The 56977-nt window shown below is 70.0% G+C and carries 54 protein-coding genes (1 of these 54 cut by a window edge); 32 read left to right on the forward strand and 22 right to left on the reverse strand.

Features of this window, described 5'->3' with window-relative positions; all coding sequences use genetic code 11:
• A partial coding sequence (locus AB0D12_RS32420; protein ID WP_362690844.1) for a S8 family serine peptidase occupies positions 1-740 on the reverse strand: 740 nt, incomplete at its 3' end.
• A gap of 368 nt (positions 741-1108) precedes the next feature.
• On the opposite strand from AB0D12_RS32420, the gene AB0D12_RS32425 reads away from it, so the two are divergent.
• Positions 1109-3382 (forward strand): MMPL family transporter, encoded by a 2274-nt coding sequence (locus AB0D12_RS32425; RefSeq protein WP_362690847.1) that lies wholly within the window; start codon positions 1109-1111, stop codon positions 3380-3382.
• A gap of 891 nt (positions 3383-4273) precedes the next feature.
• On the opposite strand, the gene AB0D12_RS32430 is transcribed toward AB0D12_RS32425, so the two are convergent.
• Genes AB0D12_RS32430 through AB0D12_RS32440 form a run of 3 tightly spaced genes read right to left on the reverse strand, consistent with a single transcriptional unit; the run spans position 4274 to position 7334 of the window.
• Positions 4274-5560 (reverse strand): sugar ABC transporter substrate-binding protein, encoded by a 1287-nt coding sequence (locus AB0D12_RS32430; protein WP_362690850.1) that lies wholly within the window; start codon positions 5558-5560, stop codon positions 4274-4276.
• Positions 5560-6402: a carbohydrate ABC transporter permease gene (locus AB0D12_RS32435; protein ID WP_362690853.1), complete on the reverse strand. Its 843-nt coding sequence runs from the start codon at positions 6400-6402 to the stop codon at positions 5560-5562. Before AB0D12_RS32435 ends, AB0D12_RS32430 begins: the two co-directional genes overlap by 1 nt.
• Entirely contained in the window at positions 6399-7334 is a 936-nt protein-coding gene (locus AB0D12_RS32440; protein WP_362690856.1) for a sugar ABC transporter permease, read from the reverse strand. Before AB0D12_RS32440 ends, AB0D12_RS32435 begins: the two co-directional genes overlap by 4 nt.
• Before the next feature lie 151 nt (positions 7335-7485).
• Between AB0D12_RS32440 and AB0D12_RS32445 the strand changes: the two genes are divergently transcribed.
• The gene (locus tag AB0D12_RS32445; RefSeq protein ID WP_362690859.1) at positions 7486-8337 is read left to right on the forward strand and encodes an aminoglycoside phosphotransferase family protein; all 852 of its coding nucleotides are present in this window, start codon (positions 7486-7488) and stop codon (positions 8335-8337) included.
• Positions 8338-8502: 165 nt separating this feature from the next.
• Here the strand turns inward: AB0D12_RS32445 and AB0D12_RS32450 are convergent, their stop codons facing one another.
• Positions 8503-9225: a 3'-5' exonuclease gene (locus tag AB0D12_RS32450; protein ID WP_362690862.1), complete on the reverse strand. Its 723-nt coding sequence runs from the start codon at positions 9223-9225 to the stop codon at positions 8503-8505.
• 72 nt (positions 9226-9297) lie between these two features.
• Positions 9298-10530, reverse strand: coding sequence for an SAV2148 family HEPN domain-containing protein (locus AB0D12_RS32455; RefSeq protein WP_362690865.1), 1233 nt, complete (start codon positions 10528-10530; stop codon positions 9298-9300).
• Between the two features lie 300 nt (positions 10531-10830).
• Between AB0D12_RS32455 and glgX the strand changes: the two genes are divergently transcribed.
• Both glgX and treY read left to right on the forward strand, forming a co-directional pair.
• Positions 10831-12951 carry a glycogen debranching protein GlgX gene (glgX, locus tag AB0D12_RS32460; protein WP_362690868.1) on the forward strand — a complete coding sequence of 707 codons (2121 nt, stop codon included), beginning with the start codon at positions 10831-10833 and terminating at the stop codon, positions 12949-12951.
• A 269-nt stretch (positions 12952-13220) separates the two neighbouring features.
• On the forward strand, positions 13221-15581 hold the full coding sequence (gene treY, locus AB0D12_RS32465; RefSeq protein ID WP_362690871.1) for a malto-oligosyltrehalose synthase: 2361 nt from the start codon (positions 13221-13223) through the stop codon (positions 15579-15581).
• A gap of 166 nt (positions 15582-15747) precedes the next feature.
• On the opposite strand, the gene AB0D12_RS32470 is transcribed toward treY, so the two are convergent.
• Entirely contained in the window at positions 15748-15903 is a 156-nt protein-coding gene (locus AB0D12_RS32470) for a hypothetical protein (RefSeq protein ID WP_362690874.1), read from the reverse strand.
• Between the two features lie 34 nt (positions 15904-15937).
• The gene (locus tag AB0D12_RS32475; RefSeq protein ID WP_362690877.1) at positions 15938-16486 is read right to left on the reverse strand and encodes a DUF1707 and FHA domain-containing protein; all 549 of its coding nucleotides are present in this window, start codon (positions 16484-16486) and stop codon (positions 15938-15940) included.
• A 310-nt stretch (positions 16487-16796) separates the two neighbouring features.
• Here AB0D12_RS32475 and AB0D12_RS32480 point away from each other — a divergent pair, with 310 nt between their 5' ends.
• Together AB0D12_RS32480 and AB0D12_RS32485 are read left to right on the forward strand one after the other, a co-directional pair.
• On the forward strand, positions 16797-17693 hold the full coding sequence (locus tag AB0D12_RS32480; protein ID WP_362690880.1) for a GNAT family N-acetyltransferase: 897 nt from the start codon (positions 16797-16799) through the stop codon (positions 17691-17693).
• Between the two features lie 57 nt (positions 17694-17750).
• Positions 17751-18977 (forward strand): MFS transporter, encoded by a 1227-nt coding sequence (locus AB0D12_RS32485; protein ID WP_362690883.1) that lies wholly within the window; start codon positions 17751-17753, stop codon positions 18975-18977.
• Here AB0D12_RS32485 and AB0D12_RS32490 read toward each other — a convergent pair.
• Positions 18966-20348: a GH1 family beta-glucosidase gene (locus tag AB0D12_RS32490; protein WP_362690886.1), complete on the reverse strand. Its 1383-nt coding sequence runs from the start codon at positions 20346-20348 to the stop codon at positions 18966-18968. The two genes, AB0D12_RS32485 and AB0D12_RS32490, sit on opposite strands and share 12 nt — an antisense overlap.
• Before the next feature lie 89 nt (positions 20349-20437).
• Here AB0D12_RS32490 and treZ point away from each other — a divergent pair, with 89 nt between their 5' ends.
• On the forward strand, positions 20438-22183 hold the full coding sequence (gene treZ, locus AB0D12_RS32495) for a malto-oligosyltrehalose trehalohydrolase (RefSeq protein ID WP_362690889.1): 1746 nt from the start codon (positions 20438-20440) through the stop codon (positions 22181-22183).
• Between the two features lie 42 nt (positions 22184-22225).
• Positions 22226-23230 (forward strand): aldo/keto reductase, encoded by a 1005-nt coding sequence (locus tag AB0D12_RS32500; protein ID WP_362690892.1) that lies wholly within the window; start codon positions 22226-22228, stop codon positions 23228-23230.
• A gap of 57 nt (positions 23231-23287) precedes the next feature.
• Here the strand turns inward: AB0D12_RS32500 and AB0D12_RS32505 are convergent, their stop codons facing one another.
• From AB0D12_RS32505 to AB0D12_RS32515, 3 genes are read right to left on the reverse strand one after another with little or no spacing between them, the layout of a single operon-like run.
• Entirely contained in the window at positions 23288-24409 is a 1122-nt protein-coding gene (locus tag AB0D12_RS32505; protein ID WP_362690895.1) for a Xaa-Pro peptidase family protein, read from the reverse strand.
• A 37-nt stretch (positions 24410-24446) separates the two neighbouring features.
• Positions 24447-25400: a hypothetical protein gene (locus AB0D12_RS32510; RefSeq protein ID WP_362691063.1), complete on the reverse strand. Its 954-nt coding sequence runs from the start codon at positions 25398-25400 to the stop codon at positions 24447-24449.
• 58 nt (positions 25401-25458) lie between these two features.
• Complete coding sequence (locus AB0D12_RS32515) at positions 25459-26109, reverse strand: nucleoside/nucleotide kinase family protein (RefSeq protein ID WP_362691066.1); 651 nt, start codon at positions 26107-26109, stop codon at positions 25459-25461.
• 58 nt (positions 26110-26167) lie between these two features.
• On the opposite strand from AB0D12_RS32515, the gene AB0D12_RS32520 reads away from it, so the two are divergent.
• Positions 26168-26557 carry a VOC family protein gene (locus AB0D12_RS32520; protein WP_362690898.1) on the forward strand — a complete coding sequence of 130 codons (390 nt, stop codon included), beginning with the start codon at positions 26168-26170 and terminating at the stop codon, positions 26555-26557.
• Here the strand turns inward: AB0D12_RS32520 and AB0D12_RS32525 are convergent, their stop codons facing one another.
• The gene (locus AB0D12_RS32525) at positions 26558-27001 is read right to left on the reverse strand and encodes an ATP-binding protein (protein WP_362690901.1); all 444 of its coding nucleotides are present in this window, start codon (positions 26999-27001) and stop codon (positions 26558-26560) included. It lies immediately after the preceding gene.
• Positions 27002-27158: 157 nt separating this feature from the next.
• On the opposite strand from AB0D12_RS32525, the gene AB0D12_RS32530 reads away from it, so the two are divergent.
• The 12 genes from AB0D12_RS32530 (at position 27159) to AB0D12_RS32585 (ending at position 40177) form a co-directional block, all read left to right on the forward strand.
• On the forward strand, positions 27159-28004 hold the full coding sequence (locus tag AB0D12_RS32530) for a helix-turn-helix transcriptional regulator (protein ID WP_362690904.1): 846 nt from the start codon (positions 27159-27161) through the stop codon (positions 28002-28004).
• The gene (locus AB0D12_RS32535; protein WP_362690907.1) at positions 28001-28252 is read left to right on the forward strand and encodes a DUF397 domain-containing protein; all 252 of its coding nucleotides are present in this window, start codon (positions 28001-28003) and stop codon (positions 28250-28252) included. The genes AB0D12_RS32530 and AB0D12_RS32535 overlap by 4 nt, the downstream gene beginning before the upstream one ends.
• A gap of 184 nt (positions 28253-28436) precedes the next feature.
• Complete coding sequence (locus AB0D12_RS32540; RefSeq protein WP_362690910.1) at positions 28437-29639, forward strand: SUKH-4 family immunity protein; 1203 nt, start codon at positions 28437-28439, stop codon at positions 29637-29639.
• A 256-nt stretch (positions 29640-29895) separates the two neighbouring features.
• On the forward strand, positions 29896-30297 hold the full coding sequence (locus AB0D12_RS32545) for a hypothetical protein (RefSeq protein WP_362690913.1): 402 nt from the start codon (positions 29896-29898) through the stop codon (positions 30295-30297).
• A 77-nt stretch (positions 30298-30374) separates the two neighbouring features.
• On the forward strand, positions 30375-32738 hold the full coding sequence (locus AB0D12_RS32550; RefSeq protein ID WP_362690916.1) for a hypothetical protein: 2364 nt from the start codon (positions 30375-30377) through the stop codon (positions 32736-32738).
• Between the two features lie 109 nt (positions 32739-32847).
• Entirely contained in the window at positions 32848-34143 is a 1296-nt protein-coding gene (locus AB0D12_RS32555) for a hypothetical protein (RefSeq protein WP_362690919.1), read from the forward strand.
• Between the two features lie 296 nt (positions 34144-34439).
• The gene (locus AB0D12_RS32560; protein WP_362690922.1) at positions 34440-35447 is read left to right on the forward strand and encodes a serine/threonine protein phosphatase; all 1008 of its coding nucleotides are present in this window, start codon (positions 34440-34442) and stop codon (positions 35445-35447) included.
• Complete coding sequence (locus AB0D12_RS32565) at positions 35444-36640, forward strand: lipopolysaccharide kinase InaA family protein (RefSeq protein WP_362690925.1); 1197 nt, start codon at positions 35444-35446, stop codon at positions 36638-36640. Before AB0D12_RS32560 ends, AB0D12_RS32565 begins: the two co-directional genes overlap by 4 nt.
• Positions 36641-36698: 58 nt before the next feature.
• Positions 36699-37409 (forward strand): vWA domain-containing protein, encoded by a 711-nt coding sequence (locus AB0D12_RS32570; protein ID WP_362690928.1) that lies wholly within the window; start codon positions 36699-36701, stop codon positions 37407-37409.
• Positions 37406-37828: a hypothetical protein gene (locus tag AB0D12_RS32575; RefSeq protein WP_362690931.1), complete on the forward strand. Its 423-nt coding sequence runs from the start codon at positions 37406-37408 to the stop codon at positions 37826-37828. The genes AB0D12_RS32570 and AB0D12_RS32575 overlap by 4 nt, the downstream gene beginning before the upstream one ends.
• A gap of 22 nt (positions 37829-37850) precedes the next feature.
• The gene (locus tag AB0D12_RS32580; protein ID WP_362690934.1) at positions 37851-38969 is read left to right on the forward strand and encodes a hypothetical protein; all 1119 of its coding nucleotides are present in this window, start codon (positions 37851-37853) and stop codon (positions 38967-38969) included.
• 440 nt (positions 38970-39409) lie between these two features.
• Entirely contained in the window at positions 39410-40177 is a 768-nt protein-coding gene (locus tag AB0D12_RS32585) for an NPP1 family protein (RefSeq protein ID WP_362690937.1), read from the forward strand.
• A 118-nt stretch (positions 40178-40295) separates the two neighbouring features.
• On the opposite strand, the gene msrB is transcribed toward AB0D12_RS32585, so the two are convergent.
• The 4 genes from msrB to AB0D12_RS32605 form a co-directional block, all read right to left on the reverse strand.
• A complete protein-coding gene (gene msrB, locus AB0D12_RS32590) occupies positions 40296-40703 on the reverse strand; it encodes a peptide-methionine (R)-S-oxide reductase MsrB (protein ID WP_362690940.1) in 408 nt (135 codons plus the stop codon).
• Between the two features lie 21 nt (positions 40704-40724).
• The gene (gene murC, locus AB0D12_RS32595; RefSeq protein ID WP_362690943.1) at positions 40725-42122 is read right to left on the reverse strand and encodes a UDP-N-acetylmuramate--L-alanine ligase; all 1398 of its coding nucleotides are present in this window, start codon (positions 42120-42122) and stop codon (positions 40725-40727) included.
• Between the two features lie 82 nt (positions 42123-42204).
• Positions 42205-42675, reverse strand: coding sequence for an indole-3-glycerol phosphate synthase (locus AB0D12_RS32600; RefSeq protein WP_362690946.1), 471 nt, complete (start codon positions 42673-42675; stop codon positions 42205-42207).
• 106 nt (positions 42676-42781) lie between these two features.
• Positions 42782-43543 (reverse strand): pyrimidine reductase family protein, encoded by a 762-nt coding sequence (locus tag AB0D12_RS32605; RefSeq protein WP_362690949.1) that lies wholly within the window; start codon positions 43541-43543, stop codon positions 42782-42784.
• On the opposite strand from AB0D12_RS32605, the gene zapE reads away from it, so the two are divergent.
• The 5 genes from zapE (at position 43542) to AB0D12_RS32630 (ending at position 47930) form a co-directional block, all read left to right on the forward strand.
• A complete protein-coding gene (gene zapE, locus AB0D12_RS32610) occupies positions 43542-44651 on the forward strand; it encodes a cell division protein ZapE (protein ID WP_362690952.1) in 1110 nt (369 codons plus the stop codon). The genes AB0D12_RS32605 and zapE overlap by 2 nt on opposite strands.
• A 53-nt stretch (positions 44652-44704) precedes the next feature.
• Positions 44705-45130 carry an OsmC family peroxiredoxin gene (locus tag AB0D12_RS32615; protein ID WP_362690955.1) on the forward strand — a complete coding sequence of 142 codons (426 nt, stop codon included), beginning with the start codon at positions 44705-44707 and terminating at the stop codon, positions 45128-45130.
• A gap of 131 nt (positions 45131-45261) precedes the next feature.
• Positions 45262-46644: an alkaline phosphatase PhoX gene (locus AB0D12_RS32620; protein ID WP_362690958.1), complete on the forward strand. Its 1383-nt coding sequence runs from the start codon at positions 45262-45264 to the stop codon at positions 46642-46644.
• 41 nt (positions 46645-46685) lie between these two features.
• Positions 46686-46892, forward strand: coding sequence for a solute carrier family 23 protein (locus AB0D12_RS32625; RefSeq protein ID WP_362690961.1), 207 nt, complete (start codon positions 46686-46688; stop codon positions 46890-46892).
• An 87-nt stretch (positions 46893-46979) separates the two neighbouring features.
• The gene (locus AB0D12_RS32630; protein ID WP_362690964.1) at positions 46980-47930 is read left to right on the forward strand and encodes a PPK2 family polyphosphate kinase; all 951 of its coding nucleotides are present in this window, start codon (positions 46980-46982) and stop codon (positions 47928-47930) included.
• A 6-nt stretch (positions 47931-47936) separates the two neighbouring features.
• Here the strand turns inward: AB0D12_RS32630 and AB0D12_RS32635 are convergent, their stop codons facing one another.
• Positions 47937-48350 (reverse strand): organic hydroperoxide resistance protein, encoded by a 414-nt coding sequence (locus AB0D12_RS32635; RefSeq protein WP_362690967.1) that lies wholly within the window; start codon positions 48348-48350, stop codon positions 47937-47939.
• Between the two features lie 98 nt (positions 48351-48448).
• Here AB0D12_RS32635 and AB0D12_RS32640 point away from each other — a divergent pair, with 98 nt between their 5' ends.
• A complete protein-coding gene (locus AB0D12_RS32640; RefSeq protein ID WP_362690970.1) occupies positions 48449-48961 on the forward strand; it encodes a MarR family transcriptional regulator in 513 nt (170 codons plus the stop codon).
• A 60-nt stretch (positions 48962-49021) separates the two neighbouring features.
• Here the strand turns inward: AB0D12_RS32640 and AB0D12_RS32645 are convergent, their stop codons facing one another.
• Both AB0D12_RS32645 and AB0D12_RS32650 read right to left on the reverse strand, forming a co-directional pair.
• Complete coding sequence (locus AB0D12_RS32645) at positions 49022-50449, reverse strand: S1 family peptidase (protein WP_362690973.1); 1428 nt, start codon at positions 50447-50449, stop codon at positions 49022-49024.
• Between the two features lie 154 nt (positions 50450-50603).
• Positions 50604-51089 carry a cupin domain-containing protein gene (locus AB0D12_RS32650; protein WP_362690976.1) on the reverse strand — a complete coding sequence of 162 codons (486 nt, stop codon included), beginning with the start codon at positions 51087-51089 and terminating at the stop codon, positions 50604-50606.
• Positions 51090-51440: 351 nt separating this feature from the next.
• Here AB0D12_RS32650 and AB0D12_RS32655 point away from each other — a divergent pair, with 351 nt between their 5' ends.
• Positions 51441-51953 (forward strand): MarR family transcriptional regulator, encoded by a 513-nt coding sequence (locus AB0D12_RS32655; RefSeq protein WP_362690979.1) that lies wholly within the window; start codon positions 51441-51443, stop codon positions 51951-51953.
• Between the two features lie 102 nt (positions 51954-52055).
• A complete protein-coding gene (locus AB0D12_RS32660) occupies positions 52056-52928 on the forward strand; it encodes a polysaccharide deacetylase family protein (protein WP_362690982.1) in 873 nt (290 codons plus the stop codon).
• Between the two features lie 85 nt (positions 52929-53013).
• On the opposite strand, the gene AB0D12_RS32665 is transcribed toward AB0D12_RS32660, so the two are convergent.
• Positions 53014-53217, reverse strand: coding sequence for a hypothetical protein (locus AB0D12_RS32665; protein WP_362690985.1), 204 nt, complete (start codon positions 53215-53217; stop codon positions 53014-53016).
• 99 nt (positions 53218-53316) lie between these two features.
• Positions 53317-53994, reverse strand: coding sequence for an AIM24 family protein (locus AB0D12_RS32670; RefSeq protein ID WP_362690988.1), 678 nt, complete (start codon positions 53992-53994; stop codon positions 53317-53319).
• A 72-nt stretch (positions 53995-54066) separates the two neighbouring features.
• On the opposite strand from AB0D12_RS32670, the gene AB0D12_RS32675 reads away from it, so the two are divergent.
• The 3 genes from AB0D12_RS32675 to AB0D12_RS32685 all read left to right on the forward strand — a co-directional run.
• Positions 54067-54783 carry a peptidyl-tRNA hydrolase gene (locus AB0D12_RS32675; protein ID WP_362690991.1) on the forward strand — a complete coding sequence of 239 codons (717 nt, stop codon included), beginning with the start codon at positions 54067-54069 and terminating at the stop codon, positions 54781-54783.
• A gap of 108 nt (positions 54784-54891) precedes the next feature.
• On the forward strand, positions 54892-55653 hold the full coding sequence (locus tag AB0D12_RS32680) for a DUF4142 domain-containing protein (RefSeq protein WP_362690994.1): 762 nt from the start codon (positions 54892-54894) through the stop codon (positions 55651-55653).
• Between the two features lie 128 nt (positions 55654-55781).
• A protein-coding gene (locus AB0D12_RS32685) for a DUF692 domain-containing protein (protein WP_362690997.1) crosses the window boundary here: on the forward strand, positions 55782-56977 show its 5' portion. The gene runs 148 nt beyond the window's last position; 1196 of the gene's 1344 nt are visible here — the first part of the coding sequence; its start codon is at positions 55782-55784; its stop codon lies off the right edge, out of view.

Genomic DNA, 56977 nt, shown 5'->3' on the forward strand with positions numbered 1-56977 from the left:
ACGGACGGGCCCTTGTGGTTCTTGGTGACCCAGTCGATACCCGCGACGACCTGCTCCGTCGTACCGGAGCCGTTGTTGTCGAGGACACGGACGGCGACGACCTTCGCCTTCTTGGCGACACCGTAAGTGGCGCCGGCGATGGTGCCGGCGACATGGGTGCCGTGGCCGTTGCCGTCGTCGGCGGAGTCGTCGTTGTCCACGGCGTCGAAGCCGTGCGTGGCGCGACCCTCGAAGTCCTTGTGGGTGATACGGACTCCGGTGTCGACGACGTACGCCGTCACACCCTCGCCCGCGCTGTCCGGGTAGGTGTACTTCTTGTCGCCGGCCGTGTCGGCCTGGTCGATCCGGTCGATGCCCCAGGACGGCGGATTGTCCTGGGTCGCGTTGATCGAGAACTTCTTGTTCTGGACGACCTTGGCGACGGACGGGTCGGCGGCGAGGCGCTTGGCCTCGGTCTCCGTGAGGCCGCTGGCGGAGAAGCCGTTGATGGCGGAGCTGTAGTTGCGCTGCAGCGTGCCGCCGTACTCCTTGGCCAGGTCCTGCTTGTCGGCCTTCTTGTCCAGCATCACGATGTAGCTGCCGTCGATCGCGCCTGCGGCATTCGCACCGTAGATGGTGCCCTGTGGGGAGGGCGCCGCGCCGGCGAACGAGGTGTTGAGTACGGTCACTCCGGCTGCGGCAGCCACGGCGGTTATCGCCGCGGTGAGCTTGATCCTGCTCGCGCGCTTGTGAGTTGCCATGAAGAGGGGGCTCCTCGTCATCATTTGTGGGGGGAATGCCCTTCGGACGGAAAATCTCCGGGGGCTGATTCGAAACCCTGACCGATTGACGCGCCCAGATCAAGACCTTCATACAGCTGTGACTTACTCAACAAGGTTTCGTAATAATGAATCGGCCAGGGCCTCACAAGTCGGACTTCACCCCCAACCCCCTTTAGATGTAAGGGGCTTCGATCCTTCTTGTCGGGGATCCGACCGGTCCGAAAGGAGGAGAGAACCACCTCGCCGAGTCACCGGCGAGCAGGAGGAGACGGCCTGAATGTGCCCTTAACTTCGAAGCGGAGACAACGGCGAGGCGCCGACGTCATTTCGAGGGGGGCAGGACCGTCATGGGGAATGCAGGAAGAGGCCCGCGCGGAATCGCCGCGCGAGCCGGCGGCTGGAGCGCGCGACACCGCTGGGCGGCAGTGGGAATCTGGGTGTTGTTCGTCATTCTCGCCATGGCGGCCGGCTCGGCAGCGGGCACCGTCAAGCTCAAGGACAGCGAACAGCTGAAGGGTGAGACCACCCAGGCCGCGAAGATCACAGCGGAAGCGGGCGTCGAGGAGCCGGCCGGCGAGACGGTGCTCGTCCAGGCGCGCAACGGCTCGGCGAAGGCTACCGACGCGGGATTCCGCAAGGCCGTCGACGAGGTGATGAAGGCGGTCGGCGGCACGGGCGCGGTCACCGCGGTGACATCTCCGTACGACACCAAGAGCATCTCGAAGGACGGACGCAGCGCGCTCGTCCAGTTCGATGTGCGCGGGGACCCCGAGACGGCGGGTGACCGGATCGAGCCGGTACTCAAGGCCGTTGCCACGGTCCAGGACGGGCACAAGGAGCTGCGGATCGAGGAGATCGGCGGCGCCAGCATGCGAAAGACCTTCGACGACGCGTTCGGCGACGACTTCCAGCAGGCGGAGCTCTCGGCGGTGCCGGTCGCGCTCGGCATTCTGCTGATCGCCTTCGGCGCGCTGGTGGCCGCACTGCTGCCGGTAGCTCTGGCCATCACCGCGATCATGGCGACGATGGGGCTGATGGGCGTCGTCAGCCACTTCCAGCCGATGAGCGACAGCGCAAGCTCCGTGATGCTGCTGGTGGGTCTGGCGGTCGGCGTCGACTACTGCCTGTTCTATCTGCGGCGCGAGCGCGAGGAGCGGGCCGCAGGACACGACGCGCACACGGCGATGCAGATCGCCGCGGCGACCAGTGGCCGGGCCGTCATCGTCTCCGGTGTGACGGTGTGCGTGGCGATGGCCGGCATGCTCTTCACCGGCATCGGCACGTTCGAGTCGATGGGCCTGGCCTCGCTGATCGTGGTGGCCGTGGCGATGGTCGGCTCGGTGACGGTGCTGCCGGCGCTGCTCTCGCTGCTCGGCGAGCGGGTGGAAAAGGGGCGGATCCCCTTCCTCAGCCGCATGAAGCGCGGCGTGAACGGCACGAACAGCGGCAGCCGGGTGTGGAACCGGGTCCTCGGCGGCGTACTGAAGCGTCCCGCAGTGTCGCTCGTGGTGGCCGCGGGAGCGCTGGTCGCCATCGCACTGCCCGCGCTCGGCATGAAGACGCAGAACCTCACGCTGGACCAGGAGTTCGGCGACTCGGTACCGATCGTGGCGACATACGTGCGGATCAACGAGGCGTTCCCGGGCGGTGCGGACCCGGCGGAAGTCATCGTCAAGGCGGACGACATCAACGCGGCGCCGGTGAAGCAGGCGATCGACGACTTCCGTAAGCAGGCGGTGAGTTCGGGCGCTTCCCGGGGGCCCATCGAGGTGGTCCGGCACGACGCACAGAACCTGGCATTCGTATACGTACCGCTGGTGGGCGGCTCCGACCAGGACAAGGCGGAGAAGAGCCTGGACATCCTGCGCAAGGAGGTCCGGCCGGCGACACTCGGCAAGATCGACGGCCTCCAGGCGCCGATCAGCGGTCAGGTCGCGGGCTCGAAGGACTTCAACGACCAGCTCGCGGGGGCCGTGACACCCGTCTTCGCCTTTGTGGTGGTGTTCGCCTTCATCCTGATGCTGCTGTCGTTCCGGTCGCTGACGATCGCGATCACCTCGATCGTGCTCAACCTGCTGTCGGTCGGCGCGGCGTACGGCATCCTTACCGCGGTCTTCCAGCACGGCTGGGGCGCGTCGCTGGTCGGCGCGGAGGGCGTGGGCGCCATCATCACGTGGCTGCCGCTGTTCCTCTTCGTGATCCTTTTCGGACTCTCGATGGACTACCACGTGTTCGTGGTGTCCCGGATCCGCGAGGCGAAAATGCAGGGGCGTGGTACGCGGGAGGCGATCACCCATGGCGTGGTGACGACGGCAGGCGTGGTGACGAGCGCGGCGGTCATCATGGTCGCGGTGTTCGCGATCTTCGGCACGCTGTCGATGCAGTCGATGAAACAGATGGGCGTCGGCCTCGCGGCGGCGGTTCTGATCGACGCGACGGTCATACGCGGGGTGCTGCTCCCGGCGATCATGGCGCTGCTGGGTGACCGGAACTGGTACTTCCCGAAGTGGCTGCGGTGGCTGCCGGATCTGACGCATGACGAGTCGGCGGTGGCGGCGGCTGGGGCGCCGGTGGGGACGCCGCGCCACGACGACGGCCGACCGGAACCGGCCCGCGTCTGAGGGCGGGTTGATGCCCCCCGCGGCCCGGGAGCACGCGCTCCCGGGCCGCGGGTGTTTTGCGGGGTGCGGGGTCCCTGGCGGGGTGCGGGGTCCCTGGCGGGGTGCGGGCCCTTTGCGGGTGCGGGTCCCTTGCGGGATGCGGGCCCTTTGCGGGTGCGGGTCCCTTGCGGGATGCGAACCCCTTGCGGGATGCGGGTCCCTGGCGGAGTGCGAACCCCTTGCGGGTGCGGGTCCCTGGCGGAGTGCGAACCCCTTGCGGGATGCGGGTCCCTGGCGGAGTGCGAACCCCTGGCGGGTGCGGGTCCCTGGCGGGGTGCGAACCCCTTGCGGGATGCGGGTCCCTGGCGGGTGCGGGTTCCTTGTGGGGTGAGGGCCCTTTGCGGGTGCGGGTCCTGGGTGCTTGGGCGTGCCCGGTCTTGTGTCGGTGGCCGTTCGGGTCCGCTCCGGGGCTCATGTCCTGGACTGCTTTCCTCACCGCGCTTCGCGCGAGTTGCGACGCTTTACGTCCAGAACACGACCCCTGCGCGTCCCCTGCCAGGGACGCGCCGCCGGCCTCTCGGGCGCCCGCACTTGTCGGCGTTGGGGCTTAGCCCCCGCGTTCGCGGCACGAAGCCGCCGCACCGGGGGTGTCGGGGCGTCAGCCCCCGACGTCCTCCCACTCGGAGTGGAACCCTCTGCCTGCGGCCGCGGCACGAAGCTGCCGCAAGCGGGTGTGGGAGCGTCAGCCCCCAACGCCCCTTCCCCTGCAGGCAAGCCGCGCCTGCGCTCTGCGGCGCGAAGCTGCCGCTCCGGGCACGTGGGGCGTCAGCTCCCTCGACAGGGGGCCTGGGGGCACCCCCCAGTTTCGGGAAGGGGCGGGGTGGGGGACAAAGCAGATCCGCACCCCGGGCGTCAGCGTTGGTAGCGGGACAGCACCAGGTTGCCGTCGTGGACGAGGCGATTCTCCAGCTCGGCCGCATCGATCGCGCCGCTGTAGTACTCCTGCAGCGCCGGCGTCGCGACCTTGTCCTTCCACTCCGGGTAGCCCCGCACCGACTGGGCCGGCGCTGAGCGCAGATCCCGCGCGAGCGCTGCGCCCGTGGACCAGCCCTCCTTCTCGGTGTGCAGGGCCGGGTCCGCCAGTGCCTTCGTACCCGTCGGCAGCATCCAGTCGCCCTTCGCCAGCCGCACCATGTTCCGCGGCTGGAGCATGAAGTCGATGAACTCGGCCGCCTCCTTCTTGTGCGGGCTGTCCTCGGCGACAGAGAGGGTCTGTGGACTCACGCCCTGGGTGAGGCCACCGGCTCCCGCAGGGGCGGGCAGCACCTGCCACTCGAAGCCCTTCGGCGCCTGCTGGACGATCTGCTGGCGGTAGGAGAACCCGAGCGGGACCATCGCGTACTTGCCGCCGAAGAAGCCGGGCAGGGAGTCGGAGCCGCCCGAGCCGAGAGTGGTGCGCGATGCGCTCCCGTCGGTGTTGACCTGTGCGTTGATGGTACGGGGCACCACCTGGTCGGCCACGTCGAAGCGGACCTCGACCTTGCCGTCCGCGCCGCGGTGGAAGACCTGACCGCCGGTGGAGAGGGAGAGGTTGAGAGTCGCCGAGACCGGCTCCTTGAGCGGCCAGGCGACACCGTACTTTCCCTCCCCCATCTTCTCCGTGAGCGTCTTGGTGACCTGGCGGAACTCCTCCCAGCTCCACGGCTTCCCGGCCGTCGGAACGCGGACCCCTGAGGAGTCGAGGATCTTCTTGTTGGCGATGAGAACGCGCGGTTCCTGGAGAAAGGGCACGCCGTAGACCCCCTTGTCGAAGGTCGCCGTCTCCCAACTCTGCCGCGGGATGTCCGACGTGAGGCGCTCCGGCAGCAGCCCACTCAGATCGGCGAGGTAGCCGCCGTACGCGAAGTCGGCGAGGTCGTCGGAGGCGTCATGGATGATGTCCGGGGCCTCGCCGCCCTCGAAAGAGGTCAGCAGCTGGTCATGGACGCTGTCCCAGCTGCTCTGGACGTACTCCACCTGGACGTCGGGGTGGCTCGTGTTCCACTCCTTCACCAGGTCCTTGTTTGCGTCGACCGACTCGTCCTGCCAGGCCAGGGACTGGAAGCGGAGCCTGATCCTTCCGCTGTCGGCTCCGCCGTCGGCGGAGCAGCCGGTCAGCAGTAGCGCGCACACGGCGGCCGCGGCCGCGACTCTCCGCATCAGCTCTTCACCGCCCCTGTCAGCATCCCGCCCGTGATCCGCTTCTGGATGATCGCGAAGATGACAAGCGAGGGAATCGTCGCGAGGAACGCGGCAGCGGCAAGCGGTCCGAGATCTGCGACGCCCTCCGCGCCGAGGAAGTGCGTGAGGACGACCGGCAAGGTCTGCTTCTCCGGAGTCTTGAGCAGGACGAGCGCGAAGAAGAACTCGTTCCAGGCGGTGATGAAGGCGAACAGCGCGGTGGCGACGATGCCGGGCGCGAGCAGCGGGGCGGTGACCGAGACGAGCGTGCGGAGCTTGCCCGCGCCGTCGACGGACGCCGCCTCCTCCAGCTCGCGCGGCACGGCCCGTACGTAACCGACCAGCATCCAGAGCGCGAACGGCAGCGACCAGACGACGTACACCATGATCAGCCCGAACAGTGTGTTGATCAGATGCAGGTTCTTCAGGATCAGGAACAGCGGAATGATCACCAGGACGAAGGGGAACGCCTGACTGACCACGACCCAGCCGGTGGCTGCGGCGGAGAGCTTGTTGCGGTTGCGGGCCATGGCGTAAGCCATGGGCGTCGCGATCACGACGGCGATCAGCGCGGCGGACAGGGCCGCGATCAGGCTGTTGCCGGCGGCCTGGAGGAGCGGCTGCTCGTCGAAGGCCTGCCGGAAGTTGTCGAGGGTGGGGTCGTTCGGAATCCAGGTGGGGTGCAGCGAGCCCAGTTCGCGCGGCGGTTTGAAGGCGGTGGAGATCAGCCAGAGGAAAGGGAACCCGAGGAAGACGAGGTAGCAGAGGAGCGCCACGTACTGGCCAGCGCGACCGGACCTGCTGGTGCGCAGCGTTGTCACTGCTCCACCCCTTCCTTGAGCCGTCCTACGAGGTAGAGCGCGAGCATCACCGAGATCACCGCGACCATGACGCAGCCCATCGCGGCGGCGTAGCCGAACTGGCCGTAGCGGAAGGCCTCTTCGTAGGCGAAGAGCATGGGGAGTCGGGTGCGGCCGCCGGGTCCGCCGGTGGTGAGCACGTACACCAGGGCGAAGGAGTTGAAGTTCCAGATGAGGTTGAGCGCGGTGATGGCCAGCGCGACGGGCTTGAGAGCGGGCCAGGTGACGGTACGGAACCGGCGCCAGGCGCCGGCGCCGTCGAGCGCGGCGGCCTCGTGGAGCTCGTGCGGGGTGTTCTGAAGTCCGGCGAGCAGCGCGACGGTGGTCTGCGGCATGCCTGCCCAGATTCCGACGACGATCACGGCGGGCAGCGCGGTGGCGAGTCCGGTCAGCCAGTCCCGCCCGTCTCCGAGCCCGAGGTCACGGATGGTCTCGTTCAGGATGCCCGCATCGGAGTTGTATACGAGCCGCCACATGATGCCGACGACGACCTCGGGCATGGCCCAGGGGATGATCGCCAGGGCGCGCGCCAGCCATCGGAAGCGGAGGTTCTGGTTGAGCAGGAGAGCGAGACCGAGCGCGAGCAGGAACTGTGGGACCGTCACGCCGATCGCCCAGAGCAGACCGATCCTGAACGAGTCCCAGAAGAGCGTGTCGTGAAGCAGGTCCTGGAAGTTCAGCGTCCCGATCCACTGGGTGGGCTCGGTGCGGCCCGCCTGGGAATCGGTGAAGGCGAGCGATATGCCGTAGAGCAGCGGCCCGACGCTCAGCACCAGAATCGGGATCAGAGCAGGCAGCACGAGGAACCAGGCCCCGTGGTCCGGCTGCTTCCTGGTCCGCGCATTCTGGGACCGCGGCTTGCTGGACCGCGGCGTTGCCGTCGCCAATGTCACGGATTCGACTCCTTTGGGCGGCCCATCCTGGTCCGGCCGCCCAGGCGGCCTCCGTCATCGTGCTGACGGTCCGTCGGTTCGTCAACCCAACCTGCATGGATGCGAGACTTTGGCGGATTCGTGCGAGCGGCGGGAGCGGTGGGAGAGACCAATGGACGAGACACGAGCACGCGCGGTGCTGGCGGCTGCGGGACTTCCTGCCGATGCGGCGCTGCTCGCGCTCGGCGAGAACGCGGTGTTCGGGGCGGGCGAGGTGGTCGTCAAGGTCGGCCGGGACGCGGAGCTCATGGCGCGGGCGGAGCGTGAACTCTCCATCGCCGCCTGGCTGTCGGAGGCGGGTGTGCCGGCGGTGCGGGCGGCCGAGCCGAAGCCGCGGCTGGTGAAGGGCCATCCGGTGACGGTGTGGCACCGGCTGCCGGATGCGGTACGTCCGGCGGAGCCGGCGGATCTGGCGCGGCTGCTGCGCCGGATCCATGCGCTTGAATCCCCGTCCTTCTCCCTTCCGCGGCGGGAACTGCTCGGGGGCGTCGAGCGCTGGCTGCGTCTTGCGGGCGAGGCGATCGACCCGGCCGACGCGGACTATCTGCGCGAGCGCCGCGACGGTTTCGCCGAGGCGGCGTCCGCGCTCACCCCACATCTGCCGCCGGGCCCGATCCACGGCGACGCACTCCCCCGCAACGTCCATGTGGGGCCGGACGGCCCGGTCCTGGTGGACCTGGAGACATTCTCGTCGGACCTCCGCGAGCACGACCTGGTGGTCATGGCGTTGTCCCGCGACCGCTACGGACTGGCGCCCGAGGCGTATGAGTCGTTCACCGAGGCGTACGGCTGGGATGTCCGTGAGTGGCCCGGGTGCGCGGTCCTGCGCGGTGCCCGCGAAACGGCAAGCTGCGCATGGGTGGCGCAGCACGCCCCGACGAACCCGGCGGCGCGGGAGGAGTTCGCTCGGCGGGTCGCGTCACTGCGTGAGGGTGCGGAGAGGGTGCGCTGGCACGCGTTCTGACGGTACGAGGGCGGACGCCTGGGGCGGGGCATGTCCCCACTCCGCCCCTTCCTGTCATCAAGAGGCTTCGCCCCCCGGGCCCCGAACGCGCTTCGCATGTGCCCTCAATCGCCGGACGGGCTTGATTTCAGGCCTCGCCGGCGATTGAGGGAGAAGGCCCCGGGCTCAGCCCACCGACGGCACCAGCTCCCGCACCGGCCAGGATGCGTCCACGACCGCGTCCGCGCTGCCCTTCTTCCGCAGGAAGCGCTGGAAGTCCGTCGCCCACTCCGCGTACCACTCGACCTGGCGCTCATGCAGCTCCGCCGGAGTCAACGCCGCAACCGAGCCGTGCCGTTCGGCTATCGCCTGGGCCACCCGCACCGCCGCCAGTGCGTCCGCCGACGCATCGTGGGCCGCGTCCAGGACCACGCCGTACTCGACGCAGACCGCCTCGAGTGTGCGCTTGCCCTTGCGGTAGCGGTCGACCGCCCGGTCGATGGTGTACGGGTCGATCACCGGACCGATCGGGCGGCCCGAAAGGCGGTCCGTCAGGGAAGGCAGGTCATGGCGCTGCAACTCCGCCGTCAGCAGCGTCAGATCGAATGCCGCGTTGTACGCGACGACCGGCACCCCCTGCGCCCAGTACCCGCTCAGTGTCTCCGCGATCTCGTCCGCCACCTCGCGCGCCGGGCGGCCCTCCGCCCTAGCCCGCTCGCTGCTGATGCCGTGGATCGCCGACGCCTGCGCCGGGATGCGGATGCCCGGGTCCGCCAGCCAGCCGCGCCGCCGGACCGGCTCCCCCGACTGCACCCCGACGATCGCCGCCGTCACGATCCGCGCTTCCAGCGGCTCCGTACCCGTCGTCTCCAGATCGAAGCCGACCAGCGGTTCCCCGTGCCAAGCCATCGTGGCCCTCCTTCGTGGTGCGGTGGTGCGTTCCCCCCGTGGACTTTCACCCTCCCACGTGCCACTGACAACTCAGGAGACGGGACGCGAGTCCGCCCATACGGACTCGAACTCCTCGCGGTATGTCTGGAAAAGTCCGTTCTCGCCGTCATGGCCGGCGCGAACCACCGCACGCCCCCCGCCCCTCAGCACCAGCACCGGCGCCTCCATCCCCCGCGCCCGGCGCAGATAGGACTGGATGACGGCGAGGCCGTCCGGGCCGTCGCCGTCGACCATGTAGGCGGTGAAGCGCGGTGTCTCGTCGAAGACCTGGATCTCGAAGGCGCCCGGGTCGCGGAGGCGCGAGCGGACGCGGCGCATATGGAGAATGTTCATCTCCACCGTGCGGCTCAGCTCGCCCTTCTTCAGGCCCAGTTCGCGTTCGCGGCGCTTGACCGCACTGCTCGCCGGGTTCAGGAAGAGGAGCCGGACCCGGCAGCCGGATTCGGCCAGGTGGACCAGCCGTCGGCCGGAGAAGTTCTGGACCAGGAGATTCAGGCCTATGCCGATCGCGTCGAGGCGGCGCGCACCGCCGAAGAGGTCTTCGGCGGGGAGCTGGCGCTGCAGCCGGACCCGGTCGGGGTGGACGGAGACCACATCCGCATAACGGTCGCCGACGAGATCCTCGACCGCGTCGACCGGGAGGCGGTCGGCCGAGGGCACGCCCGCGCCGCTGCCGAGTATCCCCAGGAGCCGGGCGGAGGCGCGCTCGGCCTGGGCGAGCACCGCCTCGTTCAGCGCGCGGTTGCGGGAGACGACATTGCGCGCGACTTCCAGCTCGTCCAGCGCCAGCTCGACATCGCGCCGGTCGTCGAAGTACGGCTCGAAGCACGGCCAGTGCTGGACCATCAGCTCCCGCAGCTGCGGGAGGGTCAGGAAGGACAGGACATTGTCGTCCGCCGGGTCCAGCAGATAGCCCTTGCGGCGCGAGACCTCCCGTACGGCGACCGCGCGCTGTACCCACTCCTGCCCCGCGGGCCCCGCCGCGGCCACCACCCAGTCCTCGCCGTGCACCGGTTCATAGATGGGGCGCAGCACCGCTGCCACCACGGCCCGCAGCCGCTGCTCCACCAGGTTCAGCCAAATGTAGGCCCGCCCGGCACGTTGGGCGCGCGTACGCACCTCGCTCCAGGCGTCCGCGCCCCAGTCCAGTTCCGCCCCGATCTCCATCGGCTGTGCGAGGGAGACCGCTCCGGGCGGCGCGTCGGCGGAGTCCCCCTCGTGACCAGCGTCACCTGGGGGTAGCTCCAGCCCTCCCGAGCTCACCCGCGCACCCCTCTTCCCTTCCCCCTTCAACGATCAAGGAAGAGTACTCCGCCTGCGGGACACGGTGCAGCCGGAACGGCAGTGTCCTTTCCCAACTCCCTTTCCATGTCCGGCCCTTCTGCCTGGCGAGATCTGCCGGAGTGAGCGGATTCATAGCGGTTACGTCCCCGGGTCGTGCGAGGAACCCGATGTTGACCGCGGCGTCCTCCCCTGAGGAGGCGTCTCACCGGCGATACTTTCGGGGAGGATCTGGGCCAAGTGCCCCCCAGCACCCGGATCAGAAGTGGAAGAGTCATATCTATGCAGGTCTGGCCGGGACAGGCGTATCCACTCGGTGCCACGTACGACGGCGCCGGCACCAACTTCGCGGTGTATTCAGAAGCCGCCCGACGAATCGAACTGTGCCTACTGCACGACGACGGCTCGGAGACCGACGTCGAGCTGCGCGAGACTGATGCCTTCGTACGGCACGCCTATCTGCCGGGAGTGATGCCGGGTCAGCGGTACGGATTCCGGGTCCACGGTCCGTACGCCCCGGAGCACGGGCAGCGCTGCAACTCCGCGAAGCTGCTCCTCGATCCGTACGCCCGTGCGATCAGCGGCAGCATCGACTGGGGCGAGACGGTGTACGGCTACCACTTCGGCAAGCCGGACTCGCGCAACGATCTGGACTCGGCGCCGCACACGATGGCCTCCGTCGTGGTCAACCCGTACTTCGACTGGGGCGACGACCGGCCGCCGCGTACCGACTACCACCGCACGGTGATCTACGAGGCCCATGTGAAGGGCCTCACGATGCTGCATCCGGAGCTGCCGGAGGAGCTGCGCGGCACATACGCGGGGCTCGCGCACCCCGCCGTCATCTCACATCTGACCGAACTGGGCGTCACGACGCTCGAGTTGATGCCGGTGCATCAGTTCGTCAACGACCACCGGCTGGTGGACGCGGGGCTGAACAACTACTGGGGCTACAACACCATCGGGTTCTTCGCGCCGCACAATTCCTACGCGTCCTGGGGCGACCGGGGCGAGCAGGTGCTGGAGTTCAAGCAGGCCGTACGGGCGCTGCACAAGGCGGGCATCGAGGTCATCCTCGACGTTGTCTACAACCACACGGCGGAGGGCAACCATCTGGGGCCGACGCTCTCCTTCCGGGGCCTCGACAATGCCTCGTACTACCGGCTGTCCGACGATCCGCGGTACTACACGGACACGACCGGCACCGGGAACTCACTGCTGATGCGCAGCCCCCATGTACTGCAGCTGATCATGGACTCGCTGCGCTACTGGGTGACCGAGATGCATGTCGACGGCTTCCGCTTCGACCTGGCGGCCACGCTGGCCCGGCAGTTCCACGAGGTGGACCGGCTGTCCTCGTTCTTCGACCTGGTGCAGCAGGACCCGGTGGTCAGTCAGGTGAAGCTGATCGCCGAGCCGTGGGACGTGGGCGAGGGCGGCTATCAGGTGGGGAACTTCCCGCCGCTGTGGACCGAGTGGAACGGCAAGTACCGGGACACCGTGCGGGACCTGTGGCGGGGCGAGCCACGGACACTGGCGGAGTTCGCATCCCGGCTGACCGGCTCGTCCGATCTGTACCAGGACGACGGGCGGCGGCCGCTCGCCTCCATCAACTTCACCACCTGCCACGACGGTTTCACGCTGCACGATCTGGTCTCGTACAACGACAAGCACAACGAGGCGAACGGCGAGGGCAACCGCGACGGCGAGAACCACAACCGGTCCTGGAACTGCGGCGCGGAGGGTGGGACGACCGACCCCGAGGTGCTCGATCTGCGAGACCGGCAGATGCGCAACTTCATCGCCACGCTGATGCTCTCGCAGGGTGTGCCGATGCTCAGCCACGGCGACGAGTTCGCGCGTACGCAGGGCGGCAACAACAACGCGTACTGCCAGGACAACGAGGTCTCCTGGGTGCGCTGGCCGGAGCCGGGCGCGGACGAGGACGGCACACTGCTGGCGTTCACCCGGGCGATGGTGTGGCTACGGCGCGACCATCCGGTCTTCAGGCGGCGGCGTTTCTTCCACGGCCGGCCGGTGGAGGGGACGCACGACGAGCTCTCCGACATCGCCTGGTTCACTCCGGAGGGCGAGGAGATGGTCCAGCGGGACTGGCAGTCGGCGTCCGCCAAGGCGCTGTCGGTGTTCCTGAACGGCCATGCGATCTCGGAGCCGGGGCCGCGGGGCGAGCGGATCGCCGACGACTCGTTCCTGCTGATGTTCAACGCCAGCGCGGACGAGCTGGACTTCGCGGTGCCGGTGAACCACGGCCGACAGTGGCAGGTGGTCGTGGACACGGCACGCAAGGAAGGGGTCCCGCCGGGCGAGGGGCCGAAGGTGGCGGCGGGTGAGCGGGTGCCGCTGCTGGGGCGGAGTCTGACGGTGCTGCGGCGGCCCGCGTAGCCGTCACCGCGATCGGGTGGACAAGCTCGGCGGCGCGGACTGCGTGCGACCGCGGACTGCGTGCGCGGGGCCCGTCGCCCGTACGGTCCACGACGGCACCGCGCACTGCGAGCGCGGCCGGCAGGCCCCCCATCGGCCGTGCCGGTCCGCGGCGCGCCCGGGCAGGGGGTCCGCCCGAGCAGGGGTCCGCCCTGCGAGTAGTCCGAACGGCCGGTACCCGTGCACGGGCCGATGACACAGAAGCCCTCAAGCTGGGTACGTACGTTCGCATGACGCCCACCGCCACATACCGGCTGCAGCTCCAGCCGGACTTCCCGTTCTCGGCCGCCGCGGCAGCGGTCCCGTACATCGCCGGGCTCGGCGTCTCGCATCTGCATCTGTCGCCGGTACTGGAGGCCGTACCGGGGTCGACGCACGGCTATGACGTCGTCGACCCCGCCCGGGTACGGGACGAGCTGGGCGGCGAGGAGGGTCTGCGGCGGCTGGCCCGTACGGCGCGCGAACACGGTCTCGGGCTCGTCCTGGACATCGTCCCGAACCATATGGCGGCCGTGCCGCGGCACAACGCGGCGCTGTGGGAGGTGCTGCGCGAAGGGCCGCTGTCGCCGTACGCCCGCTGGTTCGACATCGACTGGGAGGCGGGCGGCGGGAAGGTGCTGCTGCCGGTGCTGGCGGGCCGGATCGGTGACGAGCTGGGCGGGATGCGAGTCGAAGGGGACGTACTGCACTACGGGGAGCAGCGCTTCCCGCTCCGTGAGTCCACGGCGAAGCTGCCGCTGCCCGAGCTGCTTGACGCACAGTGGTACCGGCTCGGCTGGTGGCGGCTGGCCCGTACCGAGCTCAACTACCGCCGCTTCTTCACCATTTCGGAGCTGATCGGCGTACGGGTGGAGGACCCGGAGGTCTTCGACGCGACCCACGGGAAGATCCTCGAGCTGGTACGGGACGGAGTGGTCGAGGGCCTGCGGGTGGACCATCCGGACGGTCTCGCCGAACCCGAGGGGTATCTGCGGCGGCTCGACGAGGCGACGGGCGCGGCCTGCTGGACGGTCGTCGAGAAGATCCTCACCGGGGCCGAACGGCTGCCGGCGGGCTGGGCGGTCGCCGGTACGACGGGCTACGACGCGCTGCGGCATATCGACGGCCTGTTCACCGATCCGGCGGGCGAGGCCGAACTGGTCGCGCAGTACCGGGAGTTCGCGAGTCCGGCGGGCGACCGCGGCGGCTACTGGGAGGCGACCGTGCGCCGCGCCGCGTACAAGGTGGTCACGCATGAACTGGCAGCCGAGACCGCGGCGCTCACCCGTCTGGCCGGGCGCGTCTGCGCCGCGGATCCGGCGCTGCGCGACCACGCGCCCTGGGCGCTGCGCGCGGCGGTCCGGGAACTGCTGGTGCGGGTCCCCGTCTACCGTCCGTACCGCATCGGCGGCGAGGAGGCGCTGCCCCCGGCGGCGGCGCTCGGCGCGAAGGCGGCGTTCGCGGTCGCCGAGGAGGCCGAGGCCGTCGAGGTGGTGCGGGACCTGGCGCTCGGGCGGCTCGGCGAAGGCCCGCACCATGACGCGTTCCGTGCCCGCTTCGCCCAGACCTCGTCCGCACTGCGCGCCAAGTCCGTTGAGGACACCGCCTTTTACCGGTATGTGCCGCTGATTTCGGCGAACGAGGTGGGCGGCGACCCGGGGAGTCCGGCGGTGGGCCCGGAACTGTTCCATGCGTACTGCGAACGCCTTGCCCGCGACTGGCCGGCCACCGGCACCGTACTGACCACGCACGACACCAAGCGCAGCGCGGATGTACGGGCCGGGATCGCCGTGCTGTCCGAATGCCCGGAGAAGTGGGCGGACTTCCTCGCACGCATCACGGAGGAAGCGGCGCGGCTGGAGGGCGGACGCGCGCCCGATCCGCATCTGGCGTGGGTGGTCTGGCAGACGGCTGTCGGGTTCGGCATCCCGTCCGAGGGCAGACTGTCGACGGCGCTGCTGAAGAGCGCGCGGGAAGCGGCGCTGCTGACCAGCTGGACGGAGCCGGATCCGGCATACGAGGAGGCGGTCACCGCGTTCGCCGGTGCGGGCCCGGCGGGCCCGCCGCTGTACTCGGTGGCGCTGTTCGCCCGTGAGCTGGCGCCGTATGTACGGGCCAATGTGCTGGGCGCGGCGCTGGTGCAGCTGACGATGCCGGGCGTGCCGGACCTCTACCAGGGCACGGAGCGGGAGTTCCTCGCCCTGGTGGACCCGGACAACCGGCGACCGTTCGATGAGGGGCCGCCGAACGAGAAGACGACGGTCACGACGGCGGCGCTGCGGCTGCGCCGGGAACGCCCCGAGGTCTTCGGCGAGTCGGGTACGTACGCACCGGTGCATGCGGATGGCCCCGCCGCCGAGCACTGCCTGGCCTTCTGCCGGGCGGGTGAGGTGGTCACGGCGGTCACTCGGCTCTCGCTGCGGCTGGACCGGGCGGGCGGCTGGGCGGGCACGGTGCTGACACTTCCTGCGGGGAGGTGGGCCGATCTGCTCGCTCCGGAACGGGAGTTCACTGGCGGCCGGCCGGTGCCACTGGCCGAGCTGTTCGCGGAACGTCCGGTGGCGCTGCTCAGCCGGAGGGCGGTAGAAGGAGGGTCCGCGGCGAGCGGGTGAGGGGCCCGGTGGCGACGGGCCGGAACCCGTCCGCCGCGGCGGATGCCGGGCATGGACCCGGTGGAGGCCCGGGCACGGCGCCGAACAGGCCCGCAGCCCGTACCCGGCCTCCGCCGCGGTCGGCATCACGGCGGGGCAGGCTTGCACCAGCCGTGAAAGCGGTGCTTCAGCCGGTACTGGTCAGCCGCTGGTCGCCCCCGACAGCCCGGTCACCGGGGACCCTCCGGCCCTCCGCGCCCGGCCTGACCGGCCACCAGGACCGCTCGCCGAGCAGCGCCGACGCCGACGCCGACGGCAGGATCAGCGCCTGCAGCGCCACCACGGACTTGGGACTACCCGGAGGCAGGGGGGCAGGGTCAGCGCGCGGCGAGGCGGAAACTCATCCGTCCGAAGCCCACCATGTCCCCGTCGTGCACGACGACGGAGCCGGTCACCCGCCGGCCGTTGACGGTCGTGCCGTTGGTCGAGCCGAGGTCGCGCAGGATCCACAGACTGCCCTGGCGGCTCAGTTCGGCGTGCAGTCGCGAGACCGTGTCATGGCTCAGCCGCAGCCCGTTCGCCGGATCGCGGCCGATCCGCAGGGGGTACGGGCCGGGTTCGGGCAGCAGCAGCGGCGGCAGCTTCTCGGCCTGCCAGGCCCTGCGCAGCCGTACCGAGAACGCCGATATCCGGCCCACCGCGCCGTAGAGCCGCCGTGACCATCGGCCCTCGGTGTCGAGATCGGCCGTGAGCGCCCGCAGTTCGTCGGGGCGGCGGGCGGCGAGGGCCAGCTCCATACGGTGAATGAAGGTGTCGTGCGACAGCTTGCCCTGCGCCGCGCCCTCTCTGAGCACACCGAGGACACGGTCGCGTTCGGCATCCGAGAGCCGAGCGGGATACGTGTGGAACTCGAAGGAGGACGTCACATACGAGATTGTCGGGCCGAATGGCCACAGGTGTCCAGAAGAACCGGAGTTCCGGTACGCCCTGAGTCGCTGCTGACCTGCGCGGACCTGCGCGGACCTGCCGAACTCGGGCTGTTCCCGGGCCCGTTTCCAGGGAAAGGGGTGGACGACTCCGCCGGAAGCCGCCTACCATGATCGCGAAGCCCGTGCCCGACGGAAGGAGGCGAGAGCAATGCACACCACACGACTCTCGCGCTCCCGCCCCGTCCGCCCGGCGTTCGCAGTCTGACCGGGAGCGCATACCGCACATCTCTTCCCGGAGGACTTCCTCATGACCGAACTGGTCATCCGCGCGCTCACCCCGAGCGACGCGCATCTCTTCGACTCTCTGCCCGACCCTCTCGGTGTGGGCCGCGCGCTGGCCCGTGCCACGCACCGCCCCGAATGGAAGCGGGTCGCGCTGCGCGACGGCGTGGTCGTCGCGCGGGCCGCCTGGTGGGGCGGCCCCGACGACGAAACTCCCATCTGCGTCAACTGGTTCGACGTCGCCGAGGGCGAGGAGGAGGCGGGCACCGAGCTGCTGCGCACCTCGCCGTTCCAGGTCGAGTACGAACTGATCCTGCCCGCCGGCTGGCGCGAGGATCCGGCGGACCTGGCGGCCGGTGAGGCCAGGATCCGCGCCGTGACGGCGGCCGGGATGAAGGTACTGGTGGAGCGGTACCAGTACCGCTGGACGCCGCAGTGCGGGCTGCCGGAGCGGCCCCGGCGGCTGGAGTTCAGGCCGGAGCCCGACGACGCAGTGATCTTCGATGTGCTGCGCCGGGTCCACTCCTCGACGCTCGACGCGCACGCGCTGCGCGCCATCGCAGAGGCGGACGTGGACAAGGCAGCGCAGGAGGAGCTGGACTTCTTCCACTGGTGCCCGTCGCCGCGCGAGTGGTGGCAGCTGGCCTACGCGCCTGATGGTGAACTGGTCGGTATCCACGTCCCGGCGCACAATCCGTCGGGGCCGTGCGTCGGCTTCATCGGAGTGGTACCGGAGCAGCGCGGCCACGGCTATGCGTACGACCTGCTCGTGGAGTGCACGCACTTCCTGGCTGAGCGGGACGCGGAGTTCATCGCGGGCGCGACCGATCAGGGCAATTTCCCGATGGCCAAGAACTTCACGAAGGCCGGGCATCCGGTCGTCCAGGAGCGGATCCACTTCCTTCCCGGTTCGCAGCATTGAGCAAGCTCGGGGGTGTCCGTAAGCTCCGGACACCCCCGAGCTGATGGCGAGCCGCCCATGACGACGGAAGAGCTGCACTCCGAGCCACAGGTCCGAGTCGGCGGCGGCTGGGTTTCCGCTCTCGTACTTGCCAACTTGGGCCTGTACATGGCGTTTTTCACGCCGATCCAGGTGCTGCTCGCCGAGCAGATCGCCGAGCTCGCTCCGTCCGGCAAGGAAGTCGCGCTGGGCTGGGCGACCGGGGTGGGGGCGCTGGTCGCGGTCGTCGCCAATCCGCTCGCGGGTGCGCTGTCGGACCGTACGAGCGGGCGATTCGGCCGCCGTCGCCCGTGGATCCTGGGCGGGGCCGTGCTGGGCGCGGTGGGTCTAGCGGTCACCTCGGCACAGACGACCGTGATCGGGGTGGCGCTCGGCTGGTGTCTGGCGCAGCTCGGGCTGAACGCCATGCTGTCCGGGACCAATGCTGTCGTGCCCGACCAGGTGCCGGTGCGTCAGCGGGCCGCCGTCTCCGGCTTCATCGGGATTCCGCAGACGCTGGGGCTGGTCGTCGGGGCGCTGCTGGTGACCACGGTGGTGACGGGGATCGCGACTGGCTATCTGCTGCTGGCGGCGCTCGTGGTGCTCTGCGCGCTGCCTTTCGTCATGCTGACGCGTGACCCTCAAGTCCCCGTTCATCCAAGGGAGTCGGTGCGACTGAAGGGCTTCTGGGTCAGTCCTCGGGCGTATCCGGACTTCGGCTGGGCCTGGCTCACCCGTTTCCTGGTGATGCTCGGGAACGCGATGGGCACGCTGTATCTGCTGTATTTCCTCAAAGACGCGGTGCATTACGCGGATCCGGAGGAGGGCGTACTGATTCTGACGCTGCTCTACACGGCGGGCGTGGTGGTGACGGCGGTGGCCGGCGGGGTCGTCTCGGACCGGCTGGGTCGGCGCAAGGCGCTGGTCGCGGTCAGTTCGGTGGTGATGGCGGTGGCCTCGCTGCTGCTGACGTTCTGGCACACCTGGCCGGTGGCGATGGGTGCGGCGGCGCTGCTCGGGCTCGGTTTCGGCGTGTACATCGCCGTCGACCAGGCACTGATCACGCAAGTGCTGCCGGAGGCCGGCGACCGGGCGAAGGATCTGGGCGTCATCAATATCGCCAATTCGGCACCGCAGGTCCTCGGTCCGGCTCTGGCCGCGCCGATCGTGGCGTACGCGGGCGGGTACGCCGGGCTGTATCTGACCGCGACGGTGGTCACGGCCCTCGGTGGTGTGCTGGTGTGGAAGATCCGTTCAGTGCCGTGAGTCCGACTTCCGGGCGGCGGTTCTCTGGGCGGCGATGGCGTCCCGGTACCAGGCGTACGAGGCCTTGGGTGTGCGCTCCAGCGTCTCGTAGTCGACATGGACGAGGCCGAAGTGCTGGGACGCGCCCTGGACCCATTCGATGTTGTCGGTGAGCGACCAGGTGAAGTAGCCGCGTACGTCGACTCCCGCGTCGATCGCCTCGTGCAGTGAGCGAAGATGGGCGTCGAGGAAGTCGATACGGCGCTGGTCGTCGAGACCGTCGTACGAGCAGCCGTTCTCGGTGATGAAGAGCGGCGGCAGCCGGTCGCCGAACCGGTCCTTGAGGAGCACGAGCAGCTCGCGCAGCCCGTCGGGGACGACCGGCCAGCCGAAGTCGGTGCGCTGGTCGCTTTCGATGTCCCGCAGCCCGAAGGGGAGTTCGGCGGGCATGCCGACGCCGGCGAAGTCGCCGAGGGCGTCCTTGGCGGGCGCGCCGACGAGCATCGGGTGGTAGTAGTTCACGCCGTACCAGTCGAGCGGCTCGGAGATGACGGCGAGGTCTTCGGCGACCGGGCCCGGCATCAGGGCGGCGAAGTTCTCGTCGGGATAGCTGCCGGTGAGGATCGGGTCGGCGAACATCCAGTTGGTGATCGTGTCGTACAGCTCCGCGCCGAACCGGTCCTCCTCGCTTGTCCCTGCGGTCCGTACGGGCGAGTGGGAGACGGCGAGTCCGATGTTCACGGCGCCCGCCGCGCGCAGCGCCCGGACGGCGAGGCCGTGGGCGAGCAGCTGGTGGTGGGCAGCGGGCAGCGCGTCGAAGAGGAGCTGCTTGCCGGGCGCGTGCTCGCCCAGTGCGTAGCCGAGCAGGGTGACCTCGGCCGGTTCGTTGATGGTGATCCACATCGGGACGCGGTCGGCCAGCCGCTCGGCGACGACGGAGGCGTACTCGGCGAAGCGGAACGCCGTGTCCCGGTTCAGCCAGCCGCCCGCCTCGTCCAGCGGGAGCGGGGTGTCCCAGTGATAGAGGGTGGGCGCGGGCGTGATGCCGTGGGCACACAGTTCGTCGACGAGACGGTCGTAGAAGTCGAGTCCTGCGGCGTTGACCGGTCCGCTGCCGCCCGGGACGACGCGCGGCCAGCTGACCGAGAAGCGGAAGGCGTCCGCGCCGAGGCCGGCGAGCAGGGCGACGTCCTCGCGATAGCGCGCGTGGAAGCCGGTGCCGCGCGAGGCGTCGGCGCCGTCCTTGATCCGGCCCTGGGCGGCGAAGGCGTCCCAACCCGAGGGCCCCTTGCCGTCGGCGTCGGCGGCCCCTTCGGTCTGGAAGGCGGAGGCGGACGCGCCCCAGAGGAAGCCGGGCGGGAACGCGGGCAGCGGCGGCATTGGCGTCGACATGGTTCGTGACCTTAATGGCCCCAAGGTCACCGCTTCCAGACCCCGTCCTTGCCAGGATGGAGGTCGCATCGACGACGAGGGGACCGCGAGTGCTGTTCGAGGTGTGGGCGCCGCAGGCCGAGGACCGGGTCACACTGTGGCTGGAAGGCGAGGAGCGCCCGATGGAGCGCGCCGAAGGGCGTGCGGGCTGGTGGAGCGCCGAGGCCGAGGCGGGCGAAGGCGCCCGCTACGGCTTCGCGCTGGACGGCGGGCCCGTGCTGCCCGATCCGCGCTCGCGCCGACAGCCGGACGGCCCGGACGGCATGAGTGCGGTGGTGGACCAGAGCGCCTACGCCTGGCGCAACGACTGGGCGGGGCGTGGGCTCGGCGGCGCGGTCCTGTACGAGCTGCACATCGGTACGTACACCCGCGAGGGCACGCTGGACGCCGCGGCCGAACGGCTCGGCGAACTGGCCGAGTTGGGGATCACCCATATCGAGCTGATGCCGCTGTGCCCCTTTCCCGGCGTGCACGGCTGGGGCTACGAGGGTGTGTCGCTGTGGGCGGTGCACGAGCCGTACGGCGGGCCCGAGGCGCTCAAGCGCTTTGTCGACACAGCACACGGCCGTGGTCTCGGAGTGGTGCTCGACGTGGTCCACAACCACCTCGGCCCGTCCGGAAACCACCTGCCCGCCTTCGGCCCGTACTTCACCGACACCCACCACACCCCCTGGGGCTCGGCGGTCAATCTCGACGCCCCGGGCTCCGACGAGGTCCGCGCGTATCTGCTGGGCAGCGCGCTGGCCTGGCTGCGCGACTTCCATTTCGACGGGCTGCGTCTCGACGCGGTGCACGCCCTCGCCGACACGCGTGCGCTGACCTTCCTCGAGGAGCTCTCCGCCGCCGTCGACGCCCTCTCGCATGAGCTCGGCCGTCCGCTCTTCCTGGTCGCCGAGTCGGATCTGTGCGACCCGCGGACGACGACGCCGCGCGAGGCGGGCGGTCTGGGTCTGCACGCCCAGTGGAACGACGACTTCCACCACGCCCTGCACACCGCGCTGACCGGTGAGTCCCAGGGCTACTACGCCGACTTCGCCGTCACTCCGCTGGCGGCGGTCGGCAGGACCCTCACCCACGGCTTCTTCCACGACGGTACGTACTCGAGCTTCCGCGGCCGTACGCACGGCCGCTCCGTCGATGTGACGACAACCGCCGCACACCGCTTCCTCGGCTACGCCCAGACGCACGACCAGATCGGCAACCGGGCACTGGGCGACCGGCTCTCGGCCACCCTCTCCCCCGGGCTGCTGGCGTGCGCGGCCGCACTGGTGCTGACCGGGCCGTTCACACCGATGCTGTTCATGGGTGAGGAGTGGGGCGCCCGCACACCCTGGCAGTTCTTCACCGACCACACCGACCCGGAGCTGGCCGAGGCCGTACGCAACGGCAGACGACGGGAGTTCGCGGCACACGGCTGGGCGGAGGAGGACATCCCCGACCCGCAGGCGCCGTCCACCAGGGAGCGCTCCTGCCTGGACCGGTCCGAGCGGGAGCGGGAGCCGCACGCACGGCTGCTGGCCTGGCACCGCGAGCTGATCGCGCTGCGCCGTACGCAGTCGGATCTGACGGATCCGGACCTGGCGGCGGTGAAGGTGGCGTACGACGAGGAGGCTCGGTGGCTGGCGTACCGGCGCGGCGATCTGCGAATCGCGGTCAACCTCGCCAAGGATCCTGCCGCGATTCCGCTGGGCGGCGGCGGCCGGGTGCTGGCGGCCTGGGATCCGGTCCAACCTCCCGGCGCAGACGGTCTGTTGCACCTTCCGCCCGAGTCCGGTGTCGTGCTGGCCGATGCGTGACGTCTTGCCATCGAGCCCGCTCCAGCTTCTAGTGTCGCCGCCATGAAGCAACTCAATCTCGGCAGGACGGGTCTGCGCGTCAGCGAGCTGTGCCTGGGCACGATGAGCTTCGCGGACGACGCGAGCGGCCATCGGATCCTCGACGCCTTCACCGAGGCGGGCGGCACCTTCATCGACACCGCCGATCTGTACGACCACGGAGGTTCGGAGGAGATCCTCGGCCGCTGGCTCAAGGGGCGCAGGCGCGACAACCTCGTCGTCGCGACCAAGGTGTGGGGGCGGATGGGCGAAGCGCCCAACGACGGCGGGCTGAGCCGCAAGCACATCGTCGCGGCCGTGGAGGCGAGCCTGCGCCGGCTGGGCACGGACTACATCGACCTCTACCAGACCCATATCTGGGACTCCACCACGCCGCTGGAGGAGACCCTCGCGACCCTCGACACGCTGGTGAAGGCAGGAAAGGTTCGCTATCTGGGCGCGAGCAATGTGACGCCGTCGCAGTTGCAGCGCTCACTCGACCTGGCGCACCACCGCGGCTGGGAGCCGTACGTCAGCCTCCAGCCGCTCTACAACCTGCTCAGCCGAGAGCTGGAGTGGGAGCTGGCGCCGCTGTGCCTCGAGCAAGGGGTGGCGGTCATTCCATGGAGCCCGCTGGCGGGCGGCTGGCTGACCGGCAAGTACCGGCGCGGCATGGACTCGGTGCCGGCCGCATCGCGCGAGGCCCGGTTCCAGGAGCGGTCGGGCAAGGAGGGCTGGCGGGAGCGGGACACCGAGGAGACCTGGCGGGTGGTCGACGCGGTGCGCGAAGTGGCGGAGGAGACGGGCCGTACTGCGTCGCAGGTGGCGCTGCGGTGGCTGCTGGAGCGTCCGGCGGTGACGGCGCCGATCATCGGCCCGCGTACGGCCGAGCAGCTGGCGGACAATCTGGGGGTGCTGGGCTGGGAGTTGACGGCGGAACAGTCGACGAAGCTGGACACGGCGAGCGCGCGGCCGTTGCCGTATCCGTACGAGATGCTGTCGCGACTGAGCCACCACGATCCGCGGTAGCGGAAATCAAGCCCCGCCGGCGATCGAGGCGCGGGGGCCGGGGCGGAGCAGCCCCGGCTACTCCACGATGGCCATCTCGCGCGGGGTGTTGTTGAAGCGTCGGCCGCCGTCCTCGGTGACCGTGACGATGTCCTCGATACGGACGCCGAAGCGGCCGGGGAGATAAATCCCGGGCTCGACGGAGAAGCACATGCCGGGGACCAGCGGCTGCTCCTCGCCCTCGATCATGTACGGCGGCTCGTGGGTGGTGACGCCGATCCCGTGGCCGGTGCGGTGGATGAACAGGTCGCCGTACCCGGCCTCCTCGATGATTTCGCGGGCGGCCCGGTCGATCTCCTGGCAGGCGACCCCCGGCCGTACCTCCTCGAAGCCGGCCTGCTGGGCCTCCCGTACGACGTCGTGAACGTGCTGCTCGGCGGGGGTCGGCTCGCCTACATGGACGGTACGGCTGGTGTCGGAGCCGTAGCCGTGCTTGAGGCCCCCGAAGTCGAGGACGACCATGTCGCCGTGGAGGATGGTGCGATCGCCCGCCTCGTGATGCGGATTGGCGCCGTTCGGTCCTGAGCCGACGACGGTGAAGTCGACCTGCGAGTGCCCGAACTGCTTGAGCAGCGCGGCGAGATCGGCCGCGACCTCGGTCTCCCCGCGCCCGGCGAAGCGCACCTTGAGGATTTCCTGGTACGTCTCGTCGGCGGCGGCTCCTGCCGCCTCGAGCCGGGCCAGTTCGTGCGCGTCCTTCACAGCACGCAGCATGGGCAGCGCCTCGGTCAGCGATACGTACGAGGCGCCGGGGAGCTGCTTCTGCAGTCCGAGGAGATGCATCGCCCAGGTGTTGTCGCTGACGCCGAAGCGGCCGCCGACGTCCAGCAACGGGGCGGTGGCGGCGTACGGGTCCTGGCCGTCGGTCCAGTCGCGCACGGTGAGCGCGGCCGCGCCCGGGGCCTGCTCGGCGTCCGGCGCCTCCAGGGTCGGAACGACGAGGACCGGTTCCTGGCCGGCGGCGAGGACGAGCACGGTGAGCCGCTCGGTGATTCCGGGCCGGTAGCCGGTCAGATGGACGAGGTCGGGGCCGGGCGCGACGAGCACCCCCGCGAGCCCCGCGTCGGCGGCGGCGTCCGCGGCGCGGGCCATCCGGGCCCGGTAGTCGTCTGCGGTGAAGGGTGCGGGCGTGGTGGGCATGGGGCCATACTGCCCGCGGGTCGTGAGGCGCGCGAGCTCATTCCTGGTCCATGGCCACCAGCCGCTCCAGCAGCTCCTGGAATTCGTCACCGACCACGATGCGCAGGCTCTCACCGTCCTCGGCACGGTCGCTGAGCTGGGTGAGGGTGCCGTCGCGCCACCAGTAGACGTACGGGCTGATGGCGCCGGGCGTGTCGGCGTAGCCGGCGGCCGCGAACGAGGCCATGGCGTTGAGGGCCGAAATCATGCCGGTGTCGCGGATGGCATGGAAGGCGAGCTGGTGCCGGAAGGGGATCGCCACCAGGGCCCCGTCGGCGGTGAGCTGCTCGCCGGTGACCTGTCGTACGACGCTGTCCAGCGCCAGGACGCGGCTCGCGGTGTAGAAGGAGTCGCCGAGAACCACCTCGAAGCGCATGCCCTCGGAGTCCTTGACCGTCTCGTGGCCCTCGACGGGCAGTCCCCTGAGGTTGTAGAGCGCCTGCTCGCGCAGGTACTGCAGGTCGCCGAGCGGCTCCAGGGCCTCGTCGGTGAGCATCATGACGCTCTCCGGGAGGTCGAGCGCGAGGATCTCGAACAGGCCGGGCGCGACGGTACGCGCGTAGCCGAAGTTCTGCGCATTGAGCCCGTCGGCGCCGACGACGCGCGGGTAGAGCTGGGCACGGATCTGCTCGGTCGGCAGGGTGTCCAGCGCGGAGGGCGCGTCCATGGTGCGCAGCACCATCCCGACGTGCTGCCGGACCAGTTCGGGCCAGGATCGCGGCCCGCGGTCGTCGTTGTGGCAGACGGCGGCGAGATTGCTCAGCCCGAACTGGCGGCCGCCGCTGTCGGACACCACGTCCGCGTACAGGGTCACTTCCAGGCCCTGCTCTGCGAAGGCTTCCCGGACCTGGGCGCGGAAGCGTGCGCCCTCGTTTTCCGAGAAGTAGGAGAACTCGGGGTCCCGGGGTGCATCGTGTCCGTCGCGCTTCGGCCCTCGCCGGAACAGCCCCACGTCGACCGCCTTCCGCATCGCGTACCAGGACCTCGAGCGTACCGAGCGTCCGAGCGGGCTACAGGGCCTGTGTGACCACGAAGTCGGCACGGTTGCGGCCGCGCGCGACCAGCCGGGCGTTGCGCTCGTCGGAGTCCTGGACCCAGCGCTCGGCGTACGCGCGCTGCTTGCCGAACCGCACATGCCGGTCGACGAGGCGGCGTACGCGTACGGCGTCGTCGATCTCCAGGTACCAGACCTCGTCGAGGAGGGGCCGGACCTGCGCCCAGGGGCCTTCGTCGTGCAGGAGGTAGTTGCCCTCGGTGACGACGAGGGGGATGCCGGGGTCGACCGGAATGCTGCCGGCGACGGATTCCTCCAGGGCGCGGTCGAAGGCGGGTGCGTAGACCGTGTCGCCGGGTGCGGGGACGCGCAGCCGGGCGAGCAGGGCCGCGTACCCGGCGGCGTCGAAGGTGTCGGGTGCGCCTTTGCGGCCTGCGCGGCCCAGGCGTACGAGCTCGGCCTGGGCGAGGTGGAAGCCGTCCATGGGGACGAGGACGGCGAGCCCGTCGAGGGCGTCGACGAGATGGGCGGCGAGGGTCGTTTTCCCGGCGCCGGGGGCTCCTGCGATGCCCAGGATGAGCCGGCGGCCGGGGACGGCGAGCTCGCGGGCGCGGTACAGGAGGTGCGGTGGGTACTGCGGTCGTGGCGGGGGCGGCGGCGCATGCATGGTGCGCATTGTTCCATCGCATTGATGCAGGGACAGTCATACGTATAACGTGGTTCGTATGTCATACATCGCCCTGGTCACCCTCGTCGTCCGTGACTACGACGAGGCCATCGCCTTCTACACCGACGCCCTCGGCTTCGAACTGGTCGAGGACACCGACCGCGGGGACGGCAGCCGCTGGGTGGTGGTCCGCCCGCGCGGTACGGGCCATGGCTCGGCGCTCCTGCTCGCCCGCGCCAAGGACGATGTCCAGCGCGCGAGTGTGGGCGCGCAGACGGGTGGGCGGGTCGGTTTCTTCCTGCACACCGAGGACTTCGCGGGCGACCACGCCCGGATGACGGCGGCGGGCGTCCGCTTCCTGGAGGAGCCGCGACACGAGACGTACGGCTCGGTCGCGGTCTTCGAGGACCTGTACGGCAACCGCTGGGACCTGCTGCAGCCCAAGTAGTCAGCCGGGGAGATCGAGCTCCGCGCGAACGGTCTTCCCGAGCCCTCCGCGCCCCAGGACCTCCCACCGGCAGGCGAGCGCCTCAACGAGGACGAGACCGCGGCCGGATTCGGCCAGGGGTGGCGGCGGCGGTACGTCTCCCGGGTGGGGCGGCCGCTGCTCGGTACGGGTGTCGGAGACCTCGATACGGAGTATGTCCGGGCCCAGGGTGAGCGTCAGCTCGAAGTCCCGGCCGGGCACGCGACCGTGGGTCACCGCGTTCGCGGCGAGTTCCGCGACGAGCACGGCAGCGGTGTCGGAGGGCTCGGAGTCGTACGGGATGCCCCAGGCGTGCAGCTGGTGGAGGGCGAGGTGGCGGGCGAGCCGGGCACCGCGCCGGGTGGCGCTGAAGCGCTGGGTGAACACACGTACGGAAAGGGGCTGTTGGGGGGTGGGTGCGTGCATGCGACCACGGTGGCGGCCGGGAGACGCGTTCCCCCAGATCAGGAACCCGTACGCCGAGTCAGCGTACGGGTACCCACAGTGGACAGTACGGGTAACTGACCGTGACCATGGGTGAGTTGCGGGGTTGCTCAGCGCAGGCACGTGGGAGGTGGCCGTAGTGACGGAGACGGCGGGCGCACCGGGCGGTTCGGGCGGGGAGCCGGAGGTCTCGGACAGCCTGAAGGCGTTCGGGGAGGTGGTCAAGGCCTTCCGGAGGCGGGCGAGGCTGACACAGGAGGAGTTCGCGCCGAGGGTGCGGTACTCGCTCCCGACCGTGGCGTCGATCGAGCAGGGCCGCCGCTTCCCGCCGGCGGATTTCGTCGACCGGGCGGAGGAGGTGCTGGACGCGTTCGGCACGCTCAAAGGCGCGGCACGGCATCTGTCGCGGCGGCCGGGGCTGGCGAGCTGGTTCCGGCAGTGGGCGAGTCTGGAGGCGGAGGCGGTCAGTCTCTACACATACGAATGCCGTTTGATTCCGGGCCTGTTGCAGACGGAGGCGTACGCGCGGACGCTGTTCACGAACCAGCTGCCGCCGCTGGGCGACGAGCAGATCGAGGCACAGTTGGCCGCACGACTGGAGCGGCAGCGGTTACTTCGGGAGCGGCCGAACACGGCATACAGCTTCATCCTCGAAGAGCACCTGTTCCTGCGGCGGACGGGCGGGCGGCAGGTCACGCTGGATCTGATCGAGCACGTCCTCGGTCTCGCCGAACTCCGCAACATCGAGATCCAGATCATGCCGCTGGTGCAGGAGAACCATGCGGGGCTCGGCGGGCCGATGCAGCTGGTGGAACCCCCGGACAATCGCTGGCTCGGTTACTCCGAGGGACAGAAGAGCGGCCAGTTCATCTCCGACCCGAAAGTGGTCAGTGAGCTCCAGATGCGGTATGCCAGGATGCGGTCACAGGCTCGTACTCTGAAAGACTCCGTGAGCCTGTTGCGGCAGATGCGAGGAGCGGCATGACCACCACCCAACTGGCCTGGTTCAAGAGCAGCTACAGCAGCGGCGATGGCGATTCCTGCGTCGAGGTCGCCCTGTCCTGGCACAAGTCCAGCTACAGCGGCGGCTCCGGCGACGACTGCGTCGAGATCGCCACCTGCCCCACCACCGTCCACGTCCGCGACTCCAAGGACACCGAGGGTCCCCAACTCGCCCTCGCCCCCGCCTCCTGGACAAGCTTCGTCACCTACGCCGCCGAAGCCCGGGGCTGACGCGGCTCAGACGTGCGCCGTGCCGTCGGCCGCCATGGCCTCGGCGATACGGCGGACACGTGCCGCGCAGCTGCATCACCCCCGCCGGCCTGGCGATCTCGCACACCGCCGAGCGGTGATTGTCAGAGGTCGCTCCTATCGTTGTTGTCGTCGGTAGATCACCGCAGAGAACCACGGGGGAATCATGACTGCGACCGTCACCGTGCCCACGCACGCGCTCCATCCGTCGATCACGCACGAGGCGACGCGGCACCGTCTGACCGGGGCCGGGCTGCCCGCCACGCACAGCCTGATGCGGTTCGCGCCGCTGGCCGAGTCACGGGTGGTGACTGTGCGGCAGTATCTCGTCGACAAGAAGGCAGACCCTGCGAACCTCGACGCGGACATCGCGGATCTACTCGTCCTCGGACACCTCATTGTCGAGAACGGCGACGCGGAGGAGGTCGTACTCGACGGGGGTACGGGGCGTTTGTTCAGCATGTGGCTGTACGAGAAGTCCCCGCACAACGCTGAGCTGTTCCCACTCGCCCCGTCGCTCGACGCCCTGGCGCGTTTCCTTGAGGCTGTCGACGAATTCGCCGCCCTGCGCGGCCGGTTCGCCGGACTGGCCGAGCGGACCGGCGCCGACGTAGTGGCGGAGGCGTCGGCCCTGCTGATGTCGGCCTTCACCGACGAGGACTGGGGCCACGACGGGTGGAGCAGCGCGGGCGCCCCGGCCGAGTGGGATCACGCGATCCCCGCGTTCTGGCGCATAGCCGCGCTGATACGGCCGATGGGCCTGGTCGCCGGACCGGGGCAGGGCCTGCGTCTGGACCTGCCCGACGGGCTGCTGGACGAGGAGTTCGGGGCCGGCGGGGTCGTCCGTATCGAACCGTGGGCCCTGCCTGCCGCCCTGGAGCACGAGCCGACGCGACGGTTCCTGACGGAGGTCGGGCTCCCGAAGGAGGAGCTCCTCTTCGGCCTGTGGCGCGACGAGTACCTGCTGCTTACTCTCGCGGAGGCCGATGCGCGTGCGGACGGCGACGCCTCCCGTGAGACACCGGCCGACGGGGACAGGCTGATCAGCCTCGGCAGCCTGGTCCACGACTTCGAGGTCGTGATCGACGGCCGTACGGGCCTCCTCTCGTACCACGAGTACGGCGCAGGCACGACGACACCCGTCAACGCGGACATCTCCACGCTGGCGTTCACGGTGTGGATGTACAACCGTCAGCAGAACACGGAGAAGAAGCAGGACTTCACGCAGGACTTCTACCACCAGCTCGCCGACACCATGGTCGCCGTGCTCGCCTCGGTCGACCCCGTCGCCTGCCTCCCCGCGAAGGACGCCGACGACTACCGCTACTGGCCGGAGGTGTTCCACGACGAGGCGGGCGGCGTGCTCTGACGTCCGGTGACGGCAGCCTGTACGCGATGGTGTTCCTTCGGCGAACTCGGCGCGTCATTGGCCGGAAGCAATGGGTCGCCGAAACCCCGGTCACGCAGCGGTACACGCAGTAGCTGCTGATGTAGGGACTCTGCAGCCCAGCGGCTTTCGGCCAACGTTTCCGCAGATGCCTCAGCGAGGGCGCAGGTCACCTACATTTGCTCATCTGCCTGCGCAGGAAGCCACGGAAGGCGCGGGAAGTTCGGGGGAGCACATCATGGATCCGGTGACAGCCATTGCGGCCGCAGGTGTCGCGCTGGTCGCCAAGGGGGCCTTGGAGTCGGTCGGTCAGGAGGCAGGGCGATCGGGCTGGGGCAGTGCCGGGCGCCTCGTCGATCGGATCCGCGCCCGGTTCCGCGGGGACGCGGAGGCGGAGGGTGTCATGGACCGGGTAGCGCAGTCCCCGGACGACGAGACCGCCCACCAGGACCTCGAGCGGCTGCTCGCCGCCCACATGCTGCGTGACCGTGATTTCGAAACAGAGATGCGGCGGCTGATCGACGAGGCAGTCACGGCCCAGAGCGGCCGCGGCGGAGCCCAGGTCAACGCCGCGTTGATCAAGAATGCTCAGGTCTTCAACGAGAAGGTCGAGGTGCAGGGGGACTGGAACGTGTCGTGAGGACACTCCGCCCCTCTGTCCTCGCGCCGTGAAGGTCGTAGTGCCGACGGCGCCTCCGCTCCGGAAACCCGAAAGTCATGAGCGAGGAAACCCCAGTAAGCAAGGCCCCCGCCGACAAGGCCGCGCCCGAGCGCGCCGGTGGCGTGCCCGTCGGGGACTCGGCTGCTCCGAAAGACCCCAAAGACCCCAAAGACTCGAAGGAGACCGGAGAAACACCGGTCGAGCAGCGCCCCGCGGGCGAGGAGCACGACGGCCCGGTCAGCGAGTCGGATGCACTGCGTTCGCTCGCCCAGGGCGCGGGCCGGGACGAGGACGAACGCTCCGAGTCACTGCGCGCGGGCGCCATTGCCGACCTCATCGCCGAGCGTCTGAACGCTGACGCATCGGGCACCCGGATCGGCACACTCGCTCTGTTCAACGACTCGGTCAGTTTCGGCGGCGGGTTCCACACGGACGGCAGGCGAACGACCGGCACGCGGGCGCGCGGCGGCACGTCCGTCCTGGCCGTGGACGCCAACGAACTCACCGAGCACACCGACCTGTTCGTCCAGCCCGAGGGATACGACGAAGCGCTGGACGCCCTCCGCGAGCACCGGATCCTGGTACTGACCGGGGCGCCGGGCAGCGGACGCGAGGCCACCGGAGTGAATCTGCTCGCCGAGGCCATGGCGCTCGGCGGGACCGGCGACGGCGGCTGTCATCGGCTGCTCGCCCCGGCAGTGATCCTGGAGTCCGGCTGGACGCCTCCCGTGAAAAACGGCGGCTATCTCGCCGTTCTGGAGGACGGGCCCGCGGGCGTACGGGAGTTCACCGCGACGTTCGGCGTCCGGTCGGCAGCGGGAACCCGGCTGCGCAGCACGGCGGCAGCCGACGGCGGGGTGGGTCAGCTCGCCGCCGTGGCCGCCGCCCTCCGGGCATCGGACAGCCATCTCGTGCTGATCGGGGGGCGCGACCTCGCGAGGGCCGCGGCCGGACCCGGCGGGGACACGGTCGGCCGGCACGAACTCGCACCGGTCGATCCGCAGACGATCGTCGAACGCCTGGTCCTCGGCCACGGCGGTGACCCCGGCGCCCGGGCAGAACTGTCGGCGCTGCTGGAATCCACCGGAGCCGTGGGTGCACTGCGCGAACAGCCCGCGGCCCGGCACGCCACCGACCTGGCCAAGGTGATCCGCGCGGGCGGCGATGTCGCCGCCGCCGTCGCCGCGTTGCGCGATCCGAGCGAGCAGGTGCGCGGCTGGTTCGACCGGTTCCGCGAACCGGAAGCACTCGCGTTCGCCCTGGCGTCGGCCGTGCTGGAGGAGTGCAGCTATCTGACCGTCGCCGACGCGGCGGTGGATCTGTGGCCGGCTCTCACCCCGCCCGACGAGCCCCTGTACGACCTGCGCTTCCGGGACCGGCTCGGTCATGAACAGCAGTGGATCCGGCTGGACTTCGGCGACGGACCGGCTGCCACGGGGCCCCCGCGCGTCCGCTTCCGCAGCCCGCTCCTCAGCCAGGTGATCCTGGCCTACGCCTGGGGCACGCTCGACAGCCACCGCCGTTCCGTCCTCGCCTGGCTGCGCCGCCTGCTCACCCACGCCGATGTCGAGGTGCGTGCCCGCGCCGCCGTATCCGCCGGAGTGATCGCCTGGGCCGACCACCACTACGCGGTGCACCGCTTTCTCACTTCGTGGGCGAGCAGCACGTCCTGGCCGCTCAGGCAAAGCGCGGCCACCGCACTCGGAGTGGCGGGCAGTCGCCCCGAATCGTCCGAGGCGGTCTGGCAGTTGCTACACGAATGGGCGCGCGGCGGCACCTCCGCCGGCCAGCGGCGACTCGCGGGCACGGCGGCGAACGCCGTCGGCGGGCTCCTCGGCCGGGACGCCCCCGAGCGGGCCGTTGCGGTGCTGCGCGACGCGCTGGACCGCGAGGACGACTGGGGCACACTGCCGTCCGTCGCCTGGGGTGGGGTGCACCTCGTCCACCAGGGTCAGGCGGGTGTGCTGCTGAACGCCTACCTGGACTGGTCCGAACCACAGGATCTGTCCCCCATGGTGGTCAAGTCGCTGTCCGCGTTCGTGTTCGCCGTGTCCCAGCCGTACGAGGAGCGGGCCGGCGGCCCGGACGGCGGTGGGCCCGCCGGCGTACCCGGAGCACCGGTGCTGCTGAGCGGGCTGCCGCGACATGCAGAGCCGCTCGCGGAACTGTGGGCGCGGGCCCTGGCCCGGCGGCCGGTCCAGGACACGGCGCTGGAAGCGCTGCGCGCATGGACCGACGACTACGCGGACAAGTGCCCCGGCGCTCTCGATTCCATCGGAGCGCTGCTCGTGGGCATCGCCCGCCGGCCCGGCCGGCACCGCGAACGACTGCTGTGGTGGCTGGCGAAGTGGGCCGGCGACCGTGAGAACCCGTCCGCCAGGGCACAGGAACTGCTCCGTCTCCTGGAGCGCAGGACCTGAGCCCGGGCATCACCCGACCCGGCCCTCAGCGGAGGGCGGGGAGTCCCCCTGCGGCCGTCCCCGGACAGCCGCAGGACATGTCCTCCAGCACAGAAAGGAGAGGGGAACCGTGGAGGAGCAGAGCTACGACCCCGTGCTCGGCAGCGAGGAACTCGCCCGGTGGCGGCTGATGAACCCGTTGCGCCCGCCGGCCCCCGGCCGCGCGCTGGTCCTGGTCCGTGACAGCGGGCCCTCGCTGACCATCCACAGCGGCGAGGAGATCCCCTCGTCCCGGTTCGGCGCATACCTCAAGGTGTTCACCGTCGACATGACCGAGCATCGGCTGATCCTCGACATCCCGCTGCTCAGCCGTGATCCCACGTTCTCCTTCCGCAGCCGTGTCGACCTGGTGTGCCGGGTGGCCGACCCGGCACGGGTGGTCTCGCGCGGCATCCGCGACATGAGCGGGGCGCTCTACGGATTTCTGCGCAAGACCCTGCGCGGTGTCGCGCGCGACTACGACATCGCGGAGTTCCACGAGGCCGAGCAGGCTCTGAACTCGGCGCTGGCCGGCTTCACCGGCGACGACGCCGTGCGGCTGCGCGGCATACAGATCGAACTACTCGTCGACGAGGACGAAATCACCGCCAGCGGGCGGGAGTTCCGCGATGTCGTGCGCGAGACCAGGCTCGCCGGGATGCGCCGGAAGCGGCACCTGGACATGATCCGCGAAGAGGGCGTCGACGGACTCATCGCCGAGATCATGGAGAAGGAGGGGGCGCGCGCGGCGCTCGCCTGGATCGAGAAGGGCGAGGCGGAGAAGCGCGAGGTCCGCCGCGAGGTCATGCGCATGATCCTGGAACGCGGCGACGCCGACCGCGAGCCCTTCGAACAGGCGGAGCTGGAACGCGCCGTCCTCGACGAAGTCCTCCGTGACGGGGACGGCCTGTTCGACACGGCGACGCGCCGCGGCCGGCTTCGCGGCACGATGCCCCGCGCGCTGGAGGCCGACCGAGGAGACGACGAACCCGTCGCGGGCTCGGACGCGTCCGAGCCGGTCCTGGGCGAGGTGGTCCGCGACCGGTACGACGACGGCGGAAGTCGTGCGGGCGGCGACCGCACATCCCGCATACGCAGAGACGGTGACAGGCGCCCGGACGGGCGGGCCGCGTCGCGCGAGCCCGCGAGTGGTGGTCGCGGCGGTTCGGACTCCGCGCGCGGGCGCGGCCCGGCAGGTACCAGCGGCCCGCCGGCGGACGAACCGCTGCCGCCGGAGCACGGCGAGTCCGGTCCGTCCCGTGCCACCGGCCCGTCCGGGCCGGGAGGCGCGGACGGGCCGGTGGCACGGGTCAGCCGGATCCGCGGAACCGCCAAGCGTCCGCGCGGAGGAACGTCCGGCACCAGTCGCGACGAGGAGGGGCGATGACCCAGGACGACATGCGACCCCACCGGACCCCGGGGGTTCCGCCGGGTGCGCCCCGCTCCCCCGCGTACCCGCCCGGTGCGCACACGGGCTCGCCCGCTCCCGGAGCACCGGTACCGGCTCCGGGTCCCCCTCCCCGGGCGCAGAGTCCGCGCGGGCGCGGCTCCGTGCCGTCGGCGCCGGCCCCCACGGCGGAGCCGCCAACAGATGGGCCACGGCCGCAGCACCCGCCGGTCGCAGAGCAGGCCGAAGGGCGGCACCGACGGGACCCCGGCACGGACCGAGCCGCGCCTCCCGGGATGATCTGGACCAAGGACAACCCGGGCTACCAGGGATTGTCGGTGTGGACCGAGCGGGTGCCCGGACGCGGTGAGGACGCGGAACCCGTCGTCGCCCACCATATGGATACCGCGCAGGGGCTGCTCGCCGTGTTCGACGGCTCCGGCGGATCCGGCGCCGCCCCCGTGTGGCAAGCTCCGAACGGAGAGTCGCGCACCGGAGCCTGGGTGGGCGCCCGCGTCGCGCGACTTGCCACCGACTGCTGGTTCCGCGAGGTCGCGACCGGCAGTGAACCCTCGGGACCGGAGTCCCTGCACACGTACTTGGACTACTTCCTCTCCAAGTCACCGCAGCGACGCAGCAAGATCAGCGGCACTATGCGCCGACTGCTGCCCACGACCCTCGCGGCCGTCCACTACCGGATCGTCCGTGACTCGGTCGACCTCCAGCCACTGTGGGCGGGCGACTCGCGGGCGTACGTTCTGAGCCCTGCGTCCGGGCTGCAGGTCCTCACGCGCGACCACACCCGGGAGAGCGACGCACTGGCATTGCTGCGCTCGGACCCGCCGATGACGAACCTGGTCTGCGCGGACCGTGACTTCATCATCGACAGCCAGCTGCTGGCGTCCTTCCCGCTACCGTGCGTCCTCGTGGTGGCGACCGACGGTTGGTTCGGCTATGTCCAGACCCCTTCGGACTTCGAGGGCATCCTGCTGCAGACGCTCGCCGAAGCACACGACGAGCGGGACTGGGCGGATCTGCTGCGCCGGAGAGTGCAGGGCTACACGGCGGACGACGCCTCCCTCGCCATCGTGGCCATCGGCCACTCGGGCTTCGGCGAACTGCGGGGCCGGTTCGCCGCCCGCCTGGCCGAGCTGCGGGACCGGTACGACCGCGGGCGGCGGTCGGGCGAGAGCGATTCCCCGGAGTCTGCGGCCCGCGCACGCGCCTGGCACGAGGACATCTGGCACGCCTACCGCGCCGGTTACGAAAGCTGCCTGCCGCCCGCACCCGAGGAGCGCGCATGAAGTACGGGGCCGTCATCGGTGGCTACCGCATCGTCAGTGAGCCCACGAACGCCAACGGCGGCAAATGCATATGGGCGTTCGCCGAGCGGGACGGGGCACAGTACTTCGTCAAGCAGTTCCTTGAGCCCAAGCGCCCGCGGGACGACGACACCAGGGACACCCCGAGCCTGCGCATCCGGCGTGAGCTGGCGCGGGAGTTCGAGGACCGCCATCGCACGATCATGGAGCGGCTGCGCCCGGACGCCCGCGGCGGCGGCAATCTCGTCCTCGCCACCGACTTCTTCCACGAGGGCAGCACCTACTACAAGGTCACGGAGCGGATCGACACCTCGAGCCTGGAGAAGCCGCAGGCCCTCGAACCACGCCCGAAGACGGTGCTGCTCAAGACGCTCGGTATGAGTCTGAAGCAACTGCACGACATCAACATCGTGCACGGCGACCTCAAGCCGCTCAACGTGCTCGTGCAGAAGCGCGACGGCGCCGCCTTCCACACGGCCAAGCTGATCGACTTCGACGACTCGTACGTCGCCGGAAGTCCGGCCGGTCGCACCGACGTTGTGGGCGACACGGCATACGGGGCACCCGAGTGGCGCCGCTACATGCAGGGGGACGAATCGGTCACGGCCGAGCATCTGACGTGTGCGGTGGACGTGTTCGCGCTCGGCCTGATGACTCATGTCTATCTGACGGGCGCGCTCCCCGGGTTCGACGCACGCTTCGGTTCACCGGCCGACGCAGTGAACGCGGGTGAGCACCTGCAGCTGAACACCCGCCTGTCGGACGCGATGCTTGGCCTGCTCCGCGCGATGACCGCACGGGCTCCGGGCAGTCGCCCCAGGATGGCGACCTTCCTGAAGGCGCTGGCCGACCCGGAGGTGTGCGCACTGCAGCATCGCCGTCCGGGCACATCGCTCCCGGAGGAGAAGGCGGGCACGGGAGAGCGCCCGGGCCCCGGTGGCAAGCCGCGTACCAGCCGCATCAAGACCAATCCGGCCTCCAAGGGGCGCCCGGGCGGCGAGAGCTCACCAGCCGCGAAGGCCGGCCCGCCCCCGCCGCGCACTCCCGAGCCCGCGCCGAGGCCCGACGAGCCCGCTTCCGGGCCTGCCCGTGAACCGGCGGCCGCCGCCGAAGCCGCGCCGCCGAAGCCGTCCCGCGTACGGATCAATCTCGGGGACCGCGGCCGCCGCCGCTGACTCCGCCGGACCGCGGCGGCCCCCTGCCACCGCCCCGCTACACCGCGAGGAGAACCACGTGAACGCCAACATCGAGCAGTACCAGGGCAATCTGCAGTACGCAGTCGACATCGTGCTGTGCATCGACGCGACGGCCAGCATGTACCCGGTCCTCGACAGCGTGAAGTCGAGCGCTCTGCAGTTCCACGACCGGCTCAACGACGTCATGGGCAAGAAGGGCAAGTCGATCAGCCAGCTTCGCGTCAAGGTCATCGCCTTCCGGGACTTCGGTGATGACCCGGGAAGCGCCATCGAGAAGACCGGATTTCTTCAACTTCCCAGTCAGTCAAGCGACTTCGAGCGGTTCCTGGAAGGCATCGACGCCGACGGCGGCGGTGACATCCCCGAGTCCGGCCTGGAGGCCCTCGCCCTGGCCATCAACGCGCCCTGGGAGACCGGGCTGGACCGCAGGCGCCATGTGATCGTGATGTTCACCGACGCCCCGGCCCACCCGCTCGGCACCGTCGGCGCATCGGCCCAGGGATACCCGGCGGGCATCCCGCGCACCATCGACGACCTGTTCGAGCAGTGGGGTTACGCGCGCAGCCAGACCGCGGTCATGGAGCAGTCCGCCAAGCGGCTGGTTCTGTTCGCCCCAGAGGAGGCGCCGTGGTCGGACCCCATCGCCGAGGAATGGGACCTCACGCTGCACTTCGCCTCCAAAGCCGGCGAAGGGCTGGAGGAGTTCGAGATGGACGAGATCATCGAGACGATCGCGAACAGCCTGTGAATCTCAGTTGGGACGACTTCCGCCTGACGTACCAGGATCACCGGCTGGAGCTCGTGTGGCCCGGGTTCTCGGTGCTCGAGGCCGAGTTGGACCGCTGTGTCTCCGCCACGTTGGCGCAGCGAGGGCCGGACGGCGGCGCCCAGCTGGTGTTCCAGTTCCGTGACTCGGACCGTCCGGTGCCGGGCCTTCTGGTGATCCGGGTGGACGTCCCGGCCCGGTATGCGGACGGGGCGCATATTTTCACGGAGTGGCTTCAGCATCGGCACGGTGTGCCCGAGCACGCGCAGGAAGCAGCCGAGGACACCGTGCTGGAGCAGGTACCGCTGAATTCTGCTGCTTGGATCGCCGCCCCGGCCGGTCCGGCGTCCGACGAGCTGTTCCACGATGTGCTGACACGCATCGCCATGGACACGGACTGAGACGAGTAGAGGGAGTAACGGGGTGGCCACGTCGCCAAACTGGCGCTGCGCGGACTGCGACACGTTCAACGATCCCGGGGACCGGGCGTGCACGATCTGCGGCAGCACCCGGCGCAGCACCGCGCACGCGCGAGACTCCGCAGCGCCGGGGGCCACCCCGAAGTCCCCCCGAAAGACCGCGCCGAGGACCGGGCCGAAGCCTCCCCCGAAGTCCGGACCGAAGCGGCCGGCCGCCAAGCCCTCGGCCGACTGGCGCTGTTCCAAATGCGACACCAACAATGCATGCACCGACCTCAGCTGCATCGTGTGCGGCACGGGCTGGAAAGCAGCGACAGCGAGGAAGCCGACGGCCAAGAAGCCCGCGGCGGGTACGGCAGCTCCCAAGAAGGCGGCGCCCAGGAAGCCGACGCCCAAGCGCACCGCCACCCCGCCGGGCACCGCCCGACCGCGGCCGTCCACCGCCGGGACAACTGCTCATACAGGCTCATCCGGCACGCGGCGGACCAGCGGCACAGGTTCCCGCGGCACGGCCCGGCCGTCGCCCGGCACTCCCGCCGAGGGCGTCTTCTTCCCGTCGACGCCCACTGCCGGCTACACACCGCCCACAGCCGCGCCAGCCCCCGCGCCCTCCCCGGCTCCCGTCTACACGCCTCCACCTTCCCCGTACACCCCCTACACTCGCGCTCCGGCGAAGGAGTCCAACGGCTGTGCCAAGGGATGCCTGGGGCTGGTCGTCCTGGCGGTCCTGCTCACCCTGTTCTCGGACGGATGCAGGAATGCACTCGACTCCGCCGACGGAGACGGTGACGGCTCCACCCCGGCGGCCACCTCCGATCCCTGCCCGGAGCGGATCGCTGCGAAAATCCCCCAGGGCGACGGCGCTGAGCTGGCCGAGGCGTTCCGTACCGGCAACAAGCAGATCACTCTGTGCCGGACCACCGCGGGAAAGCTGTACTACTTCGGCGAGTTCAGCGACCGGCGCGAGAAGGGCATCGCCATGGGCGCTGAGGAGACGGCCGACGGCTATGAGGCGCGCAACGGTCCGTACCGTTACGTGATCCACAGCGGGGTGGTCACGATCTACGAGTCGGGCAGGCAAATAGGCGAGGAGGACGTGACGCCGGAGCCTTCGCCGTCATGACCTCCGGCCCCGCCTCAGCCCGCGTCCGGCTCCAGCCGCAGCGAGATCGAATCCCCCCCACCAGCCTGCCGCCGACCGCCGCCCGGGAAACCGGGGCTACGACTGTCCGGCGCGACTGTCTGCTACCTCGACAGAGTCCTGCACGCCGTCGACGCCCGGACCGGCGCGGACCGCTGCGTGCCCAGGGCGTAGCGGCCGACGCCGCCCGACGGTGCGTCAACTCGCCGTACCCGCCCAGACCTTGACTGCTACGCCCACCCCGCCCCACCTGCTCCCCCCCGGGGCTTCGCCGAAAGCCGGCCCCAACTCCTCTGTATTGGCCTACCTTTCATCGCTCTGACACCTCTCGAAGCTCAACGCGTCAACGAGATTGGGCGAGGTTGAGCTGGGCATGCCAAACGGGCCGTGTGCCCCACACCCCGGCCCATCAGGAGGACGCAGTGAAGAAGAGCTCGCGCATCCGCAAGATCCCACTCGTCGTCGGCAGCGCCATCGCGCTGGTCGTCGCCTTTCCGGGCAGCGCCCTCGCCGATCCTCCCAGCGCCCTGCCCGCCAATGCGGACGGACTGGAGCAGACGTTCCAGCCGGCCTACGACTACGACGTGGACGGCTGCTACTCCACTCCCGCCATCGGCCCCGACGGCACCATCAACCCCGGCCTGAACACAACCGGGGCCGTCAACGGCAGTTGCCGCGACTCATGGGACCTCGACAACACCAACGGATACGCACGGTCCAAGTGCAACAACGGCTGGTGCGCGATCATGTACGGCCTCTATTTCGAGAAGGACCAGGCCGTGGCCGGCAGCGGACTCGGCGGACACCGCCACGACTGGGAGCACGTCGTGGTGTGGACGCAGAACAACCAGGCGCAGTACGTCTCCACCTCCGCCCACGGCAACTTCAACACCTACGGCCGTGACCAGATCCGGTGGGACGGGACGCACCCCAAGATCGTCTACCACAAGGACGGCATAAGCACGCACACCTTCCGCCCCGCGAACTCCAACGACGAGCCGCCGGAGAACCACTACCACGGGTGGCAGTTCCCCAGGCTGGTCGGCTGGAACGGCTACCCCGCGGGCCTCCGCGACAAGCTGAGCCAGGCCAATTTCGGCAGCGCCGTCTTCGGCCTCAAGGACGGCAACTTCAACTACCACCTCGAGAAGGCCAAGCCCGCCAACATCCCGTTCGACCCCAACGCCTGACGGGCAGGGCGGGGATGGCCGCAGCACTTCAGCTGCCACCCCGCCGTGTCCGTGCCGGGAGGACCTGCCGTGCCCGTGCCCGGGAGGACCTTGGTCGTACGGCAGCGGGACGCCCCGCTCAGGCCTCGTCCGGCGCCAGCGTCAGCGAGATCGAGTTGATGCAGTACCGCTGGTCCGTCGGCGTGGGATACCCCTCGCCCTCGAAGACGTGGCCGAGGTGCGACCCGCACCGCGCGCACCGCACCTCCGTGCGGGCCATGCCGTGCGAGCGGTCCTCGATCAGCTCGACCGCGTCCGTGTCCTTCGGGTCGTAGAAGGACGGCCAGCCGCAGTGCGACTCGAATTTCGTGTCGGAGCGGAACAGCTCGGCGCCGCACGCCCGACAGGAGTAGACACCCGCCGTCTTGGTGTCGGTGTACTCACCGACGAAGGCGGGCTCGGTGCCTGCCTTGCGCAGGACCTGGTACTCCGCGGGGGACAGCTCGGCACGCCACTGCTCGTCCGGCTTGTCGACGTCGTACGACATGAAAATCGGCTCCCTCAGGTTCTACCTACCGGCCAGACGGGCCAGGATGACCGGACCGAGGTCCGTCACGTCACCCGCGCCCATAGTGAGAACCAGATCGCCCGGCTTCGCCATTCCCGCGATGACGTCGGGGACAGTCGCCTTGTCGTGGACGGCCGTGACATCGGCGCCGGCCGTGCGGGCCGCGTCGATGATCAGGGCGCTGGTGATGCCCGGGATCGGGTCCTCGCGGGCCGGGTAGATGTCGAGGACCACCGAGGCGTCCGCCAGCGCGAGCGCCTGGCCCATCTCCGTGCCCAGTTCCTGCGTACGGGAGAAGAGGTGCGGCTGGAAGACGACCAGCAGCCGGGCGTCCGTCGCCGCACCGCGCATGGCCTCGAGGTCGGCGGTCATCTCGGTCGGGTGGTGCGCGTACGAGTCGATGACCTGGACGCCGGCGGCCTCGCCCTTGAGCTGGAGGCGGCGCTTGACGCCGGTGTACTTGCCGATGGCCGAGGCGAGATTGTGCGCCGGGATGCCGAGGGCGACGCCCGCGGCGAGGGCGGCCACGGCATTGTGCGCGTAGTGGCTGCCGGGGACCGAGACGGTGAAGGTGAGGAACCGGCCACCGAGCAGAACCGTGACCTCGCTGGTGAGGCCGCGCGGGGTGACCTTGTGGACGCGGACGTCGGCGGACTCGGACTCGCCGTAGGTGACGACCTTCAGCGTGGACAGGTCGCGGACGCGCGCGGTGAGCTCAACAGCGCCGGGCTGGTCCGCAGAGATCACCAGCGTGCCGCCGGGGATGACCTTGCCGACGAAGGTCTCGAAGGAATCGTAGATCTCGTCCATCGAGGCGTAGTTGGCGTGGTGGTCGAGCTCCACATTGAGGACGATCGCGACCTCGGGGGTGTACTTCTGGAAGCTGCGGTCGCTCTCGTCGGCCTCGGCGACGAAGATATCGCCCGCGCCGTGGCGGGCGTTCGTCCCCGGCCCTTCGAGGTCGCCGCCGATCGCGTACGAGGGGTCGAGTCCCAGCTCGGTGAGGGCCACGGCCAGCATGGACGTCGTGGTGGTCTTGCCGTGGGTGCCGGCGACGGCGATCGAGCGCAGCCCGGTCATCAGCGAGGCCAGCGCGTCGGAGCGGTGGACGACCGGCACGGAGAGCTCGGTCGCGCGCGCCAGCTCCGGGTTGTCGGCGCGGATCGCGCTGGAGACTACGACGCAGCTGGCGTCGGTCGCCAGGTACTCGGCCGCGTGCCCGATGTGGACGGTGGCGCCGAGCGCGCGCAGGGCCTCCGCCGTGGCCGACTCCTTCGCGTCGCTGCCCGCCACCTTCGCGCCGCGCTGGGCGAGGATCTTCGCGATGCCCGACATTCCGGCGCCGCCGATGCCGATGAAGTGCGGGCGTTCCATGGCGCTAGGGACGGCGGGTGCCATGCGTGTGTCTCCCCAAGATGTACGAGTAGAGATGTACACGTAACGCTGTGCGAGTGCGTGCGAGTACGTGCGGGGCTCCAGCCTATTCGCTGTGCGCGAAGAGCTTGAGCACGGGGACGCCGACCTTGTGGCGGGCCCGGGAGGCCCAGTCCCGGTGGAAGAACTCCTCCACATAGTGCGGCGCGGTCAGCACGATCACCTCGTCGGCGCCCGATTCGTCCACCACGGACTTCAGCTTGTCCAGCGGATGGTCCTCGACGACCTGGCCGACGGCCTCGCAGCCCGCCGCCCGGAGCGCCCCGAGCGAGTGCTCCAGGGCGAGCTCGGCGGGGCCCTTGGCATCCATTCCCTCGGGCTCGTCGCCTTCGCGGACCGCCTCCTTCAGTTCGCCGAGTGCCACGTCGTCGATGGCACGCAGCAGGAGATCGGCCTGATCGCCTCGGGGCTGCATCAGCACGATGAAGGAGATGTTCTCCTCCCCGTGCAGAGTGGTGACGAATTCAACGTCCTCGGAGGTCAGGGGCTTCTCGATCATCAATACGCTTGTGAACACGTCAGGAGCCCTTCTGCGGAAACCATCCTTCCCCGTGCCCGCACGGGGTCTGCGAGAGTAAGTGTGCCTCGCGGCAACTAACCGGAACGGTAAATTCCGCCGATTGTCAGATGCGACGGTAGCGGGTGAAAAGGAACCCTGCCTCCTCCAGTACCGATGCCAGGGCGAACCTCTCCGGAACAGCCAGCGCCGGTCCGCCCGCGATCCGTTGCGCGTCCCCCGCCGTCAGTGTCGGCGACAGGCTCAGACACAGCTCGTCCAGCGCCCCGGCCGCCACGAACTGGCCCAGCATCCGTGGCCCGCCCTCGGTGAGCAGCCGGACCAGTCCCCGCTCGGCGAGCGCCCGTACCGCCCTGGGCGGCTCCACCCCGGGGCCGTCCCCGGCGATCACCACCTCCGCGCCCGCCTTCTCCGCCTCCCGGATACGGTCCGGGGGCGCCGCGGCCCCCGTCAGCAGCAGCGTCGGAACGAGCGGCTCGGCGAACAGCGGAAGCGAGAAGTCCAGGTCGAGCGAGGCGCTGACCACGGCGATGGCGGGGGCGGGACCCTGGCCGGCCGCGGCCCGGCGCTCGGCGAAGGCCTCGCGGGCACGGGCGGGGCGGTAGCCCTCAAGGCGTACCGTTTCCGCGCCGACCACGACCGCGTCGGCGAGACCCCGCAGGGTGCCGAAGATCCGCATGTCCGTGTCGGAGGAGATCGGCTGGGAGCGGCCCTCGTGCTGGGCCGCCCCGTCCAGCGTGGAGACCATGTTCGCCCGCAGCCAGGGCCCGCCCCCGTCCGGATACCCATAGGCGTCGGCCAGCTCGTCCAGGGACCACTCGCGGTCCACGGCGGCTGTCTGATCGGTCACAGGGAACAGGCGTCGCATGCTGAGCAGTCTGGCACGGCCCTTACAGTTGGGAACTGTGTCGACAAGCCCCATAACCGAAGCGGCCCCACTGTCCCTGTGCGCCCGCGAGCCGCGCGTACCCGCCGACCGCCTGGTCGCCGAGATGGTGCCGCCGCCGCGCTTCGACTCGGTGCGCTTCGACACCTACGTCCCCGACCCGAACCAGCCCAGCCAGACCGAGGCGGTCACGGTCCTGAGCTCCTTCGCGGCGGGCCTCGGCGGGGCACACGCGAGCGGCGCCGCCAAGCGCAAGTGGTTCAGCAAGAAGCCCGCGACCCCCACCGGGCCGCGCGGCGTCTATCTCGACGGCGGCTACGGCGTGGGCAAGACCCATCTGCTGGCCTCCCTCTGGCACGCCACCCCGGCGGACACGTCACTCAAGGCGTTCGGCACCTTTGTGGAGCTGACGAACCTGGTGGGCGCGCTCGGCTTCCAGCAGACCGTGCAGACACTGAGCGGGCACCGGCTGCTCTGCATCGACGAATTCGAACTCGACGACCCGGGCGACACCGTCCTCGTATCGACGCTGCTCGGAAAGCTCGTCGACGCGGGCGTCGCGCTGGCGGCCACCTCCAACACGCTGCCCGGCAAGCTCGGCGAGGGCCGGTTCGCCGCCGCCGACTTCCTCCGCGAGATCCAGGGGCTCTCCGCGCACTTCCGGCCGCTGCGGATCGACGGCGAGGACTACCGTCACCGCGGGCTGCCCGAGGCTCCTCCCCCGTACTCCGACGAGCAGGTCGCCAAGACCGCGTACGCCACCGAAGGCGCGTCCCTGGACGACTTCCCGCATCTCCTCGAGCACCTCGCGAAGGTCCACCCGAGCCGGTACGGGGCACTCACCGACGGTCTGCGCGCGGTCTGCCTCACCGATGTCCGGCCCATCCCCGACCAGTCGACGGCGCTGCGACTGGTCGTACTCGCCGACCGGCTGTACGACCGGGAGGTGCCGGTGCTCGCCTCGGGAATGCCCTTCGACCGGCTCTTCAGCGAAGAGATGCTGAACGGCGGCTATCGGAAGAAGTACTTCCGGGCAATCTCGCGGCTCACCGCGCTGGCCCGGGACGCGAAGGGACTTGTGGGGCAGTAGGTTTGGGGCTTTGGGGGCCGAAAGCCCTCGTAGCCAGCAGAAGGGGAACCATCATGGCCACCACGCGTACGGCGCACACGGTCTGGGAAGGCGAGCTGCTCAAGGGCTCGGGCACCGTCACCCTCGACTCGTCGGGCATAGGCAGCTACCCGGTCAACTGGCCGTCCCGCGCCGAGCAGGCCAACGGCAGGACCAGCCCCGAGGAGCTCATCGCGGCCGCCCACTCCAGCTGCTTCTCCATGGCCCTCTCGCACGGTCTGACCGGCGCCGGCACCCCGCCGACCCGGCTGGAGACCAAGGCCGATGTGACCTTCCAACCCGGTGAGGGCATCACCGGCATCCACCTCACGGTGCAGGGCGAGGTCCCCGGTCTCGACGCGGACGCCTTCGCCGCGGCCGCCGAGGACGCCAAGAAGAACTGCCCGGTGAGCCAGGTCCTGACGGGTACGACGATCACGCTCAGCGCTTCCCTCGCCTGACCCGGCCGGGGCGCGGCGGACAAGCACAGCCACGCACAAAGGCATAGTGGCCCGCACGGTTCTCGTGTCACCGAACTGCGTGATACACACGTGCGGGTCACATCTCCTGTCCGCCAGCAGGGAGTTGCCCCATGTCCGCAACACGACGTCAAGTCCTGGCCCGTACCGGTGCGTTGAGCGCCGGGATCGCCTTCACCGGTGCTTTCTCCGAACTCTTCGCGGGCACCGCGGCCGCCCGCGGGCACAGCGGGTACGGCCCGCTCGTCCCCGACCCGGCCGGGCTGCTCGATCTGCCAAAGGGTTTCCGCTACCAGGTTCTCTCCCGCGAGGGAGATCCACTGCGCTCGGGCGAGGGAAAGGTTCCCAGCAACCACGACGGCATGTCGGCCTTCGCCGGCCGGCGCGGCCGCGTCCACCTGGTGCGCAACCACGAGAACCGCGTCACCGCCAAGATCGCTGTCCCGGCCGTCGAGGGCCTCACCTACGACCCGATGGGCAAGGGCGGCTGTACGGCCCTTGAGCTGGACAGCCGCAACAATGTGCTGTCCGAGCGCGTCGCCATCGCCGGCACGGCCGTCAACTGCGCGGGCGGGCCCACCCCGTGGGGCACCTGGCTCACCTGCGAGGAGACCGAGGACAGAGCCGGCACCAATGGCTACACCAAGGACCACGGCTTCATTTTCGAGGTCGACGGCGCCGATCCGCGCCGTACCGGAGCCGTACCGCTCACCGCGATGGGCCGGTTCCAGCACGAGGCGATCGCCGTCGATCCGAAGAGCGGGATCGTGTACGAGACGGAGGACGCTTTCGACCGGCCGTTCGGGCTCTTCTACCGCTTCCTGCCGAACAAGCCGCTCGGCGGGACGGGCTCGCTGCGCGCGGGCGGGACGCTGGAGGCGATGCGGGTGCCCGGGGTGCCCGACCTGTCCGCGATCCAGGAGACCGGCGCGAGCTTCGACCGGATCGAGTGGGTGCCCGTACCGGACAGCCAGGCGAAGGAGACCCCGGTCCGCCTGCAGGACTTCGGCCCGAAGGGCATCACACACGCCCAGAAGCTGGAGGGCTGCTACTGGGGCGGTAGCTCGGTCTACTTCGTCTCCAGCTTCGCCGTCAGCAAGGCGGGCTCGGCCGCAGACCATTTCGGGCAGGTGTGGAGGTACGAGCCGCACCGGCGCAGGCTCACGCTGGTGATCGTCTTCGGTCCGAGCACGGACATCCAGCTGCCCGGCGAATCTCCCGACAACATCTGTCTCGCGCCCAGCGGCGGGCTGATGGTGTGCGAGGACGGCGGGGGCAAGCAGCATGTGTACGGGCTGACGAAGCGCGGCGAGGTCTACCCGATGGCGCGCAACGCTCAGGCACTTACCTCAGCCGCTGCCGCGGCGGGTGGCACGTCCGAGGAGCCGGAATGGGGCGAGTTCGCGGGCGTCACTTTCTCACCGGACGGGGAGACCATGTACGTCAACTGCTATACGCCCGGCACGACGTTCGCGGTCACCGGGCCGTGGTGCTGATCCTCTGAGCCACCCGGACGGGGGCGGGTGCGGCGCAACACATGCGTAACGCATCCGCCCCACGGTCTCAAACGGGCGCGGCGGTGGCGGCACTGCCGGGAACGGTCGTCGGCGCGGCGGGCCTCATGCTCTTCGCCACGGTCACGATGGTCGGCATCAATACGCTGCGCCGGGTCGACCTGGGGCAGCGCCACAACCTGACCATCGCTTCGGTATCACGAGCGCGGCTGTCACGGCATTCGCGCTGAACCTGCTCTTCCACCACACCACGCTCGCGGGAGCCGGGATTCCGTCGCACGATCGAGGGAACGGACCGGAGCCGGAAGGGGCACGCGGTGGCCAAGAAGGACGGCAAGAAGGACGAGAAGAAGACCGCGAAGAAGCAGGCAGGGAAGGACGCGAAGGAGCGCACGGCGAAGGACAGGGGGAAGAGGCAGAAGCGGCCGACTCAACTCCGTGAGCTGCTGCGGATCCCTGGGGGCGAACCCGTCGACCTCTCCTCGTACGACCCCGGAGCCACCCCGGCCGGCCCTGCGGACAAGGCCGCCGGACTGGCGGCGACCGCCCGGATGGGTGAACGGCTCGCCGCCCTCCAGGAGCGTCTCTACGCGGCGAGCACCGCGGGCGACCGCCGCCGGCTCCTCCTCGTGCTCCAGGGCATGGACACCAGCGGCAAGGGCGGCACGCTCAAGCATGTCGTCGGCCTCTTCAACCCGGCAGGCTGCCGGATCAAGGCGTTCAAGACCCCGACGCCCGAGGAGCGGAACCACCCATTTCTCTGGCGCATCGTCAGGGCCCTGCCGGTGCCCGGCGAGATCGGGATCTTCGACCGCTCGCACTACGAGGACGTACTGATCGCCCGCGTCCACGAACTGGTCCCGCGCCGCCATCTCGGCAGCCGCTACCGCCAGATCAACGACTTCGAGGAGGAACTCGTCGAGAAGGGGACCACGGTCGTGAAGGTGTTCCTGCACATCAGCTACGAGGAGCAGCGCCGCCGCCTTCTGGCGCGCCTCGACAATCCGGAGAAGCACTGGAAGTTCAGCCCCAGCGACATCGAGGACCGCGCGCTGTGGCCGGAATACCAGAAGGCGTACGGGATCGCCCTGAAGCGCTGCTCGACGGAGGCGGCGCCTTGGTACCTCGTACCGTCCGACCGCAAGTGGTACCGCAACTGGGCGATCAGCAAGCTGCTGCTCGAGCACCTCGAGGCACTGGATCCGCAGTACCCCAAAGCCGGCTTCGATGTGAAGGAGTGCCGCAAGCGGCTGCTCGAGGCGGCCTGACCGGCGTTACTCGATGACGAGCTCGACCGGCAGGTTGCCGCGGGTGGCCTTGGAGTACGGGCAGTAGGCGTGGGTCTTCTCGAGCAGATCGCGGCCCGCCTCGCCCTGCAGGTGGTCGGGCAGCTCGACCCGCATGATCACGGAGAGGGCGAAGCCGCCGTCGGTGTCCTTGCCGATGCTGACCTCGGCGGTCACCGAGGCGTCCTTGACGTCGATCTTCTCCTGACGGCCGATGGCGCCCATGGCGCTGGCGAAGCAGGCGGCGTACCCGGCGGCGAAGAGCTGCTCGGGGTTGGTGCCCTGGCCGTTGCCACCCAGCGCCTGGGGGAAGGCGAGCGGCAGGTCGATGTGTCCGTCGGAGCTGACAGCGCGGCCTTCGCGGCCGTTGGCGGTGGCGACAGCGGTGTAGAGCGCGTCCATGAGTTGCATCCCTCTTCGTCCGTGGAGAACCGTTGACACGATAGTGACACACAATTCAGTTGTGCACAACTGAATGATGTGAGGTATACCCTGGCTCCATGGAGAAGACGACGCTGACAACCGTGCCGGACGAGGACTTCCTCCGCCTCGACCAGCAGATCTGCTTCTCGCTGCACGCCGCGTCCCGGGCCTTCAACGGCGTCTACCGGATCGCGCTCAAGGACCTCGGCCTCACCTACCCGCAGTATCTGGTGATGCTGGTGCTCTGGGAGCACGGCGAGCTGCCGGTGAAGCGGATCGGCGAGCATCTGCGCCTGGACTCGGGCACCCTGTCACCGCTGCTCAAGCGACTGGAGTCGGCGGGTTACGTGGAGCGCAGGCGCAGCATCGAGGACGAGCGCTCCGTCACCGCCCGCCCCACCGCCGCGGGCGCCGCGCTGCGCGAGAAGGCACTGGACGTACCGCGCAGGATCGCGGCGGCGACGGGTATGTCCCTGGACCAGATCCGCGAACTGCGCGCGGGCCTCGACGCGCTGACCGCCACGCTGGACACGGCCGAACTCGACGGCACGGCCGCCGACTGCGCGGCTGCCGACGAAGAGGCCGAATGACGCCCGGCCCCGGGCATCGGTCGATGCCCGGGGCCGCGTGCTGTCCTGCGGGTGTTGGTGTCAGCCGGCGTTGTGCGCCCCGCCGTTGACCGCGGCGCCGCCGTTGACCGCGGCGCCGCCGTTGACCGCGGCGCCGCCGTTGCCTGCCGCGCCGCCGTTGCCTGCCGCGCCGCCGTTGCCTGCGGCACCGGCGTCGGCGCCACCCGCGTTGCCCGCGTCACCGTTACCGGCGCCCGCGTCACCGTTGCCCGCGCCCGCGTCAGCATTACCGGCGCCCGCGTCAGCATTACCGGCGCCCGCGTCACCGTTACCGGCGCCCGCGTCAGCATTACCGGCGCCCGCGTCACCGTTACCGGCGCCCGCGTCACCGCCCGCGCCGATCTCGGCGCCCACCGCGGCCAGCGCCGTGGTCACAGGCTGGAAGAACGTCTCGCCGCCCGAGGTGCAGTCTCCGCTGCCGCCCGAGGTGAGGCCGATCGCGTTTCCGTCCTGGGTGAAGAGCGATCCTCCGCTGTCGCCCGGTTCCGCACAGACATTGGTCTGGATGAGACCCGTGACGGTGCCCTCCGGGTAGTTCACCGTGGCGTTCAGACCGGTGACCTGACCGTCCTTCAGCCCGGTGGTGCTGCCCATACGGAGCACCTGCTGGCCGACAGCCGCGTCGGCGGCCTGCTTGATCTGCACGGTCTGCCCGCCACCGACGTTGACCTCGCTCGGGGCCTGGGTCGCCGGGTCGTCGTACGTGACGAGGGAGAAGTCGCCGTCGCCCGGGAACGTGGCCGCCTGGACAGTGCCGATGGGCGCGCCGTTCTGTTCCGCGGACCACTGCTTGGCGGCGACACCGCAGTGCCCCGCGGTGAGGAAGCCGGGCTGACCGTCCTGGGTGGTCACATTGAAGCCGAGCGAGCAGCGCGCGCCGCCGCCGAAGATGGCGTCGCCGCCCGAGACGAAGGGCTTGAACTCTCCTGCCGACTTCTGGATCCGGGCCATGCCGCCGCCCAGAGACTTCACAGTCGACTCGAGTCTGTTCCACTTCTCACCTGCGACCGTGCGGTCCGCCGTGACAAGGATCTGGTTGGTCTTCGGGTCTACGGACCAAGCCGTTCCCGGGATGGTGGCCTTCTCGGCCAGTGTGCTCGCGGCGGACTTCAGTTCGCCCGCGCTGTTCTCGACGCTCCTCGCCACCGCGCCGGCCTTGTTGATCTGGTTGACGACCTTGCTGTCGTCGCCGACAACGTTGACGATGATCTGCTGCTTGGCGGCGTCGTAGTAAGCCCCGCCGAAGGCTTCGCCGAGCTTCGGGGCCAGCCTTGAGACGAGATCTGCCGCCGATGCGGCGCTCATCGTCTTCGGGTTCGACGGTGCCGCAGAACCGGAACCGGACTGCGAGGCGTTGGCGTGGGGCAGCAGGATGGCCGCTGCGGCGATGCCCGCCGCTCCGGCTCCCGCAAGAACGGCTTTGCGCTTGGGTATTCGCCTGTGACTCAACTCGTCGCCTCCTGTAGGGGGGTGCGGAGTCCGGTTGCCGACGGAAACCGGGGGGACGCGTCCGACCCTTGATACGGATGGGGCGGGAGTTGTACTCATCGCCGTTGCAAAAGAAGTTTCCTGACGAACCGTCAATCAGGCTTCCTCGGGGCCTTCATGACGGCAGTCGGCTGCCGCACCGGCTGCAGTAACGTGCGCCGATCTCCTCGGCCGGAAGATCGCAGCCGGGACAGATCCGGTTGAGCAGACATGCTGCTTCGCCGCCTTGCGCCACGGCGGCGCTGCGGATGGCGAGACCCGGACGGCGGCAGTGCACCGTCACATAGACCAGTCCGTCATCGTCGGCGAAGAGCGCACGACGGACGCCACGCGGCAGCCAGGCGACGCACCCGGCCGCCAGCTCCTGCCGCGCACCGGTGTCCGTCTCCAGTCGGCCGCTGCCGCTCAGCACACACAGCAACACGTCGAGATCCGGTTCGACATGGCCGGCGACCCGGGCGGCGGGCAGCATGCGGATGATGTTGGCGTCCAGCTGCCGCCCTTCCTCGGAGAGGCGCCACAGAGCACCGCCCCGGTCGGCGGGCAGGTCATGAAGCAGGTCGGCGATGTCGGCGAGCACGCCGGCGGGGGGCACAGCCATGTCGTTCCTCCTGAGCACAAGGTCCTCGGAGAGCGGCACCCACGCCTTCGCCACGGAGGACCCGGCCGACAGGCAGGCGTACGGTGTTGAGCTGCGTCACGGTGCCAGTGCCGCCCCCGAGCAGAGGCCCGGCATCCAACGGGCCCTCCGTTCGGGCATCATTGCACAGTGCAAGAGAAACAGCGCACCTTGTGACTCTCCTGCCGTGGCTACCGGCTCGACGCCGAGGATCCTGGCGTTCGGGAGCCGGTTGTGGCGGTCGGCACGGCACGCAGGGGGAAGTACGCAGGGCGCGACCGCGATGTTCAACAGCGCTCCCACCAGCGGGGCGGAGCAGGATAGAAAGAGGCCATGACCGAACAGACAGCTGCCGCCGGCGGGATGGACGACGTGGAGGCGGTGACCCGAGCCGTGCTGACCGCGTCCCGGCTGCTGGTCGCCGTGTCCGCGCGATCCCTGGCCTCGGTCGAGGACCGGGTGACGCTCCCGCAGTTCCGGCTGCTGGTCGTGCTGTCCACCCATGGCGCCGCGAAGCTCGTGCTGCTCGCGGAGCGGCTCACGGTCAGCCCGTCGACCGCGATGCGCATGGTGGACCGGCTGATCGCCATCGGCCTGGTGGACCGGCAGACCAATCAGGACAACCGGCGTGAGACGGTGCTTCAGCTGACGCCGGAGGGCGTGCGCATCGTCGAGGTCGTGATGGCCAGGCGCCGCCGGGAGATCGCGTCGATCGTCGAGCGCCTGGCCCCCGAGCAGCGCGCGGCGCTGATCGCGGCACTCACCGCGTTCAGCGAGGCGGGCGGGGAACCTGATGCCCCTTCGCGGCCGGTCGAACTCCACCCGCTGGGCTGGACGGGAGGCTGAGCCCGCCTTCTGACGGGATGTAACCCTGACGCGCGTGCGCCGTGCGCTCCTACAGTCCGACTGATCAGATAGTTTCCGTCGGTGATCACTTTTGTACGAAGAATGATGACCGCTGCCGTGATGGGCGCCGTGCTCGTCGGCTGCTCCAGCGGCAACGGTGGCGGTTCCGCCCAGCCCCCACCCCGCAGAACGGACGCGGCCGCTTCCGCAAAGGCCGCAAAGCCCGGGGAGCCCGGGGAGCCGCTCACGGACAAGGTGCGGAAGGCTCCGACCCTTGCGCCCGGGCCCGGCGGCCTGACGCCCGTTTTCGAGCGCGCACCCAAGTCGGCCGCGAAGGCCGAGAAAACCGTCGCACTCACCTTCGACGCCGACATGACCGCCGACCAGGGGCCCCGGGCCGCGCGTGGCGAGCGTTTCGACAACCCCGCCCTGATCGCCTCGCTCCGGAGGCTCAACGTCCCTTCGACGGTCTTCATGACCGGCCGCTGGGCCGAGGAGTACCCGTATCAGGCGAAGGAGATCGGCAACGACCCGCTGTTCGAAATCGCCAACCACTCCTACAGCCACTACGCCTTCAAGTCGCCCTGCTACGGCCTGCCGCTGGTCGCGAAGAACGCCATGCCGGCCGAGGTGGACAGGGCCTTCGCCGCGTTCAAGAAGGCCGGGGCCCGGAATGTGGTGCCGTACTTCCGCTTCCCCGGCGGCTGCTACAACGACGCGGCCCTGCGAGCCCTGGCTCCGGCGAAGGTGACCGCAGTCCAGTGGGACGTCGTGAGCGGCGACGCCTTCGCGACGGACGGGGACGCCGTCGCCGAGCAGGTACTCAAGGGCGTGCAGCCGGGGTCGCTGGTGGTGATGCACTGCACGCGCAGCGCCGCGCCGGTCACGGAGCAGGCGGTCCGCAAGATCGTCCCGGAGCTGCGCAAGCGCGGCTACCGCTTTGTGAAGGTCTCCGACCTGATGCGGGGTGCGTGAACGCGCATGGTTGACCGAGGCCGTCCGACGGCCTGTCCGTCCTCGATCGCCGCACGGGCCTGATCATCACCGCACGGGCCTGATCTCAGCCCGAGCAGGCCGTCCGCTGGGCCTCCTGCCACTCGCAGACGGGGCAGAGCGTCGCGCCCCTCACCGACTCCGGGTACTCGGTCGGCTTCCGGCACAGCACGCATTCGGCGAAGGGCGGCCCGCCGGCCGCCAGGGGCGCGGCCGCCGGTGTCTCGCAGTACGGCTCCTGCGGCTCGTCCTGCTGGTGCGGCTCCTCCATGCGTACGAGGTTAACTCTCGCCGTCCGCGCCGCGGAGCGAAACTCCGCGCAGCACCCATGGTCCGCCGAGGCCGTAACGGCGGCCGACTCCTTGGAGTTTCAGTTCGCTGCCGCCTTCTGCGGCGTGAGCTCGCTGGGCCGTACGATCACGAATCCCTCGCCCTGGAGCATCAGCTGGACGGCCTCGCCGGAGCCGCCTCGGATCATCGAGCCGACCGACTGCGAGCGGTGCAGTGAGGTGTGCAGCTGAGCACTCCAGCCGACGACCGCGTCCGTGTCGACGTACACAGGCTGCTGCGCCGTGACGGGTATCACGATGGGGTTGCCCTCGCAGACGACGGCGAGCTTTCCGTAACCGGTGAAGACGCTGTTGAAAATGCCGCCGCCGGCCATGCCGGCGCCCTTCACGGTCTTGATCTCGTACGAGAGGGAGGCGTCGAAGCAGAGGACGTTGCGACCGTTGACGGTGAGCGCATCGCCCTGCTCGATATCGACGATGAAGCAGTTCTGGGCCTCGTGCGCGAACCAGGCCTCTCCCTCCCCACGCACCGCCATCAGCGGCAGGCCCTCGCCCGTCATGGCGCGCTTGAGCATGCCGCCGATGCCCTGGCCCTTGCGCTCGAACTGGAGCTTTCCGCGGAAGGCGACCATTGATCCCTGCCGCGCGTGCATCTCGCCGTTGACGGCGTACTTGACCGATTTGGCGTTCTGCAGACTCATTCCGGGCACGGAAGCCTGCTGCGCCATGTTCTCCGAGGCAAAGAGATCGCTCTTCATGGCGTGCATCGTCGCCCGGAGGCCTCCGTTCCGCCAATAATCCCGACCGGAACGGCTGGCAGACTGGGCTGTGTGAGCAGCGACGAAACCCTCCCCGACAGTCCCTTTCGGCACGAAATCACCTCCCGTGACGAGGCCCCGCAGTTCGTCCTTCCGCTGGTGGTACACATCGAGAAGGCCGAACCCCCGGCCCGTACCGACGCGCTGGAGTCCGCTGCCCGCGCCGTGCTCGACATCCTGAGCGACGAGCGTTCGCTGGGCGACGGCGAGTGGGCGCAGCCGATGCGGGACTGGCAGGACGCCCGGATCCGCAAGGTGGTTCGGCGGGCGCGCGGCGCCGAGTGGCGCAAGGCCGCGGGGCTGCCGGGCATCACCGTGACGAGCGGGACCGCAGAGGTACGGGTCTTCCCGCCCGTCCCGCTGGACGGCTGGCCGAAGGAGCTGGCCAAGCTCCAGGTGTCGGGCACGGATCTCGACGATCCCGAGCCGCCCGCCGCGCCCGATCTCACCGCTCCGGTGCTGTGGCTGAGCCCGGATCTGGACATGTCGGCGGGCAAGGCGATGGCGCAGGCCGGCCACGGTGCCCAACTCGCCTGGTGGGAGCTGTCGGAGGCGGACCGCAAGGCGTGGCGCGAGGCCGGCTTCCCGTTCTCGGTGCGCACCGCGGAGCCCGCGCACTGGCGGAAACTCACGGTCAGCGGCCTGCCGGTGGTGCGCGACGCGGGCTTCACCGAGATCGCTCCGGGCTCCTGCACGGTGGTCGCGGACCATCCGTCGCTGAGCGCCTGAACACTGGGGCCCCGCGTTACGTACCTCTGTGTACCGCCAAGTAGGTTGAACGCTGTTTCAGCCGGCGGTTGATCTGCCGTGGAACGTATCGGCTCAGGAGGCACTTTGTTGCGGCGCATCAACGGGACAGCACTCATCATCGCGGCCCTGGTCGCCACGGTAGGCGCGCTGGCGTTCCCCGTGTGGTCGTACGCGGACCGTTCCGGCACCGGCCAGGACAATCTCAACGCCGCGGCCGTCTCGACCCAGTGGGGACCGCTCACGGCCACGGACCGAGACTTCCTGATCAAGGTCAGGCTGGCCGGACTCTGGGAGCTGCCCGCAGGACAGCAGGCAATCGAACGCGCCCCGACCAAGGCGATCAAGGACGCGGGCGACCACCTCATCGTCGGCCACACCGACCTCGACAAGCGGGCGCGCGACGTGGCGGCGAAGCTCGGCGTCGAACTGCCGAACCAGCCGAACGAGCTGCAGCAGGGCTGGCTGCAGGAGCTGTCGGCGGCGAGCGGCGAGGAGTACGAGCGGAAGTTCGCGAACCTGCTGCGCAACGCGCACGGCAAGGTCTTCGCACTGATCGCCCAGGTCCGGCACACCACCCGGAACACCCTGATCCGGCAGCTGGCGACCGACGCGAACCAGACGGTCCTGGACCACATCACCATGCTGGAGGGGACCGGATTCGTCGACTTCGACGCCATCGCCAACGAGGCGGCCGGCACGGCGACGGCCAGCCCGACAGGTCCGCCGCCGCCGAACGGCAACCTGCCGCCGCAGCCGGCACCCGTGTCGCCGAGCGGGGACCAGTCCTTCACCTCGCGTCCGTCCACCCAGCCGGGAGCACCGACAGCGATCAACACCAACCGTCCGTGACCCGTCGGTAACTCCGGTCCGCCGGAACCTCAAATCAACCTCTGAACGTCCCCTCCTCTGGATTCACCGCCGTCCGGCGGGGCCATAGGCCCTGCACGCACCGTCACACGGCACGGGGGAGGGGACTCATGGAACTCGGTATAGGCATCGGCTGGCGCCCGGAGATCGCGGACACGGTGGAGGAACTGCCAGGCGTCGACTGGGTCGAGGTTGTCGCGGAGAACATCTGCCCGGGCCATCTGCCCGCCGCCCTGACCCGCCTGCGCTCGCGCGGCGTCAAGGTCATCCCGCACGGCGTCTCGCTGGGCCTCGGGGGCGCGGACCGCCCGTCCGAGCAGCGGCTCGCCGACCTGGCGGAGCGGGCGACGGCGCTCGGCGCGCCCCTGGTCACGGAGCACATCGCCTTCGTACGGGCCGGTGGCGTGCTCACTGCCTCGCCGCAGCTGGAAGCGGGCCATCTGCTGCCGGTGCCGCGCACCTGGGACGCGCTGAAGGTGCTCTGCGAGAACGTCCGTATCGCGCAGGACGCGCTGCCGGTGCCGCTGGCTCTGGAGAACATCGCGGCACTGATCGCCTGGCCGGACGAGGAGCTCACCGAGGGCCAGTTCCTCGCGGAACTGGTCGAGCGCACGGGCGTACGCCTGCTGATCGACGTGGCCAACCTCCACACGAACCACGTCAACCGCGGCGAGGACCCGTCGGCGGCGCTGGACGAACTGCCGGTCGAGGCGATCGCGTACGTCCATGTCGCGGGCGGCATCGAACGCGACGGCGTCTGGCACGACACCCACGCCCATCCGGTGACCCAGCCGGTCCTGGACGTCCTGACGGAGCTCCGCTCCAGGGTGTCCCCGCCGGGGGTACTGCTGGAGCGGGACGACGACTTCCCGCCCGCGGCCGAGCTCTCGGCGGAACTGACGACGATCCGCGCAACGTTGGCGGCAGCCGCGGCCCCGGGCCCGCACGGGGGGCGCTCGACGGCTTCCGGCCCGCGCGGGGAAGCCCGCGCCCACGAGGTGCCGGAAGCCCGCGGCCAGGTCGAGACGGGTCGGTGGAGCTCTCCTGCCCCACGAGAGCGCGTCGCCCTCGACCAGGCCGCCCTTCTCTCCGCACTCGTCGCCGGCACCCCCGCCCCCGAAGGCTTCGACTCCCGGCGCCTGCGCGTGCAGAGCCGCGCCCTCGCCGCCAAGCGGGCCGATGTCGTCGCCAAGGTCGCGCCCGAGCTGCTGGAGATACTCGGCGCGGGCTATCGCGCCGCGTTCCTTGCGTACGCCAAGTCCCGCCCCATGCGCGCCGGGTACCGCCGCGACGCGCTCGACTTCGC

Source organism: Streptomyces sp. NPDC048479 (assembly GCF_040651435.1).
Classification (GTDB): Bacteria; Actinomycetota; Actinomycetes; order Streptomycetales; family Streptomycetaceae; genus Streptomyces.

Coding starts and splice junctions, on each gene's coding strand:
- AB0D12_RS32425 (WP_362690847.1), top strand. CDS start 1,109: ATGGGGAATGCAGGAAGAGGCCCGCGCGGAATCGCCGCGCGAGCCGGC.
- AB0D12_RS32430 (WP_362690850.1), bottom strand. CDS start 5,560: ATGCGGAGAGTCGCGGCCGCGGCCGCCGTGTGCGCGCTACTGCTGACC.
- AB0D12_RS32445 (WP_362690859.1), top strand. CDS start 7,486: ATGGACGAGACACGAGCACGCGCGGTGCTGGCGGCTGCGGGACTTCCT.
- AB0D12_RS32450 (WP_362690862.1), bottom strand. CDS start 9,225: ATGGCTTGGCACGGGGAACCGCTGGTCGGCTTCGATCTGGAGACGACG.
- glgX (WP_362690868.1), top strand. CDS start 10,831: ATGCAGGTCTGGCCGGGACAGGCGTATCCACTCGGTGCCACGTACGAC.
- treY (WP_362690871.1), top strand. CDS start 13,221: ATGACGCCCACCGCCACATACCGGCTGCAGCTCCAGCCGGACTTCCCG.
- AB0D12_RS32480 (WP_362690880.1), top strand. CDS start 16,797: ATGACCGAACTGGTCATCCGCGCGCTCACCCCGAGCGACGCGCATCTC.
- AB0D12_RS32485 (WP_362690883.1), top strand. CDS start 17,751: ATGACGACGGAAGAGCTGCACTCCGAGCCACAGGTCCGAGTCGGCGGC.
- AB0D12_RS32490 (WP_362690886.1), bottom strand. CDS start 20,348: ATGTCGACGCCAATGCCGCCGCTGCCCGCGTTCCCGCCCGGCTTCCTC.
- AB0D12_RS32500 (WP_362690892.1), top strand. CDS start 22,226: ATGAAGCAACTCAATCTCGGCAGGACGGGTCTGCGCGTCAGCGAGCTG.
- AB0D12_RS32505 (WP_362690895.1), bottom strand. CDS start 24,409: ATGCCCACCACGCCCGCACCCTTCACCGCAGACGACTACCGGGCCCGG.
- AB0D12_RS32515 (WP_362691066.1), bottom strand. CDS start 26,109: ATGCATGCGCCGCCGCCCCCGCCACGACCGCAGTACCCACCGCACCTC.
- AB0D12_RS32520 (WP_362690898.1), top strand. CDS start 26,168: ATGTCATACATCGCCCTGGTCACCCTCGTCGTCCGTGACTACGACGAG.
- AB0D12_RS32525 (WP_362690901.1), bottom strand. CDS start 27,001: ATGCACGCACCCACCCCCCAACAGCCCCTTTCCGTACGTGTGTTCACC.
- AB0D12_RS32535 (WP_362690907.1), top strand. CDS start 28,001: ATGACCACCACCCAACTGGCCTGGTTCAAGAGCAGCTACAGCAGCGGC.
- AB0D12_RS32540 (WP_362690910.1), top strand. CDS start 28,437: ATGACTGCGACCGTCACCGTGCCCACGCACGCGCTCCATCCGTCGATC.
- AB0D12_RS32545 (WP_362690913.1), top strand. CDS start 29,896: ATGGATCCGGTGACAGCCATTGCGGCCGCAGGTGTCGCGCTGGTCGCC.
- AB0D12_RS32550 (WP_362690916.1), top strand. CDS start 30,375: ATGAGCGAGGAAACCCCAGTAAGCAAGGCCCCCGCCGACAAGGCCGCG.
- AB0D12_RS32560 (WP_362690922.1), top strand. CDS start 34,440: ATGATCTGGACCAAGGACAACCCGGGCTACCAGGGATTGTCGGTGTGG.
- AB0D12_RS32565 (WP_362690925.1), top strand. CDS start 35,444: ATGAAGTACGGGGCCGTCATCGGTGGCTACCGCATCGTCAGTGAGCCC.
- msrB (WP_362690940.1), bottom strand. CDS start 40,703: ATGTCGTACGACGTCGACAAGCCGGACGAGCAGTGGCGTGCCGAGCTG.
- murC (WP_362690943.1), bottom strand. CDS start 42,122: ATGGCACCCGCCGTCCCTAGCGCCATGGAACGCCCGCACTTCATCGGC.
- zapE (WP_362690952.1), top strand. CDS start 43,542: ATGCTGAGCAGTCTGGCACGGCCCTTACAGTTGGGAACTGTGTCGACA.
- AB0D12_RS32605 (WP_362690949.1), bottom strand. CDS start 43,543: ATGCGACGCCTGTTCCCTGTGACCGATCAGACAGCCGCCGTGGACCGC.
- AB0D12_RS32615 (WP_362690955.1), top strand. CDS start 44,705: ATGGCCACCACGCGTACGGCGCACACGGTCTGGGAAGGCGAGCTGCTC.
- AB0D12_RS32620 (WP_362690958.1), top strand. CDS start 45,262: ATGTCCGCAACACGACGTCAAGTCCTGGCCCGTACCGGTGCGTTGAGC.
- AB0D12_RS32625 (WP_362690961.1), top strand. CDS start 46,686: ATGCGTAACGCATCCGCCCCACGGTCTCAAACGGGCGCGGCGGTGGCG.
- AB0D12_RS32635 (WP_362690967.1), bottom strand. CDS start 48,350: ATGGACGCGCTCTACACCGCTGTCGCCACCGCCAACGGCCGCGAAGGC.
- AB0D12_RS32640 (WP_362690970.1), top strand. CDS start 48,449: ATGGAGAAGACGACGCTGACAACCGTGCCGGACGAGGACTTCCTCCGC.
- AB0D12_RS32650 (WP_362690976.1), bottom strand. CDS start 51,089: ATGGCTGTGCCCCCCGCCGGCGTGCTCGCCGACATCGCCGACCTGCTT.
- AB0D12_RS32655 (WP_362690979.1), top strand. CDS start 51,441: ATGACCGAACAGACAGCTGCCGCCGGCGGGATGGACGACGTGGAGGCG.
- AB0D12_RS32660 (WP_362690982.1), top strand. CDS start 52,056: ATGATGACCGCTGCCGTGATGGGCGCCGTGCTCGTCGGCTGCTCCAGC.
- AB0D12_RS32665 (WP_362690985.1), bottom strand. CDS start 53,217: ATGGAGGAGCCGCACCAGCAGGACGAGCCGCAGGAGCCGTACTGCGAG.
- AB0D12_RS32670 (WP_362690988.1), bottom strand. CDS start 53,994: ATGAAGAGCGATCTCTTTGCCTCGGAGAACATGGCGCAGCAGGCTTCC.